Origin of the sequence: Leptospira adleri, from assembly GCF_002811985.1 — a bacterium.
GTDB classification, from domain to species: Bacteria; Spirochaetota; Leptospiria; order Leptospirales; family Leptospiraceae; genus Leptospira; species Leptospira adleri.
This window is the reverse complement of the sequence record NZ_NPDU01000009.1, coordinates 45,136-97,133: the sequence shown is the minus strand read 5'-3', so window position 1 is coordinate 97,133 and position 51,998 is coordinate 45,136. Positions and strand designations below refer to the sequence as shown.

Here is a 51,998-nt window from a genome sequence, read left to right as displayed (position 1 = left end):
AGAGTCCGAAGCGAAGGAGTTCCTACAAAAATCATTATTTTAGGGTCTGTCCTATAGTTTGGAATGTGGGAACTCCGATCAGAACTGGAATCCGTATGAGAATCTCGAAAGAGAAGGATTCGCATTTTAGAAAATTATAATCTGCTTGTGTGAGTTCCCACGAATTACGTCTCATGGATCATTTTGCGAGATCGCAAATCGACCTTTTTTCAAAAAAAGTGTGAGTTCCTACATCTTTCAGATTTTTGGGAAGGACTCATTTCCGCCGAACGAATGTGATCTGTGGGAACTCCTGCTTCCCGCGGTTTCTCTTCGATTTTACGAGGTCATTTTGTTCCATAAAATGTAGGAACCCCTTCTTTTAAAAAAAACTTCCTCTTTGCCGGGGATTTTGCGGGATCTCCTCGCGCCATCTTGCGAATTTTAAAAAAGGAAAACGTTTGTCGGAAAAACTCAAGGGAGGAAGAACGCGCCTTCTGCAAAACCGATTTTACGGAAAGATACATTGGAGTTCCCACAAAAAACTCCTCCAAAGAATTTTTCCGGATTCCGGTTAATCGTCAGATTTCCCCGCTTCGAATCGAAAACGTCCTCAGAGAACCTTCTCTCAAAACGCGGATCGGAAGATCTTTTTGGATCGTGGATTCGTCCAGGGTTCTGTGCATGTCGTCGATGGAACGGATTACCTGATCGTTTAAGGAAAGAATCATATCACCTTTTCTTAATAGACTTGAGGCGGCCGGGGAAGAATTTTCTACTTCGATCACGAGAACTCCTGAAGTTTGATCGAGTTTATTGAAAATTTTCAGACGATTCGGAATGCTCTGGTTTTGTCCCGCGATTCCCAGATAACCCCTTTTTACAAATCCGTTTTTCATCAGGCGGGTGATGACGTATTCCGCGGTGCCGGAGCCGACCGCGAAACAAATTCCCTGCGCCGATGGAATGATCGCGGTGTTGATTCCTATCAATTCTCCTTTCGAGTTCACGAGAGGTCCTCCCGAGTTTCCGGGGTTCAGAGCGGCGTCGGTTTGGATCACGTCTTCGATCAATCTTCCCGAACGGGAACGAAGGCTTCTTCCTAAAGCGCTTACGACGCCCGCAGTGACGGTCGATTCGTAACCGAGCGGGTTTCCGATAGCGATAGCGAGTTGTCCGACTTTAACCGAAGTCGGTTTTGAAAAGTGCAGATACGGAAACGGATCGCTTGTGACTTTTAAGACGGCGATGTCTGTCATCGGATCTTCTCCGATCTTCATCGCTTTGTGACTTCTTCCGTCCGGAAATTCAGCGTTGATCTCGGATGCGTTTTCGACAACGTGTTGATTGGTGACTATAAAACCGTCTGGAGAAATTAAGAATCCGGAACCGGCTCCACCTCCTCGATTACCGTTCACTTTGAGATGAACGACCGCCGGACTCACTGTATCGACCGCGTTCGTCACCGCTTTGGAATACGCATCCATCGGATCCTCTTCTCTTTCCGAAGTAGAAATTTTAGGGACGCCGGGAAAGGAATCTTTCGAATCGGATTGAACCCATTGAATCATAAAAAACCTCCGAATTCTATTTAGACCCGAAAGAATCTATTTGTATTCAAAAAAGTTACAAAATATAAAGAATCGGTTTCATTTTTTAGCGGGAAGAATTCAGTAAGAAAAGAAGTATCTTTTGAATCTCTCCGACGCGGTTTTGAACTGAGAATTTTCCAAAGACTTCTTCTCTGAAAACGTAAGTCCAATCGGAAGTTTATGTAAATAATTTCAGGTTCGTCTTTTTAAACGGACTTCGTTTAACAAAATCGATTACTTCTTGGAAAAGGAAAGAATTTCCTTTGTGATCGAATCCAGATTTGTGGAACCCAATTCGTCCTCCAAGACCCGTTCCGCCTTTTCATAAACTTTGGTCAGAATCGGCTGAATCGAATGGCCGCAGATACATTTTTTATTAGGAGTTTTCGAGTGCATCTGAAAGATCTTCTCGTCGATCGCTTCGTAAATCTCCTTGAGGCTGATCTCCGAGGAAGGTTTTGCGAGGATATAACCGCCGTTCGGACCCATCTGATTCCGGACGATTCCCTGACTTTTGAGAAGGGAAAGAATTTTGCGGATTACTACGGGATTTGTGTTCACACTCTCGGCTAGTTCTTCCGAAGTCCTGGTCTTTCCTTCGCTCAAAGAAAGTAGAGAAAGAATGTGAATCGCGACTGTAAACCGGCTAGTCATATCTGTAAAGCGTCTGGTTACAGAATATAGAAATCAAAATCCCTGTCAAGTCCAAAGCTCGGGAAGAAAAGATCTTGCACGTTATTCTTTTCGAAAGAAGAATACGACGATGTTTCAGAGTTATATCCTTCGATTCCTGGATCCGAGTTTGGAAAAAGAATTCAGATCCTTTCTTCGGGACCATATCGCCTCGTTCGTTCGGATCGGCGCGGTTTCGGCCGTTATGGGATACGGTGCGATCTTTCTCCTTTTTTACGATGTCCTTCTGATTCGGGATAGGATGGTTCTTTGGATCCTGTTCGGAAGTTCCCTCTTCGGATCGGTCTTGATTCTTTCCACTTTCAAAAGATTTAGAAATACGATGGTCGCGGTCTCGATGTTCAGCAACACCCTCGGAGGATTTACCGCGGTTTACGTCGGCTACGCTTTTATCAGAGACCAGCACGCGATTCTTCTTACGATCCTGATCATCATCGCTTACTACGCGTTTTTGGTTTTAAGAATTCGGACTTTCCCCGCGTTTCTCGTAACTTCCTCGTATTTGGCGGCGTATCAGTTCAATCTTTTTCGAGACGTAAGCCTCACGAGTCAGGAAAAAACGGTTTATAGTTTTCTAATATGGTTTTCCGAATTTTTCGCGGTCATCGCGGGTTATACTCTTGAGTTGACGACGCGAAAATTGTTTCTGCAAGCCAAGACGATCGAAACACAAACCAAGGACCTGGAGAATGAAAAAGAAAAATCGGATCTTCTACTTAGGAACATTCTTCCGGATGCGATCGCAAATCGGCTCAAGAACGAAAATTCTCAGATCTCGGAATATTTTTCGGAATGTTCGATTCTTTTCGCGGACATCGTGGGCTTTACTCTTTTGGCCGCGCGTAAAACTCCGGACGAACTCGCGGGACTTCTGGATCGTTTTTTTTCGAGGATCGACGAACTCGCGGAAGACAGAGGCGTGGAAAAGATCAAAACTATCGGCGACGCATATATGGCGGCTGCGGGAATCCCCATCGCCTGCGAAGACCACGTGGAAAGAATCGGGAATCTCGCCTTGGATATATTAAAAGAAGTGAATACGAATGAGGAACTCATCCGGGAAAAACTCAATATCAGAATCGGAATCCATTCCGGTCCGGTCGTCGCCGGCGTGATCGGTAGAAAAAAATTCATCTATGATCTATGGGGAGATTCGGTCAATCTCGCTTCGAGAATGGAATCGCACGGACTTCCCGGAAAGATCCACGTAACGGAAGAATATTTTTTGGCGGCTTCCTCCATCTTTCAATTGGAAAAAAGGGGGGAAGTGGATATCAAAGGCAAAGGAACGGTTTCGACTTACTTTCTCGCGGGATAAAACGTGCGTTAGGCGGGAAGATCGATATGGATCGGTAGGTATTGAATCGAAGTGCTTCCTTGGCTCAGCCATTCCGGAACCGCTCTTCTCCAGGAAATAAACTGAGGGGTTTCGAGATGGGCCTTTCTCGCCGCCTCGCTTTTATAAACTTCCATAAATAAGAATTTACCGGGATCGCCGTCCGCTTGGAGGACGTCGAGTCTCAAAACTCCGTCTTCCGTTTCCAGGGATTCTTTCGCCATCTCTTGGCTGACTTTTTTAAAGTCTTCGATCTTTTCTTCGAAAATTTTATAAGAGGACGCAATCACGATCATACGATCAGAATTTCGGATCGGTTTCATTTTGGGAAGAAAAATCCTCCTTGCTTAAAACAACTGTTATCTAAAGAATCCTCAAAATGAAATTGAATACTCGAATTACGGAAATGCTCGGAATCGATCTCCCGATTATCGGAGCTCCTATGTTTTTAGTCTCGTATCCCGATTTGGTCGTCGCGGTTTCGGAAGCGGGCGGGATCGGATGTTTTCCTTCTCTCAATTATCGTTCTCCGGAGCAACTCAAGGACGCTCTCCAAGAGATTCGTTCCAAGACAAAAAAACCGATCGGCGTAAATTTGATTCTTCACAAAGCCCATAACCCGAATTGGTCCAAACAATTGGAGGTGGTTCTCGACGCAAAGGTCGAACTTTTGATCACAAGTTTGGGAAGTCCTCGAACGGTCGTGAGCGAGGCAAAAAGCGTAGGATCCAAAGTGTTTTGTGACGTGACTACCCTGAGGCACGCAAATATTGTCGCAAAAGCGGGAGCGGACGCTCTGATCGCCGTTGCACAAGGAGCGGGAGGACACGCGGGAAACATTTCACCGTTCAGTCTTTATCCGTACTTAAAAAAAGAAACGGGACTTCCGATCATCGCCGCGGGCGCGATTTCGAGCGGAGCCCAGATGGTCGCGTCACTCGCGTTGGGAGCCGAAGCGGTTTACGTGGGCACAAGATTGATCGCGACTCCGGAAGCGAAGGCGTCCGAAGGTTACAAACAGATGTTGATCGAATCCGGTCCGGAAGAAATCGTATATACGGAAAAAATTTCGGGGATCCCCGCGAACTGGTTAAAAAAATCCGTGGAGAAGGCGGGCGATCTTTCTCACAGCGGAGAGTCTCAGAATCTGGATCAGGAATACAAACGTTGGCGGGACATTTGGTCTGCGGGACACGGAGTGGCGCAGATCGAAGAGTTGATTCCCGCAAAAGAAGTGGTTTTGGGTATGGCAAAAGAATATCTTGATATTCTAAATCGTTTGCCTCGTTAAAAATCGAAATCCCGTCCTGATCGTTTTACCGTAAGAGTGTTTGAATTTATTTTCAGGACGGGCATTGGCAGATGGATTTGAAGAATAAGATATCGGAATCCCTACTCAAAAATCGGTTTTTCTTTCCGATCCTTTCCGGTCTTGCGACCCTTATCGTTTTTAAAATCGTTTTGGGATTTTTTCCCGAGGAACTCTACGTAGATCGGGACGACGGAATTATCACCTTGAGTCACGCGAAGAATTGGATCGATTTCGGTTTTATCGGAGTCAACCCCAGCGGAGAACTGATCGAAGGTTATTCTTCTCCTCTTGAATTTTTAATCTTTGCATTCGTCTATAAGATTACCGGGATTCACTATTCCATTTTTTTTATACTGCAATGGTGGTCGACGACGTTTCTCCTAGGCGTCGTTGTCTACGAACTATTGAAAGGAGTCCGTGAAACTTCCGATCGGGAGAATTTCGGCTTCACTTTTTTGACGGTTTTGCTTCTTTCTGCGTCGTTTACGTTTCTTGCGTGGCACGCTTCCGGAATGGAGAATCCCTGGATGCATCTGCTCTACACAGCTTATCTTTTGATTCTTTATCGGATCGCAAACGGAAAAGAGGTTTCTTTGATCGGTGCATCCTTGCTTCTTTTTGCGGGAACCTTGGTAAGAATCGAAAGTGTCTTTCATCTTTTTTTTATCAGCGTGGTCTTTCTTTTTATCTCGTTTCGAAATCGGATTTCTTGGAAAAAAACTCTTCCGGTTTGGATCGCGGGCGGGCTTTGGCTCGTTTTTTTTGGAATTCGATTTTTATATTTCGGAAAGATTTTTCCGAACACTTCCACGGCTCAGGAGCTTTCTCTCGGAGAAAACTTTCTCAATCTGATTCGGTTGAGTCCGGCCTTATCTAAAAATTGGGAGATTTTTAAATTCGGTTTTAAACAAAACTTGGTATTGCTCGTTCCGGCTTCTTTATTTCTTCTTTTTTTTAGAAAGATAAACGATCGGGAACGATCGTTTGTGATTCTTGCAGTCTCTCTTGTTTTGCCCGGACTTTTACATCCGTTCATTTTCGGCAACTACAGACTCGATCCGGCTCGGCCGATGACTTGGCTCGCGGTGTTGGGGGCGGTTATGTTTGTGGTAAGAGCCGGCGCGATCACTGAAAAAAAGAAATACCTAATTCTTCCTTTGGTTGTTCTCGCCGGTTTTTTAGCTTATAAGAATTACAAACATAAGTCCTATGATCTATGTTGCAGTTCTCGGATCTTCGAAGAGAGAAGAACTCAGATCTCCGAAATCGCGAAGGGGGAGGGGATCGTAAGACCTCTCGTGGCGATCGCCGACTTGGGAGCTCTGAGCTTTTATAAGGAATTTAATATATTCGATCTCGGATATCTCGGGAATCGTTATCTCGCGGCGAATAAAAAAAATCCGGATCGTGTTGTTTCCTACATCGATATAAATCGGCCGGATATTTTAGAAATTCATTTTCCTTGGAGTTGTGAATATTCTAAATTCTTGAATCGTCCCGAGTTTTCGAAGGATTATAAATTGGTCGTCGCAAACTCGGAGAAAACTCCGATTTCGGTTTGTCCCGACGGAGGAAGAATTTTTGCGGGAATTTATTTGAATCGAAGTATGGAGAAAAATTCCGACTCGATCGATCGCGAAATATATTCCATTTTTGTAAAGGATTCTTCTTTGAAAAATTTAAAGTCCCAGATTGCGCTTTGTAATTCCAAAAAAGAGCGTTGTCTTCCTTTGGTTCGAAACATTTACCGTTTTTTAAACGAGTGGAAAGTGAATCTGAAATCCTCGGATTGGACCGAAGTCTCGAGCGAAATTCGCAGTCCTGAAGTAAGAAATTACGTTCGAATTATCTGGAACAGGGATTCTCCGAGCGAAACGATCGTGGACGGTTTGATTTCGTCCTTAAAATGAGATTTCGATCGTCTCTAAAAAATGATTTTCACGGGAAGAAATTTATTTCCTATTTTTGTTTAGGGTCAGCCTTTTAGATCTCCTTTTGGGGCACGTCTATTTGATTGAATTCGAATCGGACTTAAAGTTCGTGTAAGGTTTTCTTTACGAGAACACCTTCTCGGAAAAAAGAAACGTTTCAATCGACCGGGCCGAACTCGGGTTCTTTCTTGTTTAACGCGAGAGAGTAAACGAATGGAAACGGTATATTCAAAAAGTTTAAATATCTTTCTATGATCCCGAAATGCGCGGAATTTTAGAATATTCTAATGAGGTGCGGGAGCTCCTACGAATTACGTCTCTTCGGACTTTTAGCCGGATTGCGGACGATTCTGTGAAATTCAAAGTCCGTAAGATTTCCTACACCTTTGCTTTCAGAGCGGACGAAAAATAGAATACGGATCAAAGACCGAAAGAGAATCTTTGCAATTCTTCTCCTCAAAATGGAGCGAGAAAAATTGCACGATGAGGACGCGGTCAGGCTTGTTTGTTACGAAGAGGCATCATGTGAAAGACGCCGAAGACTAAGATCTGAAGCGCGTCGGCAACCGGGTTGGAGGACTTGTGTTTGAAAGTAAACCAGAAGTAGGCGATCTCTAACAGGTGTACTGCGAAAGTTCCGATTCCAACGGCGCGGATGAGAAAGTCCAAAGGATCGCCGAAAAGAAGCGCTCCCGAAAGACTGGCTCCCACTAAGATCCAAAAAAAAACGGTTCCTATCTTCAAGGCTTGAAAAATTGGATTCATAATTCCCCCACAAAAAATTTCCGTTATTGAAACCCTTCCCGGACCTCAGTCAAGGAAAAAAGAGACAATCGATTGACTTGGACAAAAGGCGAAAGAAAATCTTTGTATGCTTCCTTGTTGTCATCATATCCTTTCCTCGGATTCGCATTCGATCCTTCCTTCTCCTTTTCCTTGGAAACATCCCGAACATCGCCCTCCGCTACGAGACGAAACTTCTCCTTCTCACCTTCCTCTTCTGAAAAAGTACGGACTTCCGTTCGTCATCGACATTCACACGCATTTTTTTCCGGAATACGTGATGAAACGGATTTGGAAATGGTTCGACGGAGTTAATTGGGAGATCGCTTACAGGGAACCGGAGGCGCAACGTCTCGAATCCTTGGCTAAGAATCGGGTTCGTTTTTTTACGACCTTAAATTACGCTCATAAGGAAAGAATGGCGGAAGGTCTCAATCGTTGGGTCTTTGAGAATCATTCGAAAACGAAGGGCGCGATTCTTTTTGGAACTTTTTTTCCGGAACCCGGTTGTCTTGAATATACGAAACGCGCCGTGGAAGAATACGGCTTCCGCGGTTTCAAACTTCACTGCGAAGTGGGAAGGCTGGATTTGACCCGCCCGGAACTTTCGGATACTTTTTCTTATTTGGAAAGAATGAAAATCCCGCTCGTGATTCATTCGGGCGACGCTCCTCTTCCGGGACCTTATACGAACATTCGCTATTTTCGGTCGTTCATTCAACGTTATCCGGAATTGAAAGTGATCGTCGCGCACATGGGTGCGAGCGAGGTCTGGGAATACGTCGAGTTGATGTCGCTTTATCCCGAACTCAGAATGGATACTACGATGGTCTTTGTGGATTTTCTCGCGACGGGAGAACAAACCGATCCTTATCTCGCGATCCTCGAACGATTTCCGGATCGGATTCATTTCGGTTCCGATTTTCCGAGCATTCCTTACGCGCTCAGTCATCCGATTTCGAATCTTCTCAATTCTTCCCTTTCCGACGAAGTAAAACGGAAGGTATTTTTGAAAAACAGCGCGGACCTTTTCGATATCGAAATCTAAAACCGAAGTTCGTTCTTTCTTTTTTCCGGCGGGATTTCATGCTCTTGAATCCGATTCTTGAATTAGGAAAAAACTTGCCAACGGGGGTTCTTTGTTTATCCTTTCGATATGCGCGCCCTTTTAGTTAAAACTTCCGGAATCGCCCTGTCCGCGTTTTTTGCGTTCCAGTGCGGAAAAAGCGGAGCCGTATCTCAGGCTGCTTCCGCGGAAGTTTACAAAAAGGTGGCCGACGCTTATTGTTCTCAGATGAACCGATGTAAAGAACCTTATCTGTCTTCTTTGGAAGGCGCACATCGTAAGGAAGCGAGCTTGAGTTATCCGGACAACGCCCAGTGCTACAGCGACTTCAATTACGACGTCGATAAATCGGAGCCGATCGTCCTTAAAAAATTAAGCGACAATCTGAAATTGGACGCGGAGCTTTGCATCAAGAGCGTGGAACGCGCGGATTGCGGGTCTATCGTAACGTATCAAATCCCCGAATGTGTGGAATACAATACGTTTCTGGAAACTTTATCTTCTCCTTCTTCCGCGAAATAACTCTATCTCGCTTCCACTTCTATCTTTTCGTCCTTTTCGTCTTCCGTCAAAATCGGGCTGTCCAATTTTTCCAAAAGGGTCTGAAGAAGGAAGAAGTATGGATTCACTTTTCCGGCGATTTCCTTTCCGTAGAGCTGAGTGTATGTGTTGATCAGAGAAAGATTTTCTTCCGTATTCTTTGAGTAAGAATTTTCCGCGAGACCTTCCCAGAGTGTTTCTCCCTTTTTACAGTGGACGACTTTTCCGAGCGCGGTCACCTTCACTTTTTCCGGAGTTTCCTTTTCTATTATTTTCAACTCGAAGATCCCTTGCACCTTTTTATCCGAACTTCCGCAGATCGCAGCCCCGGTTTTGTAAGGGTATATGATGAATTCCTTATGATGAGAAAGATAATTTTCGGTGATCTTTGCCGCTAATTTCTTTTCGGGTTCTCCCGCTTCACTTTCTGCAGGAACCTGAACGGCCAAACGTTTGAAGGTCCCGAGATCTTTTTCCCAGGTCGGTCCCGATTTGATGTATTTGACCGTGCAGTTTGCGGTAACGAAGACCAGAACGATTAGGGAGATGGAATTTTTGATCATTCTAAAATTATCCTTTTTTCTTTTTAAGGGTCGTCTTTTTGGGAAGGGAAGTTTTTTTCTTCGCGGTTTTCTTTTTGGAAGAAGCGGAAACGTTATCGTCCTTAGAAACGGACGGCATCGAAATATTTTGTTCCTCTTCGCTGAAGCCGAGCGGTTTGGATTCTTTTTCTTCCTCTTTGCGGGAACGATAAACGATCTCCAAAACTGCGGGAACCAAAGTGAGAGCGATGATCAGAGAAGAGCCGATCCCGATGCTCGCGACGACCCCGATCGACTTGAGTCCCTTTTGATCCGCGATCAAAAGAGAACTCCATCCTACAAGAGTGGTTAACGTGGAAGCGATGATCGCCGGACCTACCATGGACATGGCGCGTACCACGTCGTGATCTTCTCTGAATCTGTAGTAGATATAAATTCCGTTTTGGATTCCGTAACCCACGATGACCGGGAAAACGAGGACGTTCATAAAGTTCAGTTGAATTCTAAACAGGGCCATGATTCCCAAGGTTACAAAGATTCCGAGAACGAGAGGGATCAAGGAAATCAAAGCAGGAACGATTCCTCGGAAGAATAGAATCAATACGATGACGACAAGAACCAACGTGATGAGAAAAGCTGCGACACCTTCTCTCTGAACGATCTTGATCAGGTTCGCAAAAAGAATCAGACTTCCCGCGGTGTTCGAAACGTATTGGTGCGATCGTGCGTCCTTCAGAGTGTGAAACGGTCTCGTCTTTAGGATAAAGTCGACGGTTCCGTCCAGAAGTCCGAGATTCTTAAATTGAGAAGCTGAATAAGTGTTGAGAGCTCTTACGATCTGACGTTCTTCGGTTTGAGTCCAATTGTCCTTCACCTGATCGACGCTGACGTTTCCGTTCGAGTCGTAGAGAAGAGTATTCAAAACCCTTCTGGAAAGTTTCGGATAGTGCAATTCTCCTACCGCGTCGAAGAATTTCAGAAGTTTTTGCCCGTGCCAGAGGGCCACCTTCGGATAGATAAAAACGAGATGCCCTTTTTCTTTGGAACCCTTTACTTCCTTAAACTGAGAACTGAAATAGGTCGGAACTTCTCCCAAAGAATATTCCTTCACGCTCAGATATTTTTTCACAACCGGAAGATACTTCCTTTGTTCCGGTTTGAGAAAGCCGGCTTTGACCGGTTTCATATCCGTCTGTAATTGTTTTAGAACCTTGAGATTGGCCCTTTGTTGTCCTTTCGGAGGAACGAAGTTCCAAAGAGATACGACCTGATCCACGGAGCCCGCGATCTCGTTTGGAACCGGGGTCATATAATCGAAGACGGCTTCCGATTCTTCCAGAGTATCCACGACGATGACCTGAGGATCGGAACTGATATCGAATCGATCGCCGATTTCGTCGTAGAGATTGACGGAATCCAAATTATCCACCATCAGATCCCGTCCGTTGTAATTAAAATGAATCCCCGGACTAAAACTAAAAAAGGAAATCACCGCGACCAGGGCAACGACGACTAACGTGAGAAGGCCCGGTTTTTTATAAAAACGATACAGAAGAGGAGAAGTCGTCTGATCCTTTGCCGAAAGAAGGAATTGTTTTTTCAGGGACGGAAACAGACGGAAAAGAAGAGTGATTTGAAGCGCCGTCACCCCGTACATGGAAACCGCGATGATCAGAATTCCATAGGTGGCGATGATCCCGAATTCGCTGAAACCTCTAAACTCCGAGAAGGCAAGAACGATGAACGCGGAAGTTGTGGTCAAAGCGGAAATAAAGGAGGCGATTCCCGTATGATAGATCGTGTCCTTGATGGAACGAAGCATGTCCTGTTGTCGAGTGTATTCTTCCCGGAATCTATATAAGAATTGGATACCGTAGTCGATACCGAGTCCCATTAAAATCGAAGCGATGATGCTCGTAACCGAATTGAGTTGTCCGATCACGATCGTGGTAAGTCCGAAGGAGAATAAAATTCCCGAAAGAAGAGACACGAGAAGAATGACGATAAAGAGCGGATTTCGAAAAAAGAAAAGAAGGAGAACCGCGATTCCGATCAAAGAAGTCACCGCAATCGGTTTGAGGGCGGCCATTAGGGTTTCGTAGTCGTCCAGGTGAAGACGATACGTTCCCGTGTAGCCTACAAGAATTCCTTTTTTGTCCAGGTTTAATTCTGCTACGACTTCCTTGATTTTTTTATCGAGTGCTATATTGAATTCGATGTTCGTAAAAGAGCCCGCGGGTTTGATCAAAAAGATCAACATCCCCTTATCGGGAGAAATATTATATTCGTCGAATATATCTCTTTTTGCAAGTTTCTGATATTTGGAAAGAATATCGTTGAAGTCCGGATTGTATTCTTCGTCGGAGAGTTTGATAAAGAAAGGATTGGCTCTTTCCACTTCTTCGTCGATTTTTCTTTTGACACGTTTGCGGACTTCGAGAAGGTCTTCGGTTTTCAAAAAGAGGGGAAGGCGGTCCTGCAAAAAGGAAACGTTGTATCGATAGGAAATATATTGAACGTAATCTTTTTCTTTTAAGAGTCTTTCGTTGAGAAGGTCGGATGCGTTTTTGATCGCAGTTTCCCTTTCTTTGTAATAGGCCGCGTTTTTCTGTTTAACTTTTTCGGCTTCTTTCAGTTCCTTTTCCCAGACCTCGTTCTGACCTTTTTTCTTCGCGGAAAAAGCCTTTGTCAGATGGTCCGTCATTCCCTTCTCATCCTTAAATTTGATGCTGAGAATGTAGAATCCGTTCCCTCCGATCATCTCGATTACCTTCTGCGTTTTGATCACGGAAGGGTTGTCTTTCGGAAGAAGATCGAGGTTGTTGCTGTTTACCGTGAGTTTCGAAGCCTGCCAAAGAGAAAGCAGAAGAAGAATCGCAAGCACGCTGCCGGAACGGATCGGATTGAGAAGAATGGAATCGGTAATTCTGGAAAGAAGCCTTCTCATATGATTGTCAGTTCTTTGCTTCTCTTTTGATCAGAGCTATGGTTTGTTTGATGCCGTTCTTTTTGATGGAAGGATCTACGGATTTGGTTCTGTTTGTTTCGGAAGCGTATTTTCCTTCGTTTAAGAAATCGGTTACATACCAGGTTCCGTCGATTTTGCTCAGGATCCAAGAGAAGGTGATTCTTTCCGAACCGTTCCAGATGATCGAAGAAGCAAGAGTCGCGTTGTCCCCTTTGATCACCGGCTTTTCGTAATTGATATCGATCTTGTCGAAATATTTGTGCGCGATCGGAAAACTTCTGTGCACGATAAATTCCGAAATCGCCTCTTCGAAATCCTTACGATCCGCGTCCGAAATTTTACCGGAAGATTTCAGGAGTTGATTGCTGAACTGTTTTACGTGAATGATTGCGATCGCTTTTTCATTCTTCTTATAACGGATAAAGCCGATCAGCTTTTTTACGGTCGAACTGATTTGTTCTTCGTCGGACGGAGTTTCTTCCGGCGGAGTCGCGTTCGTACCTTCTTGCGCGGACGGATTGGGCTCTGCGGAATTTTGAGAAAAGAGCAGAGTGGGAAGGAATAGGGAAAAGAGAAAAAGAATGGAAATAAGTTTTTTCACAACACGTTACCTGTTGTTTGTAGTTTGTATGGAGTCGGAGACGATTCGTAAGAAAGGACTAGGACTTCCTACAGCTTTCTTGAGCGGTCGGGGAAGTCAACGGAATAAATGAGAAGGAAACGGTCCGAGGCCGATCTTTCTATAAGTCGCTTTTGATCTAAATTCTACTTTTTTAAATCTTCGTAATCGGGAAGAAATACTTTGAGTTCTCCTTTCGCGTTCAGGTTCAGGTTTCCGAGCGAAAGTTGAAGGAGAAGATTCTGCATGTGAAAGTCGAGAAGATCGGAAGGATCCTGATCGATCAAAAGAAGATCCGTATTCTTTAAAAAAACGGAACCGACTCGGATTTCTCCGCCGGACATCGCGATCTGATTCGGAATTCCCGGAAGAAACGAAAGTTTCGGAAGTTGGGGAATTTTTTGAGAATCGAAACGAACGAGGATTCGATCCGGAAGAAGCGCGATTTCGCGGATCGTCCCTTCTATGCGCGGCGGAGGCAGGAGCGCAAAGGATTGAATGTGAAAACTTTTATCCACGATCTGCAAACCCCTGTCTTCGGGGATGGGAAGAAGAGTTTTGAGACCGACCCCGACATAAGAAAGAAGGTCTCCCGCACCGTGGATTCCGGCGGCGCTCATGGATTCCGATTTTAAGATCAGCATCGAACCGTTCGGAACCGATTCCAGATCGCAGATCATTTCCACGTCGACCCAGAAGACTAGTTTATATTCTCCTAAAATTCGAATTTTTCTTTTACCGTCGATTTCGATCGTGGATAGTTTCAAATTTCGTAATGGAAAATCGGGGAACGTCTTTATGTTTTCGTTGAATAGATATTCCAAAACTGAAATTTCGAATTCGGTTTCTCCCTGAAAAATTTTGAGATGAAAGGAGGAAGGATCGTTGAAGTTGACGGCGGAGCCGGACCTATTGGAGATCGCTTCCACGGTCAGATTTTTTACGGTGAAGTAGATCCGATCTTCCAGACGAAACTTTACGTTTTTGAGTTTGAGAAACGCGCTCGTGGAAGTTTCCGCAGTTTTTGAAGAAATGCCGGCGGGAAAAATTCCGATCCCAAGAAGAATCAAGATCGAGATAGGCGCCGACAGGTTCCAGAAAAATCGCATGGACGCATTCTGAATCTTTGATTACCTATGAAAACACTTTATTGTGTCTTCGAGATCCTTTGTGATCCTCAAGGCATGATTTACGGCGCGTCGCAAAACCTTCTTTTACTTTGTTAAAGATCAAGCCGCAAAGTTCCGTCTCGGCGTCGGGACGGGTTCTTATAAAATCAAAACCGAACTTTGTAGCCTAAAGTTTGCTTCGTCAAAACAAGTCGGCTGACTTCTAATACCTTCGGATTTAGATCACTAATTTTCCGGATGGAAGATAGGGTCTTACGTCCGCTTCCACGTCGATGTCGTTTAATAAAGGAAGAATCCAAACGTCCTTTCTGGCTAATTGCAGTTTTTCTAATGTCATCGCGAAAACCTTTTCGCTGCTCCACGGAATGTCCTTAAAAATTTCCGGATAAACGGATTTTAAGGCCAACAAGTAATAGCCTCCGTCCTTGGCCGGTCCGATCGCCGCGTCTCGGAGTTCCAGAGCCGAAAATGCTTCTCGGATATGTTTTGCTTCGAGATCGGGGCAGTCGCTTCCGATGATGACCGCTTTTTTGAATCCGATTTGGAACGTTTCTAAAAATGCGTTCCGCATTCTTTCACCCAGATCTTCGCCGGTTTGAAGATGAATGCTCGTTTGTTTTCCCCAATCCGAAAGTTCGAAATCCGGAATCGAATCAAAATAAAGTCGAACGGGTATATTTAAATTTTGAATTTGTTTTCTGGTGATCTCTAAGAGTTGTACGTAGAGGGAAAGGGCCGTTCGATCTCCCAATGTTTTGGCGAGTCTCGTTTTTACTCTGCCGATCACCGGATTTCTTAAGAATAGAATTAAGGATTCTTCTGTTTGCATTCAATGCTTTTAAAATTTGTTAAAAAAGGAACCACAAAGGAAGTCGAATTGGAATCTGATTGACTAAACTTTTGCTTTGGATACTTTTAAAAGGATACAATTTTTTTCCATTTGAAAAAAACAAATTCATCTGTTGTTAACTAAGCATGAACCTCAGTTTGTGGGGGAGGATATTTATGAAGAAATTTCGTACATTTCTTTCTGCGGGAATACTTGCCGCAGCGGTTCTCGGCTCTCTTTTGTTAGGAGCTTGTAAAAAAGAAGAAAAAAATAACGACCTTCAAATCGGAGCGCTTCTATGGATCGCGAGCCAGCCTTACGTGGAGCAAAGTAAAACCGGTTTTTTTATCATCGTTCCTAAGGGAATCGCTCAATGAGGAAAACGGCCATGAAAAAATCTTGGATCTACTTTCTTTCGGCGGCGGTTTTATTTTTGGGAACAGGGCTTACGTTTCGTTCGGACCGTGTCGCTTTTTTCGTGAGGGACGATTCTCCAAAACCCTTTCCGGTGCGTCTCGAATTATTACAACCTCTCAAAGCGAGCGCTGACACTTGGGGATTTGTGCGACAGTCAGCAACTTGGGCGAGAGGGAATTCTCTCTTTATGGACGATCTGATCTTTGCGATCCGCAAAAATTTTCCGTTGGGAACTACGGCAAATCTCACTCTTCAAAATCAGATCATGAACGGTCAGTCCTTCACTCTTCGTTTGAAATTGAATTCGGGAGCCGTATCCTACAAACCGAGCACGTTAGGCGCCGCCGCTTCTTATACGAACTTTTTCGAACTTCGTTCCACGAGCGACAACCAACCGGCGCTCCAATTCTTCTTTGACGATAATCCGAGGGACGCGGCGGGAGACGGAGCGGTTCTTCTCTATCAATTGAGTCGATTGGATCCGGTTCGTTGGAGCGGGGCTACCGCGGTCATCGAAAGTTACGTCGTACAACCCGTCGTTACCGGATTTGCGAATCAGGGTTTGATCCAAACTTATTCCTGGAAGGGATCGCTCGGATCGGACGCGCTCGGACAAGACGTGGATACGGGAAGGGTGATTTTGGAAGAGATGGACAATCGTACGATCTTTTGTTTCAAATCGGTCGTGAGTTTTTTCGGAAACACGGATTTGGTTCCGATCAATTCCGGAACAACCGCGCTCGGTTATGCGCACAACCAAGGTCTTTGTCCCGGAGCGGGAAGAGAATATTATAAACTCGCTTACAGCCAGAAGTTGACCGGAAATCTGAACGTTACTGCGAAGGGCGGTTTGGAGCAGGCGGCGATCACTTCCGGGCAAGCGGTTACTTGTACTCCGAATGTGAATCAGTTCATTCCGTTTACTCCGACCTACGGTCTGTTTAACTTCAACGGATTTGTCGCGGAAGGTGTGGCGTCGTCGGCGATTCCGTCCGATTACGTTCCTTCTTCTCGAGTGGATACTTTGTATGATCGCGTAGGAACCGTGGGGAAATCCGCGGCGACAACAAGTCCCGCTACTTCCAGTTGGGATACTCTGACTCAGGCGTATGTGGATGCGATCACGGTGACATTCGCAACGGTTCCCTGATTAGTAGAATCTTTAAGACTGAGAAAGAATTCAAAGAGCCTCCGGTTTCGGGGGCTTTTTTGTTTTCAATTCTTCGCTCGTTTCTATTTTAATCTAAGAATGGAATTTCAACTGATCACGTTCGCTCAGGCTTTCGGCGAAGGTTTTACGGAAGAAGATCTTGACCTGGACGTCTGGCCGTTTTTCTTAAATCAGGATCCGATCGGAAAAGAATATTATCATTTCATTGTGCACGAATTCTCATCTTTTCACTGTGTGGCGCTTTCAAAGGACCGTAAGGTCGCGGGAACCGGAAAGATGATTCCTTTTGACTGGGATGGGGAGAATCAAACTCTTCCGAAAGGATGGGACGCGGCGGTCCTAAAAGGGATTCTCGATCATAACGAAGGAAAACGATGCAACGCGGCGAGCGCTTGGTCGATCGAAATTCTTCCCGAATTCAGAGGTTCCGGTTTGTCTCATCAAATCCTCTCCGAGCTAAAAAAAAATGCCGCCTCTCGGAACATTCTTCATTTATTTGCCTGTGTAAGACCGAATCAAAAAGAAAAATTTCCATTCTTATCGATGGAAGAATACTTAGAAAGAAAAAGGGAAGACGGATTTTCGGAAGATCCATGGATTCGAGTGCACGAAAAGGCCGGCGCTAAACGGATCCGCATCGAGGAAAATTCCATGTATATTCGAGGGACGATCCGTCAATGGGAAGAGTGGACCGGTTTGCAGTTTTTGAATTCGGGAGAATTTAAGATTCCGGGAGGTCTCGTCCCGGTCCGTATAGACCGGGACTCAGACTTGGGAGAATATAAGGAACCGAACGTTTGGTTCCATCACAAGACGGACGCGCCTAATTACGGTTAGGCGGTTCTTCTTAGGATATCTTGAACCGGATCGATCTCCTTTCCTTCGATAAAGGAAGAACGGTAACTCAAAAACCAAACCGCTGAAATCAGAGCCAGGGCCAGGGTTCCCGTCGTGATGTTAAAATCCCCGGAAAGAACGTATGCACCGGCTACTAAAATCGCAAGTCGAACCGGTTCCACAAAAAGTGCCCAACGTTTTCTTTCCAAGATGCCGCCTAACGTGAGAAGAGAAAGAAGGGTGATCGCGCTGATTATCGCCAAGTTGGACCAAGGAAGACTTTTTACCTTTAAGAGCATTCCAAAGGCAAGCGCCACCGAAAGAACGAACCAAACCAGAGAATAGACGCTCATTCCCTTCGGAATTTCTATATCATATTTATGGAATGTTTTTGCGGATACTTCCGGAATCGGATATTGCCCTCCGAGTTCCTTAGGTCTCCAGCCCGGAGCCGCGAAAAAGGCTTTGATCTTATCGGACCAACGCGGAGATTTCCGGGCGAGATCGATCATTTCCCACCAATATTGAAGATTGGCCCAAATAGGATTGAAACTCTGAAGCGGCTTTACGGTTCCGTAAACCGGTTCTTCGGCTTCGGGTTCGAAAGTTCCGAACATCTTATCGAAAATGATCAGAATTCCCGCGTGATTTTTGTCGATGTATTTCGGATTGATGCCGTGATGGACCCGGTGGTGCGAGGGCGTGTTGAAAATCGCTTCAAACCAACGGGGAAGTTTGTCGATCGCCTTTGTGTGAATCCAGAACTGATAGATCAGACTGATTTGACCGTTTAAAATCAGAACGATCGGAGAAAAACCGATCAGCGCGAGCGGCAAGTAAAACACCCAAGTAAAAATTCCGTGGAAACTTGCTTGTCTCAGAGCGACCGTCAGGTTGTATTCTTCGCTCTGATGGTGCACAACGTGTCCCGCCCAGAGAAAGTTGATCTCATGGCTGAGTCTGTGGTTCCAGTAATAGGCGAGGTCGTAACCGATTCCGCAAAGAATCCATACGCCTACTACCAAGATCCAAGCCCAGGTTGTGGAACTGAGACCCATCACACCGGCGGGAACGATCGACATCGCTTCTCCCGGCCAGGAAGGAAGGTTGAAAATTCTAAAATTATTGTAGAGATAGATATAAGCGGTCAAGGTTACCGTCTTCATAAAGACTCCGATTACCTCGCTCGCCGTTCCCGCGGAAAGATCGTTGATCGAATCGTTCAATCGATAGAGCTTCCGTCTGTGATACGCCGAAAATCCCATTTCTATAAAAATGAGTAAAAAGAAGAATGGAATTGCGATCGTGACAAGATTGATTTCCATAAAGCCGCCCAAATTAGTTCTGGTTTGAGTTTATTCCTTGAATTCCGAAACAGTCAATTCAAAAAACAGAACGGTGTTCGATCGACTGGATTTTAAGATTACGATTGTTATAATACGGGAAACTTTTGATAGAATTTCGTATAACGGAATGAACCGCAGGTTTGTTCCTTGAGACACTGGGGAAGGTCCGGTTCGGGCGGATCAAGTTCTTTACGAGGGGGTTCGAAGACGGGAGTAGATCCATTGATCCAGAAATACTCCATTCTTAAAAACGGCTTCTTTTTGCGTTCCTTCCAAAACGAATCCGTTTTTTTCGAGAGCTTTGGCGGATGCGGGTCGATTGGAAAAAACTTCCGCGTAGATCCTGTGAAGCCCATGCTCGGTATATGCAAGATTGATAATGGATGAGATCGCCTTTGTGACGATTCCCCGGTTCCAAAATTCTTCTCCGATCCAATAACCGATCTCCGCGTTGAACCGATATACGTCCTCTTTGAACAACAGATTGATGACTCCGATTGCCTTTCCTTCTAAGACGATCGCGAAGGTTCTGGATCTCGAGTCCCGAAGACAGGAATGAATGTAATCGAGCGCGTCCTGCAACTGATACGGAAAAGGAAACGCTCCTCTCAAACCGGAGAAAACGTTTTGAGAATTTGCGTGGACCGCGATCGAGTCGGCGTGTTTTTCCGAAATGGGTTCTAAAAGAATGTTCATTTCAATCACTTTGACGGAGGTAAGAATCGGATCTCGTCGAAAGGATCCATAAAAAGTTTTGGTCGTCAATTCTCTTCGTAATATTCTTTCCTTCCTATGTTATAAATTTCCCTCAAAACTTGACGAATTCATCGGTGAACTCAATATCTGGTCTTTATGGCGGCAAAGAAAAAGAACTGGCTTCTTTACGGAGCAAACGGTTACACCGGAGAATTGATCGCGAGAAAAGCCGCGGAAAGGGGACTCAAACCCGTTCTTGCGGGGAGATCGGAACTCAAGATTCGACCACTTGCGGAAGAACTCGGACTTTCCTATCGGATCTTTTCTTTGGACAGCGGGTCGGAAGCGGAAAGTCAGATCGCGGATTGTTTTGCCGTCTTACACTGTGCAGGTCCTTTTGTGGAGACCGCGGTTCCTATGGCGAACGCTTGTATCGCGGCGGGAGTTCATTATTTGGATATCACGGGAGAAATTCCCGTCTACGAAAAGCTCCACGCTCTTTCTTCCAAGGCGCTTGCAAAAAAGGTAATGCTTCTTCCCGGAGTCGGCTTTGATATCGTTCCCACGGATTGTCTCGCGGTGATGCTCAAAGAAAAACTTCCGAAGGCGCATTTTTTGGAATTGGGATTTTCGGGTTTTACGGATATATCTCGCGGAACTCTGAAGAGCGCTCTCGCACAACTTCCTTATGGAAGCAAGGTGAGAAGAAACGGAAAGATCGAAAATATTCCACAACTGAGTTTGAAAAAGATCGTCGAGATCAGCGGAAGTTATGCGGAGTTTTTCGCAATTCCCTGGGGGGACGTGTTCACCGCTTTTATTTCCACGGGAATTCCCAATATTACGGTATATTCTTCTTTGCCTGCGTCCCAGGCGAAACTTCTGAAATGGCTTCAGCCTACGACCTCTCTCTTGAAAAGTTCCCTGATTTTGAAGGGAATGCAAAAACTCGTCGAACTTACGGTCAGCGGCCCAGACGACGAAAAAAGAAAAAACGGTTCGGTTCTTCTTTGGGGAGAGGCTTGGACCGAAGCGAGTTCGAAAAAGGTCTCGATTCGGATGCGTTGTTCGGAAGGTTACGAATTCACCATAGAATCCGCGTTAGCCGCAATTGCGAAGGTGGAAAAGGGGAAAACGGAAGCCGGTTTTACGACTCCCGCGAAAGTTTTCGGTTCTAAGTTCGTCTTGGAAATCCCGGGAACGAAGATTCTTTCCTGAACTTTTTGTTCCAATGAGATCGTTATGTCGGAACGTTGTAGTTTTTTTCAAAGGATTATTTCGCCTTCAATAAATTTTCATAAGCCGCTAATTTCATTTTGTAAACTTTGCGAGCGTTTTCAGGTGTAAGTCCTGTTTCGTCCTGGATCATTTCCGGATAGAATTCGTCTTCACCGTCGTAATATTCTCCGTCCGCAGTTCCAAGTCCCATAAGGACAAAATCGCAATCGCGGACCAAAGATTTCAAAAGTTTATTCCGATTGGAATCGCTCACGGTCAAAAGAATAGATTCGGCGATTTCAAGTCGAATGTGGAACTCTCCTTCGCGTTCTATTTTTTTTAAAATATTGTTTTCTTCCGCTTCACCGATTTCGGAGGTGCTTGTAAAGCCTTCTTTCAATTTTTCATCCCGCATTTTTTCCAAATCGGAGATGATTTTTTCGTGATCCAAAAAAGATTTGATTTCGATCTTACGATCCATTTCGGATCGACCTTGCGTAATTACCAAAATGTTTTCAAAAATTTCAACTTGCCAGAAGTGGGACGAGTCATCTTCTTTGCGGGATAAATAATAGAGAATCATGGAAAAAGAATACCAAGGATTCATGTTTTATCTTGTGAAACTATAAAATGATGGAACTTTTTTTTTAGGATGTTCGCGCCGTTTTTTTTCTGAACTTTTTAGGAGTGATCCCTTCGGATTTGATAAAGGAACGAAGGAAAGCGGAGTAGGAATTAAATCCGACCGCAAGGCCGATCGATAACACGGAACGGTCCTTTTCCTCCAAGAGCATTTGTTTGGCTTCTTCGATCCGAAATCCGCTTACGAACACGTGAAAACTTTTACCGATGAATTAGTTTAACAACGCGGAAGGACAATGTAAGTAAAGATTCATTTCTTTGGCAAGAGAAGGAAGTCTGAGTTCCTCATCCAGAAAAAGTCTTTCATCGGTCTTCCGACGTTCCAGTTTCTCTTTTTGTTTCCTCCAAATCCAAACCTTGCCAAAGAGGATTCTTTTTTTCGAGAAACGAAACATTCCTCGATACTATTTTTTTCTTTTGGAACTCGAACTTTTCAGTTTTTCGGTCGGCTTTGTAGAAAACTGCAAAGTAAGAATTTCGAATTTCCAATTCTCGAACAAAGACAAACCAAATACCGAACCGACTTTGCAGCAAGAATTGGAATTTTTAAATCGATTTTATCGTCTTCCGTTTTCGAAGGATCTTATTTTCATCTTTAGATAAATTCGCGAGAAGGAAGAAAAGAACCTTCCTTTGCGAAGAATTGCTTTTTAGCGAAAGCAAATCCATCCGTTGGTTGTAGCTTGCGAGCGGCCAGGAGAGAGCTGAAATTTGCACTCGCTCGGAAGATTTGAAATCATCCGCTCAGGAAGAACCAAAACACAAGCCTGTATTTCCGTTTTCTCCGATCGAAGGATCAGAATAATCCTTTCGGTATCTATACGAGATTTGCGTCTAAAGCAGACTCCGATCTTTCTTTATCCACTTTGAGAAGTAAAATGATTTCAGATTATAACTGGATCGGAATTTAACCCGTTTCTTTTGTATTCTTTCCTCATTAAAGATTTCTTTGACCGGATGATTCTATTCCAATTTGAAATCTTTGATTCGGACTCATCGTTTTCTTTTTCATCGAACGAAAAGGAACAATGTCCTTCTTTCTAAGTTAAAAATTCTAAGTTTGTGACTTCTTTCCGCGAACTCAATTGAAATCTTTCCGATCCGTTTATTTCTATAGTTGAGGTATGAGTTTATGAGAAGAATGAATTTGGGATTGAAAAGTATGCAGATCTTTGCAAACGGGAATCGATTATTTTTGGAGAACAATTCATCTTGGCTGAAAGATTGGGGAAAATCATTTTATTTTTTTCTAAAACAGCCGATCTTACTCAACTGTCGTAAATTTTTGATACTTTGGTTCTGCATCTTAGCGATATCGACCGGATGTGTTCAGGGGAACGGCGGTTCTTTTAATTTCAAAGGTATCTTTGGGCCATTGGGATTGAGTTCGGATTTGAACGTTCCCATCTCTGTAAACTATTCCGGCAGTCCTTACGTGTTTACAAAGGACGCGGCCATTTCCGGGATAACGCCGGACTTAACAGGAAATATTCAAAGTTGTAGTTCCAATCCATCTTTACCGAGCGGATTGGTTCTAAACAATCATTGCGTTATTTCCGGAACTCCGACGATTGCGCAGTCTGCAACGAATTATTCGATTACGGCTTCCAATGGGAGCGCTGCGAAGACAATTATCTTAGTGATTACCGTCGACGCAAATCCGCCGACTTCGTTTGCTTATTCTTTGTCTTCCTTTGCGTTTACTAGACATGCTTCGGCTTCTCCCGTACATCCTTTTGTGACGGGAACCGTAACTTCTTGCAGTAGCGATATTCCTTTGCCGGCGGGTTTGACATTGAGCTCCGATTGCACGATTACCGGTGCACCGACCGTTGCTCAACCTTCTACAAATTATACGATCACCGCGAGCAATGCTTTCGGGAACGCGAGTGTCGTAATTTCGATCGCAGTCAACGAAACTGCGCCGACATCGTTAAACTATGCTGGAAATCCATTCGTACTTACGAAAGATACTCCGATAGCCTCAATCATACCGACCATCACGGGAACTGTGACCAGTTGTTCTACGGATATTTCTCTTCCATCCGGATTGACTATCAACAGTACAACCTGCGCCATCAGCGGAACGCCGAACACGGTCCAAACGGCAACCAATTATATCGTAACTGCGAGCAATGCTTTCGGTAGCATTTCCCGAAACATAAATATTACGGTGAACTTAGCTCCACCTTCCGCTTTGAATTACGCAGGAGGGCCGTTTATATTTTCTCAAGGCGCGACAATCACAACTCTGAATCCTTCGATTACGGGCACGATTACGAATTGTGTGACTGATATTCCATTGCCCGTTGGATTGGCAATCAACGCTATGACATGTGCGATTTCCGGGACTCCGACATCTACGCAAGCGGCGACGAATTATCTTGTGACTGCGAGCAACGCATTTGGCAGTATCAGTACGGGTATTTCGATCACCGTCAATTTGGCGCCGCCGTCCGGATTGAATTATGCAGGAAGTCCTTATGTTTTTACCAAGGATGCGGTGATCGCTACCGTAACTCCGACGATCACGGGAACCGTAACGAATTGCACAACCGATATTTCATTGCCGGCAGGCTTATCGATTCACTCGATAACCTGTGCGATTTCCGGAACCCCGACTTTGACCCAAGGACCTACGAATTACAATGTCACTGCGAGCAATGCTTTTGGAAGCACCACGCAGACAATTACGATTTCGGTGAACGTTGCTCCTCCGTCGGCTCTGAATTATGCGGGAAGCCCCTTTGTCTTTACGCAGAATGCAACAATCTCAAGTGTCACGCCGACTTTTACAGGAACTGCGACAAGTTGTACGACTGATATTGCCTTACCGACGGGCTTAGCGATAGATTCAACTACTTGTGTGATTTCCGGAACGCCTACCGTTCCCCAAGCCGCGACAAACTACGTCGTAACAGCCGGGAACTCCTCCGGAAATACGACTCGCACGATATCGATTGCCGTGAATATAGAACCTCCTTCCCTGTTAAATTATGCGGGCAGTCCGTTTACCTTTACTCAAGGTGCGGCCGTCACGACGATCACGCCAGCGGTTATTGGTACGGTCACAAGCTGTTCTACCGATATTCCTTTGCCTGCAGGGTTATCCGTTGGTTCCAACTGTGCGATTTCTGGAACTCCGACTTCCACGCAAGCCGCGACGAACTACGTTGTGACCGCAAGTAATTCTTCCGGAAATACGACAAAGACGATCAGTATTGCGATCAATATGCCTCCTCCGAGCGGTTTGAACTATGCAGGGAGTCCGTTCGTATTTACGAAAAATACAACGATTGCAATTGCAACCCCGACATTCAGCGGAACTGTAACGAGTTGTTCTACCGACATTGCTTTGCCTGCCGGGTTAACAATCAATTCTACCACCTGTGCAATTTCCGGAACACCGACGGGGATTCAGGCCTCTGCGAATTACGTTGTAACTGCGAGTAACGCTTCCGGCAGCACAACCAAAACAATCAGCATCATGGTTTTCGGAAAACCTCCCCAAAAAACGAATCAGATTCAGTGTTGGGATGGTTCCGGAATGCTCGATGCGACTTGCAGTCTTGCTTCTTCTTTAGGCCAGGATGGAAAATTGCAAAATGGGACAGCTGCAAGTTTTACAGGACCGATTTTGGTCGGCGCTTCGGATTATATCACCGTCGACAACAATTCCGGAATGGTTTGGACCACCTGTCAGTTGGGAAGGACGGGAAGCACTTGCACTGGTGGATCGAATACGTTTTATTCTTCGCGTGCAAATGGTACGGCGGCTTGCAGCGCTCTGGATTCACTCAATGCGGGGGCCGGATACGGAAATAAACACGGGTGGAGAATCCCGACCATTGCCGAGTTGGAGAGTTTGGTAGATTATAATAATTCGACTGGACCAGGATCTTCGAATCCAAAAACCTACACGACTTCTTTTCCGGGAACCGACGCCGGATATTATTTCCTAAGTTCGGATTCGTATGTTCCGAGTGCCGGGGCGATTTTAGTTCTGTATTTTTCAAGCGGAGCTACCGTCGGCTCCGCGGATTCCGGAAGTTTTAGGGTTCGTTGTATTACCAATGGACCTTGATTATTAACAAAGACTTTCGACTTCGTTTCGATATCAAAAAATGAAATTTATATTTCAAGGGAGTATGTTAGAGATGATGATTAAAACTAAAAAATTTTTGATTCAGTGGAAGGTTCGATTCTTTTATTTTCAATTTTTTCTTTTACTTGCGTCGACCTCGCTCCTAGGGGCTCCTTTCGTGGACAACGGAGACGGAACGATCACCGACATCGGAAACGCTTTGATCTGGCAAAAATGTACCAGCGATTTGTCCGGCTCCAATTGTCTAACGGGAGGAACAACCCAACGAAATTGGGCCAACGCCCTTGCTTATTGCAACGGACTTTCTTTGACTGGAAGGGTATGGAGACTTCCCTCCATTACGGAATTGAGCAGCATATTGGATTATAGTCAGGTGGCTTCACCGATTATTCATCCTACGTATTTTCCCGGAACGGTGAGTCAGTATTATTGGAGTTCTTCCACGTTTCGTTATAACAACGGAAGTATCGACGCTTGGACGGTCAATTTTAGTTCCGGGTATAAGGCTTCAAATTCGAAAGGTTCGTTACTGTATGTCCGTTGTGTCGCTTCTCCGCCTTGATAGAAAGGGCAATCCTTCGGCAGAGGCGATTTTTTTTAGGAGAAGAATTAGAATGTATCTTTTGAAACCGGAGACACTCGAAAAGAGCGCATAACGTTTGTCGTAGAATTTTCCTTCCCCCCGCGAAAAAACTTTCGCGGGATTCTAATTGGATTCAATTTTTCAATAAAGCCCCACTCCGAACCAATTTCCGGTCCCACCGCTTAGTCCCGAGCCGTCTATAATTCCCGAAGCGGAAGAGGGAAGATTTGTGTTCAATCCCGCTCCGGAAGAATGAAAGATATAAACTCTTCCTTGAAAGACTCCGTTGTTGTATCCGGGAGATCCTACCAACAGATCCGCAAATCCGTCCCCGTTCACGTCCCCGGTCGCTAATCCCCATCCATAGAGATCGCTGAGAGGACCGGTCATAGTGAGCGTTGCAGTTCCCACATTCGTAAATCCGGTGAGAGGGGTCATAAAGACATAGACGAGCCCTTGGGCTGGGGCGTTCGGAGTCGAGTTTGCGATCACATCCGCTTTTCCGTCGTTATCGAGATCTCTCGCCGTAATCGAATAGCCGAAATGATCGTTTATCGCGGTTCCTTGGATGATAAAAATCGCTCCTCCCAATCCGGCGCTCGTGCCGATTCCGGTCGACGTTGCGGAGGATGTGTAAACGACTACTTCCCCCCTTCCGCTGCTGAGAAACGGAGCGCTTCCGATCAAATCCGAGTAACCGTCTCCGTTTGTATCCGCTACCGCAATGGAGAATCCAAATTGATCTCCTGCGCTTCCGGTTCCGTTCGTAAGCGTGGAAGATACGGCTCCGAGTCCAGTCGAACTTCCGTGAAAGATCGAAACTCTTCCTCTCTGGCTGTTATAACCGTAAGATCCGATCGCGATATCCGCGTAGACGTCCCCGTTGATATTCCCGGAGGATAAAGAATTTCCAAAAAGATCGTTTGCCGCGGAACCGCTGAGCGTACAAGACGCGGTCGTCGCGCTGGAATCTACGATTCCCGTTGCTCCTGCAGAATGAAAAACGTAAACCTTTCCCCGGGAAGTCAACGCGTTAGGAGCTCCTACGATGAGATCCGCGTATCCGTTTCCGTCCGCATCGCCCGTTTCCAGAGAAGTTCCGAATCTTTCACCGGCGGCCGCGCCGTCAATTCTCGCGGAAGCAAAGGCCGCAAGGGATATGCTCACTCCGGCGTTCCCGGAAGAATAAAAAGCGTAAACTCTTCCTGCGGAAGCGTTCGCAGCCGGGGCTCCAACGATTAAGTCCGCGTAACCGTCTCCGTTGAGATCTCCTAACGTCACGACTCTTCCGAATTCTTCCGTAGCAGTTCCTACAATATAACGATTTGCTAAACTTGCATTCGTCGTAGTGATTCCGCTTGTTCCGGAAGAATGGAATATATAAACGAGTCCCTGTCCGTATTCTCCGCTTACCAGATCGACGTATCCGTCTCCGTTCACGTCCTTGTTGCTTCCTTTTCTTACCTGCGCCGAAGAGACGGTGGAAAAGTTTCCGGAAGAATCTTTACTTCGAGCTGCGATCGTATGTTGGGATCCTACGGACCAAGTTGCCGCTCCCGAAGGAAGTTTGAAACTCCAGGTCGTAGTTCCGTTTGCAGGGAGATAGGCTCCTCCGTCGATGGAAACTTCCACGAGTGCGATTCCTCCGGCGTCCGAAGCGGTCCCGATCACGAAACCGGATTCTAAGAGACTTTTGTTTGCGAGATTCTGAATGGCAACTCCCGGATTTGTAGTGTCGGCCAAAGCTCCGGTTGTAAAATTCCAACTGAAATTGGAGCCGATGGAATTGTTCGCCAAGTCCTTGGCGCCGACGAGGATCGTCGCGGTGTAGGATGTCCCCGGAAGAAGACTCACGCTCGGAGTGAAAACGGCGCCGGTTCCGAAACAGGAAACGTTGCCCGCGACAGCCGATCCGTTGCTTAGGGTAAACGTCGCCGTCGTCAAAGAAATACAATCCATTCCCTCGCTGAACGCTGCCGTGATCGACGAGTTAGTCGCGATCCCAATGGAAGAATGGATCGGATTGACGATGGTTACCGTAGGAGCCGCGACGTCCGGTGCGGAGCCGGTAGTAAAAGACAAAACATAAGGGGAAGCGATGGAATTACCGGCTAGATCCTGAACCGAAGTAGCGATCGTGGCAGTATAAGAAGTGTTATAAGAAAGATTCGAAGACGGAGTGAAAGTTGCCGTCGTGGAGGAACAACTCACCGTACCTGTAACGGGTGAACCGTTGTTTAGAGTAAAACTCGCGGCACCGACGGTCCCGCAGTTTAAGGTCTCGTTGAATGCGACGCTGATTACTCCGTTTACGTTGAATCCCGCGGAAGAGCTGGGGGGATTCGTAATCGAAACGTTTGGAGGCGTAGAATCCGGAGCCGATCCGGTCGTAAAACTCCAGTTATACGAGGACGCGATCGTATTGCCGGCCAAATCGCGGGCCGCGATTGAAATTATAGCAGTATAATTAGTGTTAAACGAAAGAGAAGAAGAAGGTGTAAACGTCGCGGTGGAGCCGGAACAACTCACCGTGCCCGTAACTGATAAACCGTTGTTTAACTGAAAAGACGTCGTGTTCAGGGAAGTGCAGTCCATCGTTTCGCTGAATGCGACGCTGATACCGGCGTTCACCGGAACGTTTAGTCCGGAACCGTTGGGAGAAGTAAGAGAAACCAAAGGAGGGGTGACGTCCGAGACGGAAGAGGTGGTAAAATTCCAGGAGAAATCCTCTCCGAGTAAGGAACCGTCGTTCGCTCTCAGATTTTTAGAAAGGGTGACCGTATATACCGCGTTAGCCGCAAGAACGGAAGTCGGGTTGAGAACGACTCCGGCGTTCGTGGAGCTGAATGATCCCGGAATCGAAACGGGGCCTTGACTCAAACGAAACGTGGATGAGTCGATAGAAGTTGAATCTATACCGCGATTAAAAACGACTTGAATGGAAGAATTCATGGAGACTCCGTTAACTCCCGAACCGGGAGTGAATTGCGAAACTCCAAAAGGAATCGAAGGGGAGCCGCTTTTGAAATCGATATATGAAAAAATTGGCGGTAGGTGATTGGCGCCATTGTTCAGACAACTTACAAAGCCTGAAAAAAATAGAACGATTAGAATCGGTGAATAAAAATATTGTTTCATATCTGTCTCCGCGTCGGTCGGCAATGTGCTTAGAGACTGGATATAGTAGCATATTTATTACCGGACATCTTAGTTGTACTATAAGTCGATAAAACCCCAAAGAGAAAAGAGATCAAAGCCGATCTGCTGCGGATCCGTTAAAAACGGATTGTATGGAACGAAAAGACGATTTTGATCCAAAATAATAAAGATAAAACGGATAAGAACTCCCTAAAATAGGAAGAAATTTTTTTACCGTTTTGTTAAGCGAACTCGAAACGTGGCCGCGGAATTTTCATTAAAAGAGGGAAAACCTTGCGGAGAGGTTTTGCGTTGGAATCGGCTACGAGACGATTGAGACGTTTTAAAATTTATCTTTTGATAAGGAGATAAATTTTGAAATTGTAATCCGCGTCGTAAATACAAAATCGGAATAAGCCTATACAAATGAGAACCATTCCTCCATTTGGTTTATGGAATCCAGTTCGTTTATGTTTCCGAAAAAAAGAATTCTTATCTTTGCGAGTATTCTCCTCTTTTTTGGAAATCCGTTTTTCATCGCGGCGCAAGGACTTCAAAACGTTCCGAGTGCGAGAATTCCCTTAGATGAAAGTAAGAGACTGGATCCGGGCGAACTTGCGGAGAAAAAGGAAGGGTTGTATGTGACCGCTCTTCCCCTTTTTAGTTCAGATCCGGTTCGTGGACAGGGGGGAGGGATTCGTGCGAGCGTTTTTTTTAACGGAAATAAAAACGATCCTTATTTCGAATATGAGCCTTATAGAAGCAAGTTAACGATTCAACTTTTTCAAACCAACCAAGGAGTTAAGAATCATTTTATTCAATTTGATTCTCCCTATATCTTTAATACCGCCTTTCGATGGAAGAGTAGTCTTGGTTTGGACTATAATCCCAATTCTCAATATTTTGGAATCGGAGAATCTTCGCTGCGTTCGCTTTCCTATCGTCCAAGAAACCAACCAGGAACATTTCAGATAAACAATGCGAACTTCGACGACTACGAAGCATCCCAATCTTTCATCCGTCCCGCAAGAGCAGGATCCGAAATCACGCCTACTGTGAGCGATCAAGGATACAATCAATATTTATTCAATTCGACAACCTTGTTCAATAGTATCGATTTTACGTTTTGGAAAGCGTTCAAATGGGTCGTAGCGAATGAAATCTCAAAAAACATCATCGGTCATTCCGACGGAAAATGGAACCCATCCAAGGATCCGAATTTGGCTGGAAGTATTTGGGAGACTTCGGTGCCCAATGGAGAATCCAAGTTAACGGAAGATTATCACGCGGGAAAGATCAAAGGTTATAACGGCGGAGAGATTATTTACTTGAGGGCGGGGATCGCTTATGATACGAGAGACTTTGAGCCGGATCCGGATCGCGGGATTTTGATCGAACTAAACGTAGCTAACGTATCCAAAAGAACGGGTTCCGATTTCAATTATAATAAGTTATTCTTTCAGACAAAATATTTCTATAAATTATTTCCGAGCGTATTCGAAGAATTGGTTTTTGCGACCCGAGGCGCCTTGGGTTATACTTCATCCGGTGCGCCTTTTTCGGAAATTCGTTATATGTGGAGTTTGGATGGGCCGATGACAGGAATCGGCGGTCTACAAACGATGAGAGGATATAGACAGGATCGATTTGTCGCGCCGATGGTCGGTTTCGGTAGTGCGGAGCTTCGCTGGAGATTTGTCACTTTTAGGATCGGCGATCAACTCTTTACGATGAGCCTGGTTCCGTTCGTCGACATCGGAAGGGTTTGGAATTCGGAAAAACATCTGAACCTAGTGGGTTACAAACATTCTTATGGAACGGGTTTAAGGATCATCTGGAATCAGGCGACTGTGATTTTGCTGGATTTTGCGAAGTCCAGAGAAGATACTCAAATGTTTTTGGACTTTAGTCACGCATTTTAGAATATTCTAATATTCTTTTTTTCCTCGCTTTTTCTAACGGACGGTTTTCGATTTTTGGGAGAATTATTTTTTCTTACGTTGATGATTCGATAAATCTTTCTCCGTAGTTTCTTTTTACGAAGTTTACGGCGGAGATCTTCTTTGAACTTGTTTTACGGTCGCTTTTCCGAATTCCATTCCATTCTTTTTCATTTTTAGAAATTTGCGATTTCCCGGCTCAAACTCGGTTTTTCGAATCTGCGACTATCAATTTATAATCATCGTTTCCTTTCTTCTTCTTATCGAAGAGGTCAGAGGAATTAAAATTTCAGTAGAAAGGGCGCCCAAATTTGCTGAATCTGAAGAGGAATAGAGTGTAAAATAGTTAAAGTGATTAATAATTAAGCAATAAATATTTTTTGTCTTAAAAATTAAACAGTAAATTTAAAAACTGCTTGCGTATTGCGCTTAATTTGCGAGATTCTAATCGAGGTACGACCATGCTTCTGACCAATTACCAGACAGATTCTTTCTATGATGAGATGTTTTCCCCGGAAGGCGGAATCCGCCAAAGTTATCATTTTTTGAAATCGCGAATCGAAACGATGGATGATCGAGAGTTGGTCCGAAGAAAAACGAGCGCGGAAAAAGCGCTTCTGTCGCTCGGGATCACATTCAACGTCTACGGAGACGAGGAGGAAGAGGAGAGGATTATGCCTTTCGATATCATTCCTCGAATTATCACGGCGCACGAATGGAGAAAGCTGGAAGAAGGTCTCAAGCAGAGAACGAGAGCGCTCAATCTTTTTATCAACGATATCTATCACGACGAGAAGATCATCAAGGACGGAATCGTTCCCGCCGAATTCGTTTATTCTTCTCCCGGTTATCTCAAAGAATGTAGGGGAATCAATCCGCCGCAGGGAACTTGGATTCATATTTCCGGAACGGATCTGGTGCGAAACGGAGACGGAACGGTTCACGTCCTCGAGGATAATCTCCGATGTCCTTCCGGGGTTTCTTACGTATTAGAAAATCGTGAAGTGATGAAAAAAACTTTTCCTGAACTTTTCGCGAGTCTTTCCGTGCGTCCTACTTACGATTATCCGATCCGTCTCAGAGGAATGTTGGAATACATGAGCGGTAAATCCAATCCCTCGATCGCGGTTTTGACTCCGGGAATCTACAACTCGGCCTATTACGAACATTCTTTTCTCGCGCAAAAGATGGGAGTTCCTCTCGTGGAAGGAACCGACCTTGTGGTTAAGGACGAAAAGGTTTATATGAGGACGACGCGCGGTTTGAAGATGGTCGACGTGATCTACAGAAGGATCGACGATTCGTTCTTGGATCCTCTCGTCTTTAACAAAGATTCTCTCTTGGGCGTTCCGGGGATTTTCGAGGCGTATAAAAAAGGAAACGTCGCGATCGTAAACGCGCCCGGGGCGGGTGTGGCCGACGATAAGGTTTTATATACTTTTGTTCCGGCGATGATCAAATACTATCTCGGAGAGGAAGCGATCATTCCGAACGTTCCTACTTATCTCTGTTCGAATGATAAAGATAGAATATTCGTAAAAGAGAATATAGAAAATCTCGTCGTAAAGGCCGCCAACGGCGCCGGCGGCTACGGGATGTTGATCGGACCTCGTTCCAGTAAGAAGGAGCAGGAGGAATTCTGCGGGCTTATTGATCGTAATCCTAGAAATTATATCGCACAACCGGTTCTCAGTCTTTCCAGAGTTCCCACCTTGATCGAGGATAAGTTGGAAGGGAGGCACGTGGATCTCAGGCCGTTCATTCTCTATGGAGAAGACATCTATGTGATGCCGGGCGGTTTGACTCGCGTTGCACTCAGAAAAGGTTCGCTTGTGGTCAACTCCTCGCAAGGGGGAGGGTCCAAAGACACCTGGGTGATGGGCGAAGGCTAAAAAGATACACATAAATCAAGAACGAGAGAGGTTGCTATGCTGAGCAGAGTGGCTGAGTCCGTATATTGGATGAACCGATATATGGAGAGGGCGGAGAATTATTCCCGCTTTATCGACGTAAATTTTCAATTGTCCCTGGATCTTAACGAAGACGTAAACAGACAGTGGATGCCTCTCGTTTTTACAACGGGCGACAACGAACTCTTTCAAAAAAAATTCGCCGACGCTTCGAAAGAAAACGTGATTCACTTTATGACTTTCGATGCGGACAATCCGAATTCGATCATCAATTGTCTCATACGAGCTAGGGAGAATGCTAGAACGATTCGGGAAAATATTTCCACGCCTATGTGGGAGGTGATCAACGAATTCTATCTCGGTTTCAAAACGAAGAAACATTTTTCGGATACGGATCTCTCCGCGCTCAGCGAATTCTTTAAAACGATTCGAAATCAATGTCTTCTCTTTTACGGATGTCAAGAGGCAACGATTTCCCAGGACGAGGTCTGGTACTTTGCACAGTTGGGAAGGTATTTGGAAAGGGCGGATAAAACGGCGCGTATTCTGGATATGAAGTATTTTATCCTTCTTCCTTCTCACGACGTAGGATCCAATCTGGATCTTCTACAGTGGCTTTCTCTTTTGAAATCCACAAGCGCACACGAGATGTTCAATCGGATTTATCAGAAAATCACTCCGAAGAATATAGCGGAATTTTTGATCTTGGACAAACAGTTTCCGAGGGCAGTCCGTTTTTCTTTGAGAAAAATTTTCGAAAGTTTAAAACTTTTGAGCGGAACCGATCACGACGAATATTCCTGCGAAGCGGAGAAGAGGGTGGGCGTTTTGTTATCCGAACTGAGTTACACCTCTGTCGATGAAATTTTCAGCTCCGGAATGCACGAATATCTGGATCGTCTTCAACTTCAGATCAACGGGATTCACGATCGTATCGACGAACGTTATTTTCGGTCGTAATCGATAGTTTTTTGGAATCGAAATTTAGGCGGAAAACATTCTATGTCCATTCGAGTCGCTCTTACGCACGAAACGATCTACCAATATGATCGAAAGATCGCGCTTTCTCCTCACGTTATTCGTCTTCGTCCTGCGCCGCATTGTAAAACGAATATCGTATCCTATTCCTTGAAGGTGGAACCTGAGAAACAATTTTTGAACTGGCAGCAGGATCCGTTCGGTAATTTTCAGGCGCGGCTCGTTTTTCCGGAAAAAACCGACAGGCTTTCGGTCTTAGTGGATCTCATCGCTGACATGAAAGTGATCAATCCATTCGATTTTTTCGTGGAAGAATACGCCGAGGACTATCCTTTCGAATATGAGGAAGTTCTAAAGTTAGAATTGGCTCCTTACTTGACTCCTTCCGAAAACGGTAAACTCCTGCTATCCTATCTCCAAACTTTGCGTGCAGACGGGATCGCGGAAAAAAAAAGGATCATCGATTTTATCGTCGAGCTCAATCGGAGAATTTCGTCCGACATCGGTTATATCATCCGTTTGGAGCCGGGCGTTCAGACTTGCGAGAGTTCGCTTCAGAAAAGAACTGGTTCCTGTAGAGATTCTTCTTTTTTGCTCGTTCAAATTCTGAGACATTTCGGTTTAGCGGCGCGGTTCGTTTCAGGCTATCTCATTCAATTGAAAGCGGACCAGACTCCAATGGAAGGTCCAAAAGGACCCGAAAAGGATTTTACGGATCTGCACGCTTGGGCCGAAGTTTTTCTTCCGGGCGCGGGTTGGGTGGGAATGGATCCTACTTCAGGACTTCTCACCGGCGAAGGACATATACCGTTAGCCGCAACACCCGAGCCGATGAGCGCTGCGCCTATTTTCGGTTATGCGGATCCTGCCGAGACCAGGTTCGAGTTTAGAATGGAAGTCGAAAGAATTTTCGAAAGCCCCCGCGTGACTCTTCCTTACACCGAATCGAAATGGAACGACATTCTAAGAAGGGGAAAGGCGCTCGATCATAAGATCCGCGACCTCGGTTTGAAAATTTCCATCGGTGGCGAGCCTACTTTTATCTCGGACGAAGATCGTGAAGGTCCCGAATGGAATCACGAAGCTCTAGGCGAAGGTAAGTTCGAACTTTCAAAACGACTCATGTATCGTCTCAAGAAAGATTTTACCGCGGGTTCTCTTTTGCAATTCTCCCAAGGCAAATGGTATCCGGGAGAACCGCTTCCCCGCTGGAGTATGAATTGTCTTTGGAGAAAGGACGAGGTTCCGCTCTGGAGCGACGATTCACTTTTGATCGATAATCCGGATTCTTCCAAAAGGAAAAAAGAAGAACTCGATCCGCATAAGGCTTCGGAAACCCTCGCGTGCGCGATTTGTAGGACGCTGGGGATCGATCTTTCGTATATGATTCCGATGTACGAAGACAATCTATATTATCTGTGGAAAGAGGCGAATCTTCCGTTCGAACTCGAAAAAAAACTCGCGAACGCGTTCGATGCGCTCGAAAGACAAAGACTTCTTAAGGTTTTGGATAAGGGTTTTAAAAGGGAAGTTGCGTTTTCTATTCCAGTATATTATAATTATCTAACTGAAGAATGGGAAAGTTCCGTCTGGAATTTTAGAAGGGAAAAACTCTTTTTGATTCCGGGCGATTCTCCCGCAGGTTTGAGGATTCCTTTTTCCGCGATTAGCGATCATTTCCGTATGAATCCGGAATTCACTTCGATCGAAAAGAAAACGAATCTTCCATCGCGGAAAATTTTAGAGGATAAGATTCGAAAGAGGGTGGATTCGTCTCCGAAGATGTTCGGCGAAAAAGAATTACCGATACAATCGACTCTCGTCGTGGAAGTCAGAGATGGAATTCTTCACGTATTTCTGCCTCCGGTTCCAACGTCGGATGTTTGGGTCGATCTTGTGGCGAGTGTGGAACAAGCGACTCTTGCTTCCGGCTTTCAAGTCCGCATCGAAGGTTACGAACCTTCGAACGATTCAAGAATCGGATTTTTCAGAATCACTCCGGATCCCGGGGTGATCGAAGTGAATCTTCATCCTTCGACTTCGTTCGCGGAACTTGAGGTAAAAACGAAAATTCTTTATGAAAGGGCTCTCGAAACAAAACTCAGTACGGAAAAATTTCAAGTGGATGGAAGGGCTTCGGGAACGGGGGGCGGTAATCATATCACAGTAGGAGCTTTGACTCCGGAAGAAAGCCCTTTTTTAATGCGACCTGATCTTTTAAGAAGTCTCGCTACTTACTGGCAGCATCATCCTTCTTTGTCTTATTTGTTTTCCGGATTGTTTATCGGAACCACTTCCCAATCTCCTCGAATGGACGAAGGCAGAGAGGAGATTCTTTACGAGTTTGAGGTCGCTTGCAGACAAGTTGATAACTTGGAGAGCGTCCCTCCTTGGCTCGTGGATCGTCTTTTTCGAAATCTTCTCGTGGACATCACGGGGAATACGCACCGTTCCGAAATTTCCATCGATAAACTCTATTCTCCGACTGGTTCAACGGGACGTTTGGGGCTTGTGGAATTTCGAGCGTTCGAGATGCCGCCCCATTACAAGATGAGCGTGCTTCAGCAGATGTTCGTACTTTCTTTGTTGTGTCGTTTTTGGGAGAAGCCGTATAAACATCCGCCTATCCGGAGAGGGACCGAACTTCACGATAAATACCTTCTTCCATTTTATGTCTGGGAGGATTTTAAGGAAGTCATGAAGGATTTGAAGGAACACGGATATCCTTTTTACGAAGAAGACTTTATTCCATTTTTTGAATTTAGATTTCCTGAATATGGTCACGTCCAAAAGGATACGATCAGGATCGAAGTCAGGATGGCCTTGGAACCGTGGGACGTTCTCGGCGAGGAAACGAATTCCTTCGGAACTTCGAGAGCCGTGGATTCCGCTCTGGAAAGAATCCAGGTGAAAGTGGAAGGTTGGACCGAAGGGCGATACGTTCTGTCCTGCAACGGTTACGAGGTTCCTTTGAAGTCGACCGGAAAAAACGGCGAAGCGGTCGCGGGAGTTCGGTTTAAAGCCTGGGCGCCCGTTTTTACTCTTCATCCGAATCTTCCGATCACGAATCCTTTGGTCTTCGATCTCTGGGACACTTGGAGCGAAAGATCGATCGGAGGTTGTAAATATTTTATTTCCCATCCCGGGGGCAGGTCTTACGATACTTTCCCGGTAAATTCTTTCGAGGCGGAGAGCAGAAGAATCAGCCGATTTTCGGATCTTGGGCATACGGCCGGGACGACGAGTCGTCCGAAAAGTCTTTCACATCCACATTCTCCATATACTTTGGATCTGCGTTTAGCGCCCGGTCCGGGTTGGAAAAAAAAGACTTCGTAAAGAATCGCCAAAATGTACGGACTTTGAAAAATGGTTCAGAATTTTATGGTCAACCCAGCCAACGCGAGATTGAATCTGCGGGAAGGATATCACCCGAACCCGTCTATCTATGACGAACTCTACGACGGAGAAGGCAAACTTAGGCCCAAATACGAATTCTTAATCAACTCTCTCGAATCGTTGTCTCAGGAAGAATTGGTTCGAAGAAAAAGGGACTCGCTTCGAATTCTTCAAGAGAACGGTGTGACATATAACGTGTACGAGGAACCGGGCGCTGTGGAAAGGCTTTGGTCCTTGGATCTCTTTCCGGTCCTTATGGAAAGTAAGGAATGGGAAGGAGTGGAACGTGGACTCATCCAAAGAGCTGAGCTTTTAGACGCGCTCTTTAAAGACGTCTACGGACCCCGCAAACTCTTCTATGATAAAAAAATTCCTCCCGAAATTCTTTTCAGTTCGCCCGATTTTTTAAGACAGTGCAACGGTTTCGGTCATTCCACTACGAACGAACTCTGTTTTATGGCGTCGGACTTGGCGAGACAGGAGAACGGAAGTTTTGTCGTTCTCGGAGATCGGATCCAGGCTCCGAGCGGTTCCGGTTATTCTCTGGAGAATCGAATCGTTCTTTCCAGAATTTTTCCTTCGATCTACCGAGATTCTCAAGTACACAGAGTCGCGCTTTATTTCCGTTCTCTAAGAAAGGCTTTGCAGTCCTTGTCCAAGGTTCAGGAAAAAGAGCCGCTCATCGTTTTGCTAACTCCGGGTGCGGGGAATGAGACCTACTTCGAACACGCTTATCTCGCCGGTTATTTGGGTTTTACTCTCGCGCAGGCCGAAGATTTGACCGTAAGAAATAATTTCGTCTTTATCAAAACCGTAGAAGGTTTGCAGCAAGTCGACGTGATCTTTAGAAGAGTTGTGGATTTATATATGGATCCTCTCGAACTCAAAGGGGATTCTCTTTTGGGTGTACCAGGAATTTTGAATGTGATTCGGGAAGGAAACGTTCGAGTGGCGAATCCGATCGGTTCCGGATTTTTGGAAAACAGGGCTATCCATCCGTTCTTATCCTCGCTTTGCAGATACTATCTTTCGGAAGATTTGATTTTGCCTAACGTTAGAACTCTTTGGATGGGTAATGCGGAGTCAAGACGGGAAGTAATGGATTATCCGGATCGATTCGTTTTCAAACGTGCGGTGCGAGATCCTCTCGAACCGGGGGTTTTTCTTTCTTCCCTTCCCAACAGTGAACGGGAACGGATTTGGAAAAAACTTTTTGCTCATCCCGAAAAATACGTAGCCCAGGAAATCGTAAACGGCTCCACCTGCCCGGTTCTGTCAGGGGAAAGTTTTATCCAAGGGAGATCGGTGTTTCGGGCTTTTACTACTTTATCAGAAAACGGTTATATGACGATGTCAGGCGGTCTGGTAAGGGTTACGGAGAATGTAAACGATCTCGTAGTCACGAATCAAACCGGTGCGATCTCGAAGGACCTTTGGATCCTCGCTTCTGAAGAAAAAAAGGACGTCACTCTTCTTCCGGGGAAAACCGAAAGGATGCAGATCAGGCGGAGCGGGGCCGGTATTCCGAGCAGAGTCGCGGACAATATGTTTTGGATGGGACGTTATGCGGAACGCTCTGAAAACCAAGCTCGATTGTTACGCGAAGTGATTTTGAATATGATCCATATGGACGAGCCGTATGAAAAAGATCATGTCCAGCTTCTTCTTCAGATCGCGACTCACGTCACCGCGACTTATCCAGGTTTCTTACAATTGAATTTGGAAGATCCTCTGAACGGTGCGAGACAGCAGATGTTCTCCCAGGTTTTTTCCCACCAACAAACGGGAAGTATACGTTCCGATTTGAACGCTTATGTGAGAGCTTCCAAGTCCGTGAGGGACCGGCTTTCGGAGGATAGCAGATACATTCTTTCCATGATCGAGACCGACGACGCGTTCAAAGACGGTTCTTACGACGAGATTTTAGAATATCTGATTCTTCTGATCACGAGACTCGCCTCCATGTCGGGTCTTGGAATCGAAAGTATGTCCAGGGAAACCGGTTGGTATTTTATGAACATAGGGAAAAGAATCGAACGGGCCTCTTATACGATCAGACTCGTAACGACGGTGTTGAATCAATCCACCCTTTACAACAAGAGTATGTTCGAAGCCCTGTTGAACATCAACGACATCAAGATCACTTATAGAAGAAGGTATCGTTATAGAATCGAGGCCGAATCCGTTCTGGATATACTTCTTTTCGACGAAACTAACCCGAGATCTTTGGCCTATCAGTTGCGAAAATTAGGAGAATACGTTTCTTATCTTCCCCATTCCGAAAAAGAGGAAGCCACTGCCGAAGAAAGAATCGTTTCGGAGGTTCGAAACCGTTTTATCCAGGAAGATGCAAAACGACTTTTTGAATACGTAAATCCTTCCTTGAGCATCGTACGCTGGTTAAACGATATCAATTATCAGATCGCATCTTTGTCCGACTCCATCAGCGCAAGATATTTCCGCTATGTGGAAGAACAGATTCAACTTGGAGACTACAACGATGGCTGATTATACGGTAAAGCACGTTACCCGATACAGTTATCAAGAGGAAGTCTCTCATTGTCATAATCTTGCACACATGTGTCCCGGGTCGAATCGACATCAGGATTGTAAGGATCTTAAACTCAGAGTTCATCCGGGGCCGTCAGTTTCGGGTTATAGAAAGGATTATTTCGGCAATTTAGTATATTCTTTTTCCGTCGAGGATTCGCATCAAATTTTGGAGATCGTCTCCGAGAGTAGGGTGAACACACATCCAGTAGATTACGGAAATCTAAATCATTCGCCTAAGGTCTCCGAGATTCCGAATCTTTTGGCCGCATCACATTTGAGAGAAGATTTGGAGGCGTTGGAATACGTCGCCGATTCCTCTTTTGCGGTTCGAGATCCTCTTTTTGAGAAGTTTGCAAAGGAGATGATGGATTTCGAAAAACCGCTATTACAGGCGGTTATGGATTATACGGATCGGTTTTATAAATCTTTTGAATTCAAAGCGGGGGCGACTACGATTCAAACTCCGCCGGCACAGGTTTTGAAGAATAGAAAAGGCGTTTGTCAGGATTTTACTCATCTATCGATCGCCGCGCTCAGGAGCGTGGGAATTCCCTGCAGATATGTCTCCGGTTATATAGAAACTTTTCCGCCTCCCGGCCAGGCAAAACTACAGGGTTCGGATGCATCACACGCTTGGTTTTCCATTTATTCTCCCGGGATAGGCTGGGTCGATTACGATCCAACAAATGGTAAAATGTTAAGCGAAGAATATATCTTTACTTCGGTCGGTCGCGATTTCGCCGACGTTTCTCCTTTAAAGGGAATCTTATTCGGAGGCGGAAAGCATAAGTTGAAAGTAGAAGTCGACGTGATTCGAGAATGATTTTTTTTTAGGTCTATCTCTGAATTAATATATTAAACAATGATTATATATTAACTTTTTCCTTTTGCTATTTTTTTTCAAAATGCAAAAAATAAGAGTCGTTCCCGCGCCAGCTCTTTTTGCGAATTCCGAAATCGAATGCTGATTATATTTTCAGATTTTCAGTCTTTGGACTGATTTTGCGAAACACAGAGGACCTCTTTTGAAACGGACCCAGAACTAAAGCGTCAGAGCGCGAAAGATAAGAATTTAGTTTTAGGAATACTTCGGTTGCGTTTATGCGAACTTCGTATAATTGGGGTTCTCGCTTTGGAGCCGATTGCGTTTATGCGAACTTCGTATAATTGGGGTTCTCGCTTTGGAGCCGGTCGCGTTTATGCGAACTTCGTATAATTGGGAGTTTCGCTTTGGATCCGGTTGCGTTTATACGAACTTGTAGAAATACACGACAACAGGCTGAAAAATCTAAGATCGATTTTGTGGGCGATAAAGAAATTAAAATTGATATGGATCGTTTCCGATTTCTTTGTAAAATTTCTCAAGGAAGATGCAGATTGATTCAGGTCTAAACTCAGACGTGAATTCAAAATCGCATTTTTATTTACATGAATGAACTCCGTCGACTCTCCTTGTCTTTTTTTAAGGCGCCTGTTGAAAAAAGTGTTTTTTTAATATACCTTTTTTTGCTCAGAGTCTGCTTGAATAGATGGAATATTTTTTCAATTTACATCATTTCGAATGTAGATCATGGAAAATATATCCGGGATAAAAAACCATTCGTTGTTTTGAGATTGCTTTTGATTTTAAAAAGAGTTAAGAAATATTATAAAAAAATAATTTATATCAATTTCCGAAAACGGACATAGAAAGGATCGTAGCCCATATTTTTCCAAAAAGAAACCGCATTTTCATTCTCCGCAATCGCCCTTAACTCTACGCTTTGAAAGCCTTGCTCTTTCGCCCAAGATTCGCAAAAAATAACAAGAGGTTTCATATAACCGGATTTTTGCTTTCCTCGTTTTGTTACGGCTAAGTCGATAAAAAGAGTTTTATTTTCCTCCAAATAAGGTTTATCTTCCGTGCGCGCTATGAGAAGGGAAACGAGTTCTTCTCCTAAAAAGCCGCCGAGGAGAAGCACTTTTCCCGTTCCACGAAGTTTTAAATAAACATCCACCATTTTGGTGCCGGCCCGAGGACGAATCTTGAAGACGCCGTCTAACGTCAATGAGTTGACAAGACGAAAGAATTGATTTACGAGTTCGATCGCACTTTCTCTGTGCTCTGGGAGGAGATTTCCAATTTGAAATTGTTCGGCTTTTTTTGGGGATTTTGCCATGAAATAAAAATTCTCTTTGCAAATTTTAGAGAAACCGGATTTGAAAGATATTGAATTCAAACCCGCTTTCTCTTTCAAGAAGAAGATTTTAAATAAGTTAGGTTCTTTTTTTTATTCCTTTTCGTTTTTGATCACGAGGTGCTTAAACTTTTCAAAAATCGGAACGCCGAAGTGAATCGCCAGAACGACAAACAGAAACGAAATTGATAGTAGGAAATAGTATTTGAAAGTCCATTCTAACGCGACTTTTACACGGCGGAGAAGGCCGATGCCTGCTTTGTTCGAAGACTTATTTTCGTAAATCGTAACCAGAACCGTACAGAATTCATTTTCAGAATCGAATTCTCCCAGGCTGATTCCTAATTTTTGAATTTCGTCTTCAATTTCCAAAATTCGATTTTCTAAATTGATATATTCATCGATCCGACCTCCTTTGCTTTTTAAGGTCGAAAGAGAATTTCGAATTTTGACTAGGGATTCTTTTTTTGCCTGAAGGTCTTTGTATTCGTTCGTCTTATCTTTTTTGTTGATCGTAAGAAGCAGAGTCTTTCCAATCTTTTTAAACTCCTCGACAAGTTCGTCAAATTTTTCGGGCGGAACGCCGACTGCTAATCTAATAATACGATCTCGATTTTCTTTCAACCCTGAGCTGTTTTCGTATTGGATGATCGAAGACGAGGAGCTTACGAGATCCCTTACTTTCTTTTCATCGGTTTCCATGTCTGAAGATTGCGTTTCTAAAGTTGCGACCTTTTCATATTTTTGATCAAAACTTTTGTTAGTCCCCGCTCCCTCGTATCGAATTTTATTGGAAGCGATGTTTTGCTTAACGTAATTCGATTCTCGCGTCTGAAAAGGGATGACGTTCGTCGTGGACTCGGTCTCCGAACTGTAAGCCGCAAATCCATAGATCAATCTAAAAAGAAAGAGAAGGGCGAAGGTTGAAAAGGCAATGATCAAACCTCGGGAGAATTTTTTATTCATACGTGTCCTTAGATAACGAGTTCTTCGTTTATCAATTTTCAAATTTAAGACCCGAGTCATTCGATCTTATTTGCACCTCGGGAATGAAAAATTCTGTATTCAATTAAGAATCGCAACTTTTCTTTTCTGGAAATAAATTTTTGAAAAATCCTTTGTGAAAGCCAAGAATTTCTAACGGATGACGCTTGGAAATCCTACTTTCGCCTTTTGCAATTTTTCCTTTGTGCTTCATAAATCTTATAGGAGAAGAATTTTCCGACGAACCGTATTTTCTCGTCTCGGAGAAGGGTTTTTATTCTAAGAATATTTTTTCGGATAAGAATGTGCTTTTACGAAATTCTTATCCGAAAAAGAAAAAGAGAGGAAGGCTTTTTTGTAAAACGAGGAGGGTTTTGCAGGAATGTCGTCCCGATTGATTCTAACGTCCGTCCGGTTTTAAGTCGTTTCAGTCAAAGAATGAGTCTTACAGAATGCGCTTCAGTTCGCCGGATACAAACACAAATATTGTGTATTTGTATTTCTGCTTTTTCATAACAATCGGCTTCAATCTCTGAAAGCGTTGGCGTTTTCAGATTTGTTTTTGATCAGGAAGAATTATGCTTCGTTAATTTAGATGGAATAGAGTTTTGCCGTTTTCCTATAATGATTGGGTCCCATAGATAAAACCTTTCTTGTCCGGAAAAAAATACCAGTAATCTCTTTTTCCCTTACGTAATTCGGAAACCTATATTCTAATAACTGCAGCACTGGTAAAGACGGTAAAATCTTTCGCGTTTCGGATAGATTCTTAGGTTTTTTTGATTTGAGCCGGGTTGATATTAGTAGCGAAGCTATTATCTTGAAGATAAGTAAAGGAATTGGGAAATAAAATTGGTATAGAAACTAGGCAAAAGAATTCGAAAGATTACATTCCTCAATCGATTTTACCTGACGATCAAAGGCTTTCGACGTTTGATCCGCAAGGTGATTTCAGCAACGCGTTGGTCGATTTAATTGCGATCTTAATCGCGTTTTGTCGGTGATAAGGCGAATATGCAGAACCGAACGAAACGGCGAGATTAAGTTAGACGATAACCGAAATCATTGGAATTGTCTCTTCATCGGTAATAGTTTACGATGAGCCGAAATAAATTTACGAGGATCAAGGCATCCATCCAAAATGCGCGAATATCCCCCTTCAATCAACATGAAGAATTCGTCACGTATTTCAAAGTGAAGATGAGGCTCATAATGCCTATTTGCGTCGCCGACGAGACCAATTATTTGACCACGTTTAATGAGGTCTCCTTTTTTGACATATACTTTGGAGAAGTGACCATAGAGCGAATTGATGAGTTGACCATCGGGCAACTTATGTGTTATGATCACGACGTCACCCCATCCTGGGCCCGCGTTCATGAAGGTTTTAACGATTCCATTGCCGATGGCGTGAATCGGGGAGCCGAAGCTGTTACCTCTATTTTTCATCCAGCCCTCACCTAGATGATATGCAAAACCGAACGGATTGACAACCTTGCAGCCGATTCCATTCGGGTAACAGACGGGAAAATCAAATCCATCCGCCGTGTATTCCGGATAAACTTCAAAATAATCGAGCACGTCAGAATATTGCATTTGATCGTCGCAGTAGTCGCATGGAGGTTTGGCGGCTACTTGCGGCCGTAGATCTTTGACTGTCTTCTTGAACGAAAAACAGGAGAACAGGGGCAGGAACAAGAGGCTGGTCAAAGCACAACGAATTTATCATGAGACTGTGGTTCTAACGTTTCTATTCATTTTGAGAAAACTCAAAAGCGGCATTGTGATTGCTTTTCGAGAATAGTTTTAGAAAATCCTAAATTAAGTATTTATAAACTTTTTCGAAATTACATAACTCTCAAAAAAAATACCGAAACACAATAAGCTCGATTTTTTTCGCCTTGGACGCTCGATCGTAAAGTCAATCCATTTTCACTTATAGCTACCACTTTAAATAGGCATTATGAGTTTGATTAAGGCCAGAATTTGGTTCGCTAAATCTATGATCCTAAGTGCAGAGTTGATCGCCTAAATCAATGACAGTTGAATAAATTAAGTTTTGCTGAGTAATTTTTTTATCATTAAATTTGTTTTTGTTTAGGAATCTTCGGTTTCCTTTAGGCGTCAGAATCTTGAACTTGAGTCCTTTGAAATTATAGTTCTATTCTCAAAGTCTGAAATAAAACGCTTACGATCAAAACGCAAGCTACAAAGAAATAGTAAAAGTAAAATTCATTTTTGTCGTAACTCCGACACAAGATTCACGGAGTGCGATTTTACGAAGTTCGCCTAACCGCGGTCGTAACTCCGACACAAGAAGTCCTTCACCGATTTCACGAGGTTCGAATAAACGCGGTCGGAACACCGACACAAGATTCACAACGTGCGATTTCACGAAGTTCGCCTAACCGCGGTCGTAACTCCGACACAAGAAGTCCCTTCGCCGATTTCGCGAAGTTCGACTAAACGCGCTAAAACATCCGACCGGGAAAACGCCTGCTTTAAAAACAAAACTTACAGTCTTTCGAACAGCCAGGTCGCAAGTTTGTCGACCGATACTCTTTCCTGGGACATGCTGTCCCGTTCTCTGACCGTGACCGTGTTGTCCTTTAGAGTATCATAATCTACTGTTATACAAAAAGGAGTTCCGATTTCGTCCTGTCTTCTATATCTTTTGCCGATCGCGCCGCCGTCGTCGTATTCTATGTTTCCGAGTTTGGAAAGTTCGGCGAAGATTTCTCTGGACTTTTCGGGAAGGCCGTCTTTTTTCATCAAAGGAAAGACCGCGGCTTTTACGGGAGCGATCTTCGGAGAAAAACGAAGAACGGTTCGAACCTCTCCGTCCGGAAGTTTTTCCTCCTCGTAAGCGTCGGTGACTACCGCGAGAAACAAACGATTTACGCCTAACGCGGGTTCTACGACAAAGGGAATGAACTTTTTGTTCTGAACTTGATCTTGATACTTCAGATCCTCTCCGGAAAATTTTTGGTGCTGGTTTAGATCGTAGTCGGTTCTGGAAGCGATTCCCCAGAGTTCTCCCCAGCCGAAGTTGTATTTGAATTCTATGTCGGAAGTTCCTTCGCTGTAAAATGACAATTCTTCCTTTTCGTGTTCTCTCACTCTCAGGTTTTCTTTTTTGATTCCCACTTGATCGGTGAGCCAGTTCATACAATAACTCACCCAATGATCGAACCATTCTTTCTGAGTTCCGGGTTCGCAGAAAAATTCCATCTCCATCTGTTCGAATTCTCTCGTTCGAAAGACGAACTGACGAGCCATGATTTCGTTTCGGAAAGACTTTCCGATCTGAGCGATTCCAAAAGGAATCTTTCTTCTCGTAGTTGAGACCACATTCTTAAAATTTAAAAAGATTCCCTGAGCGGTTTCGGGACGAAGATAAATATCCAACGCGTCTTCCGCGCTCGCGCCGTGAGAGGTCTTGAACATAAGATTGAAGTCCCTCGCCTCGGTGAACGTTCCCCTTTGTCCGCAGTTCGGGCACGCGAAATTGTTTTCCTTGATTACTTCGTTCATCTTATCCAAAGTGAGGCCGGTCGCGAAACCTTCTCCCTTTTGGTCTTCGAGGAACTTGTCGGCGCGGATTCGGGTCTTACAATTCTTACAATCGATCAATGGATCCGTAAAATTGGAAACGTGTCCGGATGCTTCCCAAACCTTGGGGTTGAGAAGAATGGAAGAATCCAGTCCGACGACGTCTTCTCTTAAGTGAACAAAAAACTTCCACCAGAGTTGTTTTAAATTTTGGAGAAGTTCGACTCCGTAAGGACCGTAATCGAAGGTGTTTGAGAGTCCTCCGTAAATTTCAGAACCGGGATAAACAAATCCTCTACGTTTACAGACGGATACAATTTCCTTCAAAGAGGAATCGAGACTTTCTTTCTTTTCCATCTGCCCAGGATTTTGCTCTGGATTCGGGAATAAAGTATTTTAATTCTCTCTTCGGAAGGATTTCTTGTTTGCCTACGCTCCTTACTCGGGTCCAATGGTTGATACAAATCCGTTTTGCAGCGTCCAAGGAGACCTTGCCTGAAAAAGAAACTAGTCATCTTCGGTGTCAATTTCTTGTCCTGGAGTTCCCCCTTTCTAGGTCTGGGAATCTTTTTTCCGTTGGGGGTTCTTTTCGCCTTTCCTAAGGGAAAAGAAATCCGATCCTCCGCCTTCGGATCTCTCCTCTTTCAGATTTTTTGCTGGAGTATTCTTTATCCTCTGGAAATTTCGGCGATCCTCTTTCCGGTCGTAGAAGCGTTTGTCCGTTCTCTTGTCATGGAACTCGGAGAATGGTTGATCGGTTTTTACGTCTTCCTCGGAATTCTAATTCTTTTTGCGCATTCTTTCTCCCTTCGAAAAGAAAGGGAACGTCAGGCGAAATCGAACCGCCGCGCGTCTGTGGAAGAGGAAAAGATCGAAAGATTTCACTTTAAGATTCTCGTACTATTGGTCGCGGGTTATCTCACCTCGAGGCTCGTCTTCCAGGATCCGTATCGCCTGGAATACGGTCAGTTGGGAATCGTAGAAGACAGCTTTCTCTATTTTTTCTCGGTCCTCATCGCGGGAGACACGCTCCTCAGTCGAGGCAAACCCTTTTTCCTTTTCCGAAGACCTTGGAGAATGTTTGAAAAACAGGCTCGCGTCGCCAAATACTCCGGCTTTCAGGGAGAATGGGGCCGCAGGAAACAAAAATACGCCAAGTTCCGAGATCTGATCTTTCCGGGATGGGGGCATATCTATCTCGGAAATCTCTGGAAGGGATTTTCGATTCTCTTTTTATTTCTTCTTTTCCTTTTGTTTTTCGCGACCGCTTTTTTCTCCTGGCTCGAACCGGCGGACGGAATCCGTTTTCTCATGTCCATGGGTTTGAAACCAGGCATTCGAGATCAGAAATTTTTCGCGATCACTTCGAGTATCGTTCCGGCTCTTGTGATTCTTACCGCGATCGTCGGAATCCATCTTCTTTCTCGGTTTCTTCTCAATCGTACGATCCAGGCGAGACCGGAATCGGAAGACACAAGTCCGAAAAACGTATTCATTAGTAATCTTTCATATAGTATTCTTCTTCACTTGGTTTTGATTTCACTGGTTTTGATCATACCGGTGACGCTTCAGAGAAAAAAGGAACAAAAGGAACAGGAAAGACAAAGGACTCATTTCACTCCGGAGAATATGGAATTTTATTTTATCGATCCCAATCTTCCGAACGAAATCAAAGGATTGAACGGAGGAGTCGTTTCCGGAACCGAAACTCCGACTCAAAAGGAAGGGGATAAGATTCCGGACGACAAACCCGCCGACGAGGGAAGGGTCAAAGGAGAAGTCCGTCAGGTCCGCGGAAAAAAATTACCTTCCACGTATTCGAATTATATTTCCGCGAAGATGAGAGGGCCCGAGTCCTTTATGGAATATTGGAGAAGGGCTCCCAAAAATTATTCTTCCGTGGTCGCCTATACGGTGACTCCGGACGGAGAAGTCGTCGACGTCGATCTTGTAGAGGCTTCCGGTTATCCGGAACAGGATCAGATGACCTTGGAGCTTATAGAAAGTCTTTCTCCTCTGATGCCTCCTCCTGGCACGAAAGGTTATGTGAGAGTCACCGAACTTTTTTGGAACGGAAGCATCGATCCGGAAGCGATGCCGACTCCTCTTCAGAAAGAACTCGTGATGATGTATGACGGACGTTATATGGAGGAACTATGAGCGTGGAAGTCGCACTTCTCGGGTTTCTTTCGATTCTTCCATGGGGACTTTTTCTGATTCTTCTTTTCCCGGGAAAAAATACTCCGCAGAGAATTTTCTTAATTCTTCTCGCGCTTTTTTTGGGTTATCTTTCAACCGAGATCGTTTTGAAATTGCATCCGATTTTTTGGCCGGACGTGAAGATGGCCGCGCCGAAAAGGGGAGGACATATCCTCACTCAAACGGCTCATATCGCGTTCATTCAAGCGGGAATGATGGAAGAATTCTGCAAAGGAATTTTGATTCTTTTCGCGGGACTTCTCCTTGCGTTCGATTGGAAGACTTACACGTTTCGTAAAGAAATCGTTTTGATCGGAGGATTTGTTGCGCTTGGATTTGCGGGAATCGAAAACGCGAACTATATCTTCAACGCAAAAGAAGAGGATCGGATCGCGATGTTCGTCGGCCGCACGATCCGTTCTTCGAACGCGCACTTTCTCATCAATCTCTGTTTTGCTTTGGCCTTTATGAAATCGAATCTAAAAGAACCGAAGGACAAACCCGTTTATCTATTTTTGGCGTTTCTTCTCGCGGTCTCTCAACACGGGCTCTTCAACTTTTTTGTTCTTCCTCAGTCTCGATTCGGGGCTTGGTTATCCACGGCGCTCTTTATCGGAATCTGGGTCTGGATCGTAAGAGACTTTCGGACTTTCATCTCAACGGATGAATTCCTAGATGACAGAGCGGTCGACGCGGAAATTTTGGATACGACCCGGGAAACAAGTTGAGATACAGAGAAATCATTCTAACCATACCGAAAGAAATCGCCGACGAGTTTACGGACTTCTTGGACGAAGCGGGGGTCGCAGGATACTACGAAATCCTGTTTGATCGGGAAGTTCCGCGTGCTCCAAACGAAGAGATCATCTCCGACGATACGAAGTTTCGGGTTTATTTGGCGGAAGAAGACAAGGAGAATGAAACCAAAATTCTCATCTTCTTAAAGGTGAATGCCGGAGAAAACTTCTTCTTAGAATCGCGTTGGATCGAAACCAAAGAATACGAAGAAGCATACAAAGAATTCTATAAACCCTTTGTGATCGGATCGTATCGTGTGATTCCCACCTGGGAAAAAGATATCGCGGTAAGCACGACTCCCGCCGGAATCATACCCTTGCTCATCAATCCGGGCCTTGCGTTCGGAACGGGGCATCACGAAACCACACGTCTCGTTTTGGGAAGAATGGGAAGTCTCGGACTTTCCGGAAAACGCGTGTTAGACGTGGGAACCGGCTCCGGAATTTTGAGCGTCGCCGCGGCAAAGTCGGGTGCGTCCGCGATTCTTGCGGTGGATATAGATCCGAATGGAGTGAGATCCGCGACCTTCAATCGGGATGACAACGAGATTTCACCCGAAGTATTGGTGGTGGAAGAGGGCGGTTTCGACTTTGAACCCATTCAAAAAGAAGAATGGGATCTATTGATCGCGAACATCACCTTTGCAGTATTAAAAGCGAATATTCAAAAAATTGCATCTGTAAAAACGGATCATTTTCTCTTTAGCGGCGTGATCACGGAAAGAAAGGAAGAATTCTTAAAACTCCTCGCAGAAGTTGTGGGCGGAGAAGGCGTATTCTTTCAGGAAGACACCGGCTGGGAATTGATCGAATGGAAAAGAAAAGGATAAACCGATGAAACACTACGACGTATTCGGAGTCGGAAACGCACTCGTGGATATATTAGTTCCCACGGAAGACGTATTTATCAAACGTCTCGGATTCGACAAAGGAATCATGACCCTCGTGGACGCGGAAAAACAAGCCGGTGTATTGAACGCACTCGAAGGAAGCAAGAGGGAACTTCGTTCCGGAGGAAGCGCGGCGAACACGATGATCGCGATCGCAAACTCGGGAGGAACGGGAACTTACACAGGAAAGGTTTCGAAAGATACCTACGGAGAATTTTATAAAAAGGACATGGAAGAAGCGGGGATCTTTTTCGAAGTCGCTCCGGAAGACAAAGGACATACCGGAACTTGTGTGGTTCTCACGACCCCGGATGCGGAAAGGACGATGTTGACCCACTTGGGAATTTCCATCACTCTTCAGAAGTCCGACATAGACGTGGAGAAATTAAAGACTTCAAAGATTTCTTATATAGAAGGATATCTCTGGGATGGACCGGGAACGAAAGAAGCGTCGCTCTTGACGATGGAAGAATCCAAGAAGAACGGAGTCAAGGTCGCCTACACTTACAGCGATCCGTTTTGTGTGAATCGTTCGAGAGAAGACTTTATTCGTTTAACAAAAGACTACTTTGACATCGTCTTCTGCAACGCGGAAGAGGCGAAGGCACTTTCTCAAAAAGAGGACAAACAGGAAGCCCTTAAATTTATCGCAGGACTTGCACCGCTCGTATTCATGACCGATTCCGCTAACGGCGCTTTTTTTGCGGAGAACGGAACGATCTCCCACGTCGAAGGATTTCCCGTGAAGCCGCTCGATACAACCGGCGCCGGAGATTGTTTCGCCGCGGGCGTTCTCTACGGATTGACGCAAGGTTATAATTTGCAAAGAGCGACCCGATGGGGAAACTACGTCGCTTCCCGAATCGTCCAAGAAATCGGACCAAGACTCGGAATCAAATTGATGGGAAGACAAGACGAGATTCTAAAGTAATTTTTTTGTCGGAGTTCCGACAGAATTTTGAAGGGACGAAATTTTGTTGCAGAGTTTGATTTTCTGTGATAAGGAGATTTTGCCGAAATTTTCCCACGAGCCCGCCACCTCCACCCTAACTCGGGCGGGGGCTTTTTTTAGAAAAGTCGTAGTTCCTACGGAGAGGAGATCGCGTGAACTCAACGCAACGCTCTCTATGGATCGCGTGAACTCAACAC

38 protein-coding genes and 1 pseudogene are annotated in these 51,998 nt (G+C 44.8%); 21 read left to right on the top strand and 18 right to left on the bottom strand.

Features of this window, described 5'->3' with window-relative positions:
* Positions 1-560: 560 nt before the first annotated feature.
* Together CH376_RS05265 and CH376_RS05260 are read right to left on the bottom strand one after the other, a co-directional pair.
* Positions 561-1,550, bottom strand: coding sequence for a S1C family serine protease (locus tag CH376_RS05265; protein ID WP_100785576.1), 990 nt, complete (start codon positions 1,548-1,550; stop codon positions 561-563).
* Between the two features lie 255 nt (positions 1,551-1,805).
* Positions 1,806-2,225 (bottom strand): Rrf2 family transcriptional regulator, encoded by a 420-nt coding sequence (locus tag CH376_RS05260; RefSeq protein ID WP_100785575.1) that lies wholly within the window; start codon positions 2,223-2,225, stop codon positions 1,806-1,808.
* Between the two features lie 109 nt (positions 2,226-2,334).
* Between CH376_RS05260 and CH376_RS05255 the strand changes: the two are divergent.
* Positions 2,335-3,682: pseudogene (locus CH376_RS05255) on the top strand (adenylate/guanylate cyclase domain-containing protein).
* Here the strand turns inward: CH376_RS05255 and CH376_RS05250 are convergent.
* Entirely contained in the window at positions 3,591-3,896 is a 306-nt protein-coding gene (locus CH376_RS05250; RefSeq protein ID WP_100785653.1) for a putative quinol monooxygenase, read from the bottom strand. The pseudogene CH376_RS05255 and the gene CH376_RS05250 overlap by 92 nt on opposite strands.
* Before the next feature lie 83 nt (positions 3,897-3,979).
* Here CH376_RS05250 and CH376_RS05245 point away from each other — a divergent pair, with 83 nt between their 5' ends.
* Entirely contained in the window at positions 3,980-4,891 is a 912-nt protein-coding gene (locus CH376_RS05245) for an NAD(P)H-dependent flavin oxidoreductase (protein WP_100785573.1), read from the top strand.
* A 71-nt stretch (positions 4,892-4,962) separates the two neighbouring features.
* On the top strand, positions 4,963-6,822 hold the full coding sequence (locus CH376_RS05240; protein WP_100785572.1) for a hypothetical protein: 1,860 nt from the start codon (positions 4,963-4,965) through the stop codon (positions 6,820-6,822).
* 516 nt (positions 6,823-7,338) lie between these two features.
* Here CH376_RS05240 and CH376_RS05235 read toward each other — a convergent pair.
* Positions 7,339-7,608 carry a DUF1145 domain-containing protein gene (locus CH376_RS05235; protein ID WP_100785571.1) on the bottom strand — a complete coding sequence of 90 codons (270 nt, stop codon included), beginning with the start codon at positions 7,606-7,608 and terminating at the stop codon, positions 7,339-7,341.
* 106 nt (positions 7,609-7,714) lie between these two features.
* Between CH376_RS05235 and CH376_RS05230 the strand changes: the two genes are divergently transcribed.
* Positions 7,715-8,674: an amidohydrolase family protein gene (locus CH376_RS05230; RefSeq protein ID WP_100785570.1), complete on the top strand. Its 960-nt coding sequence runs from the start codon at positions 7,715-7,717 to the stop codon at positions 8,672-8,674.
* A gap of 108 nt (positions 8,675-8,782) precedes the next feature.
* The gene (locus CH376_RS05225; protein WP_420843525.1) at positions 8,783-9,214 is read left to right on the top strand and encodes an LA_2478/LA_2722/LA_4182 family protein; all 432 of its coding nucleotides are present in this window, start codon (positions 8,783-8,785) and stop codon (positions 9,212-9,214) included.
* A 2-nt stretch (positions 9,215-9,216) separates the two neighbouring features.
* On the opposite strand, the gene CH376_RS05220 is transcribed toward CH376_RS05225, so the two are convergent.
* The 5 genes from CH376_RS05220 to CH376_RS05200 all read right to left on the bottom strand — a co-directional run bounded on the left by CH376_RS05220 (position 9,217) and on the right by CH376_RS05200 (position 15,320).
* Complete coding sequence (locus CH376_RS05220; protein WP_100785569.1) at positions 9,217-9,795, bottom strand: MXAN_6521/LA_1396 family lipoprotein; 579 nt, start codon at positions 9,793-9,795, stop codon at positions 9,217-9,219.
* Positions 9,796-9,802: 7 nt separating this feature from the next.
* On the bottom strand, positions 9,803-12,721 hold the full coding sequence (locus CH376_RS05215; RefSeq protein WP_100785568.1) for an efflux RND transporter permease subunit: 2,919 nt from the start codon (positions 12,719-12,721) through the stop codon (positions 9,803-9,805).
* 7 nt (positions 12,722-12,728) lie between these two features.
* Complete coding sequence (locus CH376_RS05210; RefSeq protein ID WP_100785567.1) at positions 12,729-13,343, bottom strand: ABC transporter substrate-binding protein; 615 nt, start codon at positions 13,341-13,343, stop codon at positions 12,729-12,731.
* A gap of 164 nt (positions 13,344-13,507) precedes the next feature.
* Positions 13,508-14,470 (bottom strand): hypothetical protein, encoded by a 963-nt coding sequence (locus tag CH376_RS05205; RefSeq protein WP_100785566.1) that lies wholly within the window; start codon positions 14,468-14,470, stop codon positions 13,508-13,510.
* 238 nt (positions 14,471-14,708) lie between these two features.
* Positions 14,709-15,320, bottom strand: coding sequence for a TIGR04282 family arsenosugar biosynthesis glycosyltransferase (locus tag CH376_RS05200; protein ID WP_100785565.1), 612 nt, complete (start codon positions 15,318-15,320; stop codon positions 14,709-14,711).
* Positions 15,321-15,496: 176 nt separating this feature from the next.
* On the opposite strand from CH376_RS05200, the gene CH376_RS05195 reads away from it, so the two are divergent.
* The 3 genes from CH376_RS05195 (at position 15,497) to CH376_RS05185 (ending at position 17,745) form a co-directional block, all read left to right on the top strand.
* Entirely contained in the window at positions 15,497-15,697 is a 201-nt protein-coding gene (locus CH376_RS05195; protein WP_100785564.1) for an LIC12338 family lipoprotein, read from the top strand.
* Positions 15,698-15,708: 11 nt separating this feature from the next.
* On the top strand, positions 15,709-16,887 hold the full coding sequence (locus CH376_RS05190; RefSeq protein ID WP_100785563.1) for an LIC_12337 family protein: 1,179 nt from the start codon (positions 15,709-15,711) through the stop codon (positions 16,885-16,887).
* A gap of 99 nt (positions 16,888-16,986) precedes the next feature.
* Entirely contained in the window at positions 16,987-17,745 is a 759-nt protein-coding gene (locus CH376_RS05185) for a GNAT family N-acetyltransferase (RefSeq protein WP_100785562.1), read from the top strand.
* Here CH376_RS05185 and CH376_RS05180 read toward each other — a convergent pair.
* Complete coding sequence (locus CH376_RS05180) at positions 17,742-19,070, bottom strand: sterol desaturase family protein (RefSeq protein ID WP_100785561.1); 1,329 nt, start codon at positions 19,068-19,070, stop codon at positions 17,742-17,744. The two genes, CH376_RS05185 and CH376_RS05180, sit on opposite strands and share 4 nt — an antisense overlap.
* 210 nt (positions 19,071-19,280) lie before the next feature.
* Positions 19,281-19,856: a GNAT family N-acetyltransferase gene (locus CH376_RS05175; protein WP_100785560.1), complete on the bottom strand. Its 576-nt coding sequence runs from the start codon at positions 19,854-19,856 to the stop codon at positions 19,281-19,283.
* Between the two features lie 87 nt (positions 19,857-19,943).
* On the opposite strand from CH376_RS05175, the gene CH376_RS05170 reads away from it, so the two are divergent.
* Positions 19,944-21,005, top strand: a complete 1,062-nt coding sequence (locus tag CH376_RS05170) for a saccharopine dehydrogenase family protein (protein ID WP_100785559.1) — start codon at positions 19,944-19,946, stop codon at positions 21,003-21,005.
* A gap of 55 nt (positions 21,006-21,060) precedes the next feature.
* Here CH376_RS05170 and CH376_RS05165 read toward each other — a convergent pair whose 3' ends face one another.
* Positions 21,061-21,612 (bottom strand): molybdate metabolism regulator, encoded by a 552-nt coding sequence (locus CH376_RS05165; RefSeq protein WP_243394721.1) that lies wholly within the window; start codon positions 21,610-21,612, stop codon positions 21,061-21,063.
* Between the two features lie 40 nt (positions 21,613-21,652).
* Entirely contained in the window at positions 21,653-21,856 is a 204-nt protein-coding gene (locus tag CH376_RS05160) for a helix-turn-helix domain-containing protein (protein ID WP_100785558.1), read from the bottom strand.
* A gap of 932 nt (positions 21,857-22,788) precedes the next feature.
* Here CH376_RS05160 and CH376_RS05145 point away from each other — a divergent pair.
* Positions 22,789-25,731, top strand: a complete 2,943-nt coding sequence (locus tag CH376_RS05145) for a putative Ig domain-containing protein (protein WP_165781747.1) — start codon at positions 22,789-22,791, stop codon at positions 25,729-25,731.
* Positions 25,732-25,810: 79 nt separating this feature from the next.
* Positions 25,811-26,314 (top strand): Lcl C-terminal domain-containing protein, encoded by a 504-nt coding sequence (locus tag CH376_RS05140; RefSeq protein WP_420843526.1) that lies wholly within the window; start codon positions 25,811-25,813, stop codon positions 26,312-26,314.
* 162 nt (positions 26,315-26,476) lie between these two features.
* Here CH376_RS05140 and CH376_RS05135 read toward each other — a convergent pair whose 3' ends face one another.
* Positions 26,477-29,473 (bottom strand): Ig-like domain-containing protein, encoded by a 2,997-nt coding sequence (locus tag CH376_RS05135; protein ID WP_100785555.1) that lies wholly within the window; start codon positions 29,471-29,473, stop codon positions 26,477-26,479.
* A gap of 470 nt (positions 29,474-29,943) precedes the next feature.
* Between CH376_RS05135 and omp85 the strand changes: the two genes are divergently transcribed.
* From omp85 to CH376_RS05105, 6 genes are all read left to right on the top strand, one after another.
* On the top strand, positions 29,944-31,395 hold the full coding sequence (omp85, locus tag CH376_RS05130; RefSeq protein ID WP_100785554.1) for an Omp85 family outer membrane protein: 1,452 nt from the start codon (positions 29,944-29,946) through the stop codon (positions 31,393-31,395).
* 479 nt (positions 31,396-31,874) lie between these two features.
* Positions 31,875-33,305 carry a circularly permuted type 2 ATP-grasp protein gene (locus CH376_RS05125; RefSeq protein ID WP_100785553.1) on the top strand — a complete coding sequence of 477 codons (1,431 nt, stop codon included), beginning with the start codon at positions 31,875-31,877 and terminating at the stop codon, positions 33,303-33,305.
* 36 nt (positions 33,306-33,341) lie between these two features.
* The gene (locus tag CH376_RS05120; RefSeq protein WP_100785552.1) at positions 33,342-34,283 is read left to right on the top strand and encodes an alpha-E domain-containing protein; all 942 of its coding nucleotides are present in this window, start codon (positions 33,342-33,344) and stop codon (positions 34,281-34,283) included.
* Between the two features lie 42 nt (positions 34,284-34,325).
* Entirely contained in the window at positions 34,326-37,637 is a 3,312-nt protein-coding gene (locus tag CH376_RS05115) for a transglutaminase family protein (RefSeq protein ID WP_100785551.1), read from the top strand.
* Between the two features lie 30 nt (positions 37,638-37,667).
* Entirely contained in the window at positions 37,668-40,205 is a 2,538-nt protein-coding gene (locus CH376_RS05110) for a circularly permuted type 2 ATP-grasp protein (protein WP_243394720.1), read from the top strand.
* A complete protein-coding gene (locus tag CH376_RS05105; RefSeq protein WP_100785550.1) occupies positions 40,198-41,073 on the top strand; it encodes a transglutaminase family protein in 876 nt (291 codons plus the stop codon). The genes CH376_RS05110 and CH376_RS05105 overlap by 8 nt, the downstream gene beginning before the upstream one ends.
* 838 nt (positions 41,074-41,911) lie before the next feature.
* Here the strand turns inward: CH376_RS05105 and CH376_RS05095 are convergent.
* The 4 genes from CH376_RS05095 to CH376_RS05070 form a co-directional block, all read right to left on the bottom strand.
* Complete coding sequence (locus CH376_RS05095; protein ID WP_100785647.1) at positions 41,912-42,409, bottom strand: GNAT family N-acetyltransferase; 498 nt, start codon at positions 42,407-42,409, stop codon at positions 41,912-41,914.
* Positions 42,410-42,520: 111 nt separating this feature from the next.
* Entirely contained in the window at positions 42,521-43,393 is an 873-nt protein-coding gene (locus CH376_RS05090) for a DUF4349 domain-containing protein (RefSeq protein ID WP_165781746.1), read from the bottom strand.
* 1,080 nt (positions 43,394-44,473) lie between these two features.
* Complete coding sequence (locus tag CH376_RS05080; RefSeq protein ID WP_125231934.1) at positions 44,474-45,007, bottom strand: M23 family metallopeptidase; 534 nt, start codon at positions 45,005-45,007, stop codon at positions 44,474-44,476.
* A gap of 918 nt (positions 45,008-45,925) precedes the next feature.
* A complete protein-coding gene (locus CH376_RS05070) occupies positions 45,926-47,320 on the bottom strand; it encodes a glycine--tRNA ligase (RefSeq protein ID WP_100785546.1) in 1,395 nt (464 codons plus the stop codon).
* A 174-nt stretch (positions 47,321-47,494) separates the two neighbouring features.
* Between CH376_RS05070 and CH376_RS05065 the strand changes: the two genes are divergently transcribed.
* From CH376_RS05065 to CH376_RS05050, 4 genes are read left to right on the top strand one after another with little or no spacing between them, the layout of a single operon-like run.
* Positions 47,495-49,123 carry an energy transducer TonB family protein gene (locus tag CH376_RS05065; protein WP_100785545.1) on the top strand — a complete coding sequence of 543 codons (1,629 nt, stop codon included), beginning with the start codon at positions 47,495-47,497 and terminating at the stop codon, positions 49,121-49,123.
* Positions 49,120-49,890, top strand: a complete 771-nt coding sequence (locus tag CH376_RS05060) for a PrsW family glutamic-type intramembrane protease (protein WP_100785544.1) — start codon at positions 49,120-49,122, stop codon at positions 49,888-49,890. The genes CH376_RS05065 and CH376_RS05060 overlap by 4 nt, the downstream gene beginning before the upstream one ends.
* The gene (locus CH376_RS05055; RefSeq protein ID WP_100785543.1) at positions 49,887-50,789 is read left to right on the top strand and encodes a 50S ribosomal protein L11 methyltransferase; all 903 of its coding nucleotides are present in this window, start codon (positions 49,887-49,889) and stop codon (positions 50,787-50,789) included. The genes CH376_RS05060 and CH376_RS05055 overlap by 4 nt, the downstream gene beginning before the upstream one ends.
* 4 nt (positions 50,790-50,793) lie before the next feature.
* On the top strand, positions 50,794-51,780 hold the full coding sequence (locus CH376_RS05050; RefSeq protein ID WP_100785542.1) for an adenosine kinase: 987 nt from the start codon (positions 50,794-50,796) through the stop codon (positions 51,778-51,780).
* Positions 51,781-51,998 lie beyond the last annotated feature (218 nt).

Bases quoted from the DNA above. Each gene is read 5' to 3' on its own strand.
- CH376_RS05265 (WP_100785576.1), bottom strand. From the start codon at position 1,550: ATGATTCAATGGGTTCAATCCGATTCGAAAGATTCCTTTCCCGGCGTC.
- CH376_RS05260 (WP_100785575.1), bottom strand. From the start codon at position 2,225: ATGACTAGCCGGTTTACAGTCGCGATTCACATTCTTTCTCTACTTTCT.
- CH376_RS05250 (WP_100785653.1), bottom strand. From the start codon at position 3,896: ATGATCGTGATTGCGTCCTCTTATAAAATTTTCGAAGAAAAGATCGAA.
- CH376_RS05245 (WP_100785573.1), top strand. From the start codon at position 3,980: ATGAAATTGAATACTCGAATTACGGAAATGCTCGGAATCGATCTCCCG.
- CH376_RS05240 (WP_100785572.1), top strand. From the start codon at position 4,963: ATGGATTTGAAGAATAAGATATCGGAATCCCTACTCAAAAATCGGTTT.
- CH376_RS05235 (WP_100785571.1), bottom strand. From the start codon at position 7,608: ATGAATCCAATTTTTCAAGCCTTGAAGATAGGAACCGTTTTTTTTTGG.
- CH376_RS05230 (WP_100785570.1), top strand. From the start codon at position 7,715: ATGCTTCCTTGTTGTCATCATATCCTTTCCTCGGATTCGCATTCGATC.
- CH376_RS05225 (WP_420843525.1), top strand. From the start codon at position 8,783: ATGCGCGCCCTTTTAGTTAAAACTTCCGGAATCGCCCTGTCCGCGTTT.
- CH376_RS05220 (WP_100785569.1), bottom strand. From the start codon at position 9,795: ATGATCAAAAATTCCATCTCCCTAATCGTTCTGGTCTTCGTTACCGCA.
- CH376_RS05215 (WP_100785568.1), bottom strand. From the start codon at position 12,721: ATGAGAAGGCTTCTTTCCAGAATTACCGATTCCATTCTTCTCAATCCG.
- CH376_RS05205 (WP_100785566.1), bottom strand. From the start codon at position 14,470: ATGCGATTTTTCTGGAACCTGTCGGCGCCTATCTCGATCTTGATTCTT.
- CH376_RS05200 (WP_100785565.1), bottom strand. From the start codon at position 15,320: ATGCAAACAGAAGAATCCTTAATTCTATTCTTAAGAAATCCGGTGATC.
- CH376_RS05195 (WP_100785564.1), top strand. From the start codon at position 15,497: ATGAAGAAATTTCGTACATTTCTTTCTGCGGGAATACTTGCCGCAGCG.
- CH376_RS05190 (WP_100785563.1), top strand. From the start codon at position 15,709: ATGAAAAAATCTTGGATCTACTTTCTTTCGGCGGCGGTTTTATTTTTG.
- CH376_RS05185 (WP_100785562.1), top strand. From the start codon at position 16,987: ATGGAATTTCAACTGATCACGTTCGCTCAGGCTTTCGGCGAAGGTTTT.
- CH376_RS05180 (WP_100785561.1), bottom strand. From the start codon at position 19,070: ATGGAAATCAATCTTGTCACGATCGCAATTCCATTCTTCTTTTTACTC.
- CH376_RS05170 (WP_100785559.1), top strand. From the start codon at position 19,944: ATGGCGGCAAAGAAAAAGAACTGGCTTCTTTACGGAGCAAACGGTTAC.
- CH376_RS05165 (WP_243394721.1), bottom strand. From the start codon at position 21,612: ATGAATCCTTGGTATTCTTTTTCCATGATTCTCTATTATTTATCCCGC.
- CH376_RS05145 (WP_165781747.1), top strand. From the start codon at position 22,789: ATGAATTTGGGATTGAAAAGTATGCAGATCTTTGCAAACGGGAATCGA.
- CH376_RS05135 (WP_100785555.1), bottom strand. From the start codon at position 29,473: ATGAAACAATATTTTTATTCACCGATTCTAATCGTTCTATTTTTTTCA.
- omp85 (WP_100785554.1), top strand. From the start codon at position 29,944: ATGTTTCCGAAAAAAAGAATTCTTATCTTTGCGAGTATTCTCCTCTTT.
- CH376_RS05125 (WP_100785553.1), top strand. From the start codon at position 31,875: ATGCTTCTGACCAATTACCAGACAGATTCTTTCTATGATGAGATGTTT.
- CH376_RS05120 (WP_100785552.1), top strand. From the start codon at position 33,342: ATGCTGAGCAGAGTGGCTGAGTCCGTATATTGGATGAACCGATATATG.
- CH376_RS05115 (WP_100785551.1), top strand. From the start codon at position 34,326: ATGTCCATTCGAGTCGCTCTTACGCACGAAACGATCTACCAATATGAT.
- CH376_RS05110 (WP_243394720.1), top strand. From the start codon at position 37,668: ATGGTTCAGAATTTTATGGTCAACCCAGCCAACGCGAGATTGAATCTG.
- CH376_RS05105 (WP_100785550.1), top strand. From the start codon at position 40,198: ATGGCTGATTATACGGTAAAGCACGTTACCCGATACAGTTATCAAGAG.
- CH376_RS05095 (WP_100785647.1), bottom strand. From the start codon at position 42,409: ATGGCAAAATCCCCAAAAAAAGCCGAACAATTTCAAATTGGAAATCTC.
- CH376_RS05090 (WP_165781746.1), bottom strand. From the start codon at position 43,393: ATGAATAAAAAATTCTCCCGAGGTTTGATCATTGCCTTTTCAACCTTC.
- CH376_RS05080 (WP_125231934.1), bottom strand. From the start codon at position 45,007: ATGCAATATTCTGACGTGCTCGATTATTTTGAAGTTTATCCGGAATAC.
- CH376_RS05070 (WP_100785546.1), bottom strand. From the start codon at position 47,320: ATGGAAAAGAAAGAAAGTCTCGATTCCTCTTTGAAGGAAATTGTATCC.
- CH376_RS05060 (WP_100785544.1), top strand. From the start codon at position 49,120: ATGAGCGTGGAAGTCGCACTTCTCGGGTTTCTTTCGATTCTTCCATGG.
- CH376_RS05050 (WP_100785542.1), top strand. From the start codon at position 50,794: ATGAAACACTACGACGTATTCGGAGTCGGAAACGCACTCGTGGATATA.